Raw genomic sequence first — 56,819 nt, 5'->3', positions numbered from 1 at the left:
ATCCGGAGGAAGCGCAGGGTGTCGGGCCGCAGCGACCTGAGCCTGCCGCGCACACCCACCACCAGCCCGGGGGGCACGGCCTCCGGCGAGGACCCGGCGCCGCGCAGACCCACGAGCATCTCGACCGCCAGGAACGGGTTGCCGCCCGCTCCGTCCAACAGCTCCCGCACCCGTCCGTCGACCGCCGCCCCGAGCGTGTCGCCGGCCAGCTGGCCGATGGCCGCGCCCGACAGCGGGCCCAGGGTCACGGTGACGGTCGGGAGGCCGCCGGTCGCGGCCGTCACGATCTCCTCGGCCGGGCCCGAGGGCTCCGGACGGGAGGTCAGCGCCCACAGCACCGGCGAGCTCCGCAGCCGGGTCGGGAGCTGCTGCAGGGCGAACCGGCTCAGCGCGTCGGCCCACTGGACGTCGTCCAGGCCGACCAGCACCGGAACGCCGCCCGCCCTGGCCTCGACGGCCTCGGCCAGACGCTCCACCAGCCAGATCCGCTGGTCGTGATGGCGGGCGAGGTCGGCGAAGGCGTCGTCGGACAGCAGTGGACGCTCGCCGTGCCGGACGGCGGTGGCCAGGGAGGAGAGCGGTACGACGTGGTGCAGCTCGTCGGCCCTGCCGACGCCCACGGAGAAGCCCGCGGCCCGGGCCCTGGCGGCGGCCTCGGCGAGCAGGGTGGTCTTGCCGATGCCCGGTTCCCCCTGGATCAGGGCCAGTCCGCCGCTTCCGGTGCGGGCCACCGAGGTGATCAGCGCCTGGAGCCGTTCGAGCTCGGCCTCCCGGCCGCGCAGGCCGCCACGGGACAGCGGACCGCCTGACCCTGCCATGGACGCCTTCCCGTTCCGTGCTCGCCTGCCGGGGCCGGGCTCGGCCCGTGCCGAGGGACGACCCCGCCCTGCCGCCGTTCGCGGCTCCCCGAGGGTACGCCGTGCGGGGCGGCCCCATCGCGGGCCGCGTGCGCCGTCCACGGCCGGAGGCCTGCCGGTCGGGTCGGCCCTGTCGGCCGGCAGGGCCGGTGGGCCGTTGCTACAGAGCGATGAAGTTCGGCCGGGCGATCCCTACGTCGGTCGGTGGTCAGCCGGTCGGCACGCCGGGAGAATCGTCAGCGCGGGCTGCCGCTCGACGACCGCCGACCCTTCCGAACCCGTCCCCGCAGTCCTTCGCGCCCGGACGTCCGGCGCCGTCCGAAAGGCCGCCATGCCCCCCACCCGGCCCACCGTCGTGCTCGTCCACGACGGCTGCTCCGACGCGAGTACCTGGTTCGGCGTCATCGCCGAGCTCCAGTGGCGCCGCCTGGCGGTCCTCGCCGTCGCCAACCCGCTGCGGGGACTCGCCCACGACGCCGCCTACCTGGCCGCCGTCGTGGCGGGCATCGACGGCCCGGTCGTCCTGGTCGGCCACTCCTACGGGGGCGCCGTGATCACGGAGGCCGGGGCCGCCGCCCCGAACGTCCTGGCGCTGGTCTACGTGGCCGCCTACCTGCCCGACGTGGGGGAGAGCTTCGACGCGCTCGCGGAGCGCTTCACCCCCGCGCCGCTGATTCCCCGGCTGCGGCGCACGGAGCTGCCCACCGGCGGCACCGGGCGGGAGCCGGAGCTGACCGTGCCGGCCGAGTGCTTCCGGTCGCTGATGGCCGCCGACCTCGACCCGGAGGTGGCGCAGGTGCTCGCGGCACTCCAACGCCCCGTCGCCGAGCGGGTGTTCAGCGACGCGCCGACGGCGGCGGCCTGGCGCACCACGCCCTCCTGGGCCCTGGTGGCGGGGGCCGACCGGGCGCTGCACCCGGAGATCCAGCGCTTCACCGCCCAGCGGGCCGGCGCCACCGTCCTCGAACTGCCCGGCGCCTCCCACAGTGTGGCCCTCTCCCGGCCGACGGCCGTCGCGGACTTCATCCATGACGCCACCAGGCCGGGTCGTGTACGGTCTGTGAATCTCCCGATTCAGGAGACCGGACCGGATGGACAACGAGACGGTCGCCACCGGGCCGGTTGAGGAAGTCCGGCCGGGCGCGCCCGGCCGTGGTGTGCTCCCCGCGCACGGTCAGGCCCTTCCGATCACGCCAGGAGCGAAGAGTTGTCCGACCCCACTCCCTCCCCGGCCCGGCGACCGGTGCTCGACCGGGAACTCCAGGAGTTCCTGGACACCCGGGCCGGAGCGGCACGGACGGAGCTGCCGGACCTCTCCTTCCTCGCTCTCGACAGCCTGCCGAGCATCAGCGCGGACGAGGACGAGGACGATCCGTACGGCACCACGTCGGAGTGGTTCGTGCTGCCGTGCGGGCCGACCGGGCGGGTGCGGGTTCGGGTGACCAGGCCGGTCGGTGCCGTCGAGCCGAGTCCGGTGGTGCTGTTCGTGCCCGGTCTCGGCTGGTCGTTGGGCGATGCCGCCTGTTATGCGCGGTTGGTACGGGAGTTCGCTCTGGGCACCGACGCGGCGGTCGTGTACGTCGACTATGCCCGGGCGCCCGCGGCCCGCTACCCGGTGGCGGTCGAGCAGTGTCACGCGGTGGCCCGCTGGATCCAGGAGCACGGTCGTGGGATCGGTCTGGAGGGGGAGCGGATCGCGGCTGTCGGTGATTCCGCCGGGGCCAATCTGGTGGCGGCGCTGACGCTGCTGGCGCGTGAGCGCGGCGATGTGCGGCTGGCGCAGCAGGTGCTGCTGTACCCCGTCACCGACGCGGATTTCGACACCGCCTCGTACCGTCGTTTCGCCAGCGGTTATTTCCTGCACCGTGACCACATGCGCCGGTTCTGGGACGACTACCTGCCCGAACCGCGGCTGCGTACGCGGGCCACGGCGGCGCCGTTGCGGGCGTCGCTGGAGGAGCTGGTGGGGTTGCCGCCGGCGCTGGTGGTCACGGCGGAGGCCGATGTGCTGCGGGACGAGGGCGAGGCCTATGCGGCCAGGCTCCGGGCGGCCGGTGTGCCGGTGGTGTCGACGCGTTACCAGGGCGTGATGCACGGCTTCCTGCTCGTCGGTGGGATCCATCCCACGGGCACCACCCGGGCCGCACTGATCCAGGCCGTCGACACCGTCCACATGGCGCTGCACCGCCGCTCCTGGTGAGCCCGGGCGGCGCGCCGCGACCGGCCGGCATCCCCCGGCCGGTCGGCGGAGCAGGCCCGCCCGCGACGGTGCGCGGACCGACCGCACCCGGTGCGCCGGGGGAACAGGCCCCGGGGCCACGCGCTCCTAGCCTGGTGGGCAGCGCCGGAACCGGCGCCGAGGGCGATACCCGGCCCGAGCAGGCGCCTTGCCGCGACCGGGCCCGCCACGCGAACCCGCCGGACTCCCGGCGTGCCCGCGGACGCCCCGAGGAAATCAGCGATCCGAAGAGGACTCAGCCATGACGACCAACGACACGCCCACCGTCGTGCTGGTGCACGGTGCTTTCGCCGATGCCTCCAGCTTCGCCCGGGTCATCCCCGAACTGCTGGCCGACGGACTGGACGTGGTGGCGCCCGCCGTGCCGAACCGCAGTCTGACCGGCGACTCCGCCTACATCGCGTCGGTGGTCCGGCGGATACCCGGGCCGGTCGTGCTGGTCGGCCACTCCTACGGCGGCGCGGTGATCACCGTGGCGGGTGCCGAGGAGAACGTGAAGGCCCTGGTGTACCTGGCGGGCTACGCGCTGGAGGAGGGGGAGAGCCTGGGCGAACTGCAGGGTGGCTTCCCCGACTCCGAGCTCGCCTCCGCCCTCGTGTACAGCCCGTTCCCGCTGGACGGCGGGGAGGGCGAGGGCACCGACGTGTCGGTGGAGGTCGACCGCCTTCCGGCGATCTTCGCGGCCGATGTCGACCCCGCCCTCGCCCGGGTCCTCGCCGTCACCCAGCGTCCGCTCGCCGCGGCGGCGTTCGGTGAGGCCGCGCCGACCGCGGCATGGAAGGACAAGCCGTCCTGGGGGATCGTCGCATCCGCCGACCGCACCCTCAACCCCGACGTCCAGCGGTTCGGCTACCGGCGTGCCGGGGCGACCGCGGTCGAGGTCGACTCCTCGCACCTGGTCATGCTCTCCCGGCCCGAGCGGGTCGTGGACGTGATCCGCGAGGCCGTCCGGTCCGTGGCCGACTGAGCCGGATCCGCCGTCCCGCCGGGCACACGGTCGTCACCCTCGGGCGCGGGGAGTGACGACCGGTCGGGGGCGACGACCCGCCGGGCCCGTCCGTCGGCGGGCCCGGCGCCGCTCCGTGCCGCCGACCGCCCCGCGGGTGGCGGCCGAACGACGGAATCGGCTGTGCCCCCTCCCCGGAACCCGAGGGTCCTCCGGGAGGGGGCACAGCCGATTCGCGTCACGCCGTCGGATCCGGGCGGTCGGACGGGGCGGGCCGGCTACAGGGTCCGGCGTACGCCCGCCTGCTGCTCCAGCCGCTGCAGCTGGCCGGTCAGACCCGCGTGCATGGCCTCGCGGACCGGACCGCTGCGCCCGATCCACAGGACCTCCCGGCCCCGGAGCTCCTCCAGCATCAGGGCGTAGGCCGCGTACATCGCGACCGCCGCGAGCAGCATGCCGAGCGCTCCGGCGACGTGGCCCAGCCAGGACACGCCCGAGACGCCGTGGAGGCCGGCGACGAAGTAGCGGGGTACGGCGATCATCAGGAGCAGCCACAGCACCCGCTTCGGCCTGGCCACCGAGGCCATCAGGGCGGCGAAGACCGTGAACGCCAGGTTCATCACTCCCAGCACCTGCGCGCCGCCGTGGGCATTTGTCGACGTGACCAGGCCGTTGGCCAGCCAGGCTCCGGCGAACCCGGCCATCAGCGTCGCCGCGATGACGTCACGGGCGCCGAACGCCAGGATGCTGACCAGCAGTTGGAGCACGAAGGCGGAGAAGACCGTGAGCGCCACGGCCTGCCGGTGGGCGCTGTCGATCAGGCCGAGCTGCAGGCTGCTGGTCACGACGGAGGAGATGGCCACCGTGAAGAAGCCCAGCGGCATCGGCGAGGCGATGGGTCGCATGGTGATCCGGGTCATGGCGTGCAGGTCCGGCTCGCCCCCGGTGCCGGCCGCCGTCGGGTCCGGACCGTGCGCGCGCTGCTCTTCCGTCACCACTGCCGTCATCATGTCGCTCCTTGTTCTCGGGACGTGCCCTCGAAACGTGCTCTCGGGACGTGCTCTCGGTACTCGGCGTCGTCGGGGAGGCCGCTCGCGGAGCGGCGGGCCGGGATCGCTCCACGAGGCTATGAGCGGAGAGGACAGCGGATTTGTCCTGATGTGTACGAATGCTGTCGTGCCCGTGCCCGTGCCCGTGCCTGCGCTCTGTTCGCGGGAACGGGACGGAGGGTCCGTCACGCGTCGCGGTCGTGCGCCATCACGGCGTGGGTGACGGTCGGTTCCCCAGTGAGCAGGGCGCGGGCGTCGGTCTCGAAGGCGCGGTCGGTGCCGGTGTAGCGCCCGTGGTGCTGGGCACAGTGCTCCGACCACGACGTCACGGTGAACGTCTCGACGAACTGCTCCGGCCGGGCGGCGTCCCGGTACAGGCCCCAGCTGACCGCACCCGTCCGGCGCCGGGAGGACTCCACCTTGCGCATCGCCGTGACGAACGCCGGGGCCCGCTCGGCCCGCACCCGGTAGGTCACGGTCACCAGGACCGGCCCGTCCTGCGGCGCCGGCTCGACGGTCAGCCGGGGCTCGGGCCATGCCTCGGAGAGCGTCGGATCGGTCCGGCCGCCCGGCAGGGGCAGCCGTCGCAACGAGAGCACCCCGCCGAGCAGGACCAGGGCCGCAAGGAGCATCGCCGCCGACACACCGGCGTGTTGGGCCACCTGTCCCCAGCACAGCGCGCCGAGGGCGCTGCCGCCCTGGAAGACGAGCAGGTAGAAGGCCGAGGCCCGGGCCCGCACCCACGCCGGCAGGGCGACCTGCAGGCCCGCGTTCAGGGTGGACAGCGCCGTGATCCACGCCGCTCCCGCCAGGACCAGGGCGAGGAAGGCGACCGGCACGCCCGCGCCGACGGCCAGGGTCACCAGCGCGCCCGCGAAGACGGCCCCGGCGAGGGCCAGCGCGCCGTTGCCGCCGACCTGTCGCGAGAGCGCGGGCAGCGCCGCCGCGCCCGCGACCGCCCCCAGCCCGACGGCCCCCAGGAGGAGGCCGTACCCGGCCGCACCGAGACCGAGGGACTCGTGCGCGGACACCGGCAGCAGCGTCCACAGGGCGGAGGCGCCGGGGACGAACAGGGCGCTGCGCAGCAGGATCCGGCGGATCCGGGGTGCGCTGCGGACGTACCGGCCGCCGGCCCGCAGGGCCGCGATCAGGTGCTCGCGCTCCTGGCCCGGCCGCGGCACCCGCGCCGGGGTACCGGGGCGCCACGTCGCCAGCACGGCCAGGATCGCGAGGAAGGACGCGGCGTTGACGGCGAAGGTCCAGCCGACGCCGAGGACGGCGATGAGGAGCCCGCCCAGGGCAGGGCCGACGGCGCGTGCCAGGTTCAGGTTCACCGCGCCCAGCGCCGCGGCCTGCCGCAACTCGTCCCGGGGGACGAGCGAGGGCTGCACCGCCTGCCAGGCCGGGCCGTTGAGCGCGTTCCCGCAGCCCAGGAGGAAGGTGAGCGCCAGCAGTGTCCAGGGCCCGAGCCGTCCGGTGAACGCCAGCACGGCCAGTGCGGCGGCCACCAGCGCCATGGCGGCCTGCATGGCCAGCAGCAGGCGGCGCCGGTCCACGAGGTCCGCGAGGACGCCGGCCGGCAGGGCGAGGAAGAGCACCGGCAGGCCCGCCGCGAGCTGGACCAGGGACACCTGGGCCGCGCCGTGCCCGACCAGCAGCCACTGGGCGCCGACGGTCTGCATCCAGCTGCCGACGTTCGAGGTGAACTGGGCCAGCCAGAGGTCGCGGAAGACCCGTCGGCGCAGCGGCGACCAGGCCGAACCGCCGGCCTCGCCGGCCCGTCCGCCGTCGGTCCCGGTCATCGACGTACCACCTGTCCGCCTCGTCGCACCCTGTCGGGAGGCCCGACGACGCGACGGTACGGGGGCGGTCGATGTCGTCGGGCGGTCCCGGGAGAGCCCCTCGCTCCCTGCCCGGGAACGCTAGTGGCGACGGCGCCGGCGGGCTTGACCGTCAGCGCCCACCGCTGTGCCGGGCCTGCACGGCCGGGATCCGGCGGCCGGCGGGCACCGGGCGGTGCCCGGGTCGGTTCGGTGAGCGGTGCCCGGGTCGGATCGGGTCGGGTGTCGCGGCGCCCGGCGGCGGATCAGATGCGGATGGCGGTGACGACGTGGTAGTCGACGAGGCCGTCGCGCCAGGCGGTGAGGAAGTTGCGGGACCAGTGGGCGGTGGGGACGACGTCGACGAGGTAGCGGTCGAAGCCCGGCCAGACCTTGGCGCCGATGGACTCCGTGGTGATGTCGGTGAAGCCGGAGCGGGTGAGGGCGGCGGTGAAGTCGTCGAGGGGGTGGGCGACGTCGAGGCCGTCGGCGAAGCTGGCGAGGAGGATCTTGAGGCGTTCGGCGATGTCGGCGCCCGGGGCGGTGAAGAAGGTGGTCACGACGAGCCGGCCGCCGGGGCGCAGCACGCGGGCCGACTCCCGGGCGAAGCCGGTCAGCTCGCGGAAGTGCTGGGCCGCCTCGACGGAGAAGACGCCGTCCAGATAGCCGTCGGAGAAGGGGAGTTCGTCCGCCGATCCGAGGGTGTACGCCAGCCGATCGGGGTACGTCGCCAGGGCTCTCGCGTTGACGGCGCGGGCCCGCTCGATCTGGTCCGGGTGGATGTCCACCCCCGTCACCCCCGCGAAGCGGAACTCCCGCAGTGCCAGCGCCGAGCCCAGCCCGCGCCCGCAGCCCACCTCCGCCAGCCGCAGCCGTTCGCGCGGCTCGGGGAACTCCCGCAACGCCCGCCGGTAGAGCTGCTCCTGGCTGCGCACCCGGTCCTCGGTGGTCGGGGCGGCGAGGTCGATCCCTTGCCAGTAACCGAAATTGATGAAGCCTCCGGCGAAACTGGCGACCTTGGCCAGATCATCGGTGCCGTAGGTCTTGCGCACGGTCGGGGGGATGCGGTTGTGATCCATGGGCCGCTGGGTCTCCTGCTCGGTGGGCGCCCGGCCGTCGGGCGCGCCGAGGTACGTACCCAAACCTGTGGTGGTGCGAACACGGTACGTGATCAGGGAGGGCCCCGGGGACAGTGGGGGGCGTGGTGGTGCTCCGAGGGGCTCGGGGCACCACCACGCGACCGGGGGCGGTCACCGGGCGAGGTCGGCCGGTGCGTCGATCCGGGTCAGCTTCCGCGGGTTGCGCACGATGTAGACGCGGGTGATCCGGCCGTCCTCCACCGCGAGGCTCACCACCGAGGGCTCGCCGCCGATGTCGATCCGCCCGGCCGGCGCGCCGTTGAGCCACACCGTGGTGGTCTCGAAGGCGATCGGCAGCCGCCCGGTGCGCGCGAGCAGCGCCGCCACCGCCTCGGCCCCGTGCACCGGGGCCGTCACGGCCGCCGCGATCCCGCCGCCGTCGGCGATCAGGACGACGTCCGGCGCCAGCACCTCCATCAGGTCCTGCAGCCGCCCGGTGCGCAGGGTCGCCAGGAACCGTTCCACCACCCGCTGCTGCTCGTCGCGGCTCACCCGCACCCGGGGCCGCCGGGCGGCCACGTGCCCGCGGGCCCGCCGGGCGACCTGCCGTACGGCGGCCGAGGTCTTGCCGAGGGCCTCGGCGATCTCCTCGTACGGCAGCTCGAAGACCTCGCGGAGCACGAACACCGCCCGTTCCGTCGGCCCGAGGGTCTCCAGGACGGTCAGCATCGCGAACGAGACGCTCTCGGCGAGTTCCACGTCCTCGGCGACGTCGGGGCTGGTGAGCAGCGGCTCCGGCAGCCACTCGCCGACGTACTGCTCGCGTCGGCGGGACAGTGTCCGCAGCCGGTTGAGGCCCTGGCGGGTGACGATCCGGATGAGGTACGAACGCGGGTCGTGCACCTGCCCGCGGTCGACCCCGGCCCACCGCAGCCAGGACTCCTGCAGCACGTCCTCGGCGTCGGCGGCGGAGCCGAGCAGCTCGTAGGCGACGGTGAAGAGCAGGCCGCGGTGGGTGACGAAGGGGTCCTCGGTCATGCCGGCGACGCCCCGGCCGGGTCGTCGACGACGGCGGTGCGCCGGGCCAGCGGGATCCCGCAGGCGTCGGAGAAGCCCTGGGAGCGGACGCCGTTCGCGGTGTTGTTCCTGGTGGCCATGTTGACGAAGGCGACGTAGGCGGTGAGTTCGACCATGGCCGCCGCGCCGAGCCGGTCCAGCAGGCGGTCGTACAGTTCGTCGGTGACGGCCGGCGGGGTCACGGTCATGGCCTCGGCGTACTCCATCACCTCGCGCTCCAGCGCCGTGAACACCTCTGCGGCCCGCCAGTTCGGCACCTGGCTCGCCTTGGCGAGGTCCAGGCCCCGGTTCTGCGCCTGGAAGTAGCCGACGTCCAGGCACCAGCCGCAGCCGACCTGCGCGGCCACCGCCATGTGGGCGAAGGACTTGAGGCTCTCGTCGAGCGCGTCCCACTCGGCGATCCGGCGGGAGAAGTCCAGGTTCGCGGTGGCGACGCCGGGGTTGTGCCAGATCGCCTCGACGGGTTCGAGGGCGGCCCCGAAACCCTTGATCATGTTCTCGCTCAGCTCGGCGGGCAGCTGGGCCTTCGGCAGTCGCAGTGCCATGGTGTCCTCCCGGGTCGGTGGTTCGGCGGTTGCCGTGTCGTGGTGTTGCCGTGTTGTCGTGTTGCCGGGCATGAAGACACCGCAGGGCGCACGGATGTGACAGCCGGGTGCGGGGCACGGAAAAAAATGACCTTCGGACGGGCCGGACGGTTCGCTACAGTCCGCGAGGATTTCCGACCACCGCGAGGAGAACGACACCGTGAACATCCCCGACGACCGCCCCGCCCCGCCGCTGACCGGCGGCGAGCGCGAGATGCTGCGCGGCTTCCTCGACTTCCACCGGGCGACCCTCGCCCTGAAGTGCGAGGGCCTGACCGACGAGCAGCTGCGCCTGCGCTCCAGCCCGCCCTCCACGCTCAGCCTGCTCGGGCTGGTCCGGCACATGGCGGAGGTCGAGCGCGCCTGGTTCCGCCGGGTGATCGACGGCGAGGACCTGCCGCTGGTCTGGTCCGGGGACGGCGACTACCAGGCCGCGTACGACCCCGCCGGCGCCACCCGCGCCGAGGCCTTCGCCGCCTGGCAGGCCGAGGTCGAGCACTCCCGCCGCATCGAGCTCGCCGCCGACTCCCTCGACGTCACCGGCTACCAGGCCCGGTGGGACGCCGAGGTGTCGCTGCGGCTGGTGATGCTCCACCTGATCCACGAGTACGCCCGGCACAACGGGCACGCCGACTTCCTGCGCGAGGCGATCGACGGCGTGGTGGGGGCGTAGGGCGGGGCGGCGGCCACCGACGGCCCCGGGCACCTGTCGAGGCCGACCGGCCGAGGCCTACCAGCCGAGGAGGTGGGTGCGGCGGGTGAGGGCGGTGAGGACGGAGTCGGCGGTGGCCTCGGGGGTGAGGGCGGTGGTGTCGAGGCTGTGGGCGCCGTCCTCGGGCGCCGGGCCGGGCCGGAGGACGACGTAGTGGAGGGCGGCGCCGGTGGCGCGGCTCTCGCGGCGGAAGGTGTCGAGGGTGGCCGGGACGGCGGGGGCCTCCACCACGACCTGGTAGCCGCGGGTGGCGTAGGCGAAGGCGGCCTGGGCGGCCGCGGCCAGGGCGGTGGCGTTCTGGCGCCCGGCCTCGGGCAGGTGGGGCGGGAGCTGGCCGCTGCGGATGACCCGCAGGAAGTCGTCCGTCCGCAGGTGGACGCTCGGGTTCAGCTCCCGGGCGAGCAGCTCCGCGACCGGGCTGTCCCCGGCCCCGGCCGGGTCGACGAGGACGAGGACGCCCCCGGCGCCCAGGCCGCCCCCGAGCTCCGGCCCACCTACGGTCGTACGGTTCACAGCTGCTGATCCCTTCGCGGGCCGGGGACGGGCGGGTAGCCGGGGCGGGGCGGTCGGAGTGCGAAGGAGCTGGTCGGCCCATATCCGGACAACCGACCGCCTCGTCCCTACGACTGATGCGTTTCGGGGATCAACCTAGTCCAAACGGGTGGCCCGAGTCGTCCCCCATCCGGTTCCTGGGCGGGTCGGAGGGGTGCTCGCCGATCGATCGGGGACCGGTGGGCGAGCGCTCGGAGGCCGGTGGGCGAGCGGGCGGTGGCGGGGCGGTGGTCGGTCGGTGACGGTCCGGCGGGCGGCCGGGGCGCCCGCCGAGGGCCCCTACCGGTCGCCGGTGCGCAGCACGATCGGGTTGGTGAGCGCCGCCATCGGGCCCCAGGGCAGGTCCGGGCCCATCGCGTTGCCCCTGCCCGGGGTGCCGTCCGCCTTCGGGTGGCGCACCTCGGCCCGGACGTAGGCGGCGAGCGAGGCGGTGGTGCGCCAGACCACGGTGCCGGCGCCGTCGGCGGGCAGCGACTCCTGGTGCATCTGCCCCTCGTCGGTGAGGAGGCGGACCGTCCCGCCGGGCACGCCGGAGACGGTGAGCCGGACGTCCAGCGGGGCGTCGGCCGGGACGGTCAGCTCCTCGCCGATGCCCACCCGGCGGCCGTGCCCGGTCACGGTGAAGTCCACCTCGACGGCCGAGGATTCGGCCAGCCAGCTGCGCCCGGCGCGCAGCCCGTCGAGGATCGCGTCCCGGGTGAGGTCCTCGGCCAGCACCACGGTGTGGGGGGAGCCGATGACCTGCGGTTCGCTGTGGGCGTCGCTGTTGCCCAGGGCGGGCAGCCAGGAGCGGCCCTCGCGCAGGGCGACGGCGAGCCGGCCGTCCCAGGTGTCCACCGCCGACTCGTCGTCGTACGTCCACGGGCCGTTCCACACCTCGACGGCGTCGGCCTCCTCGTAGCCGAACTTCCACTGGCAGGCGACGTACGGGCAGTACGGGTGCGCGGGCACGACCAGGCCGCCGGCCCGGTGGACCTGGCGGACGAAGCGGGGGTACTGCTCGTCGCGCGAGCGGTAGCGCCAGTCGACGAACTGGCCGGGTTCCAGGCCGAGGGCCAGCCAGTGGCCGTTGCGGGTGGTGATCTCCTCGCCCGGCAGGATCAGCAGGTCGGGGCCGGCCAGCGGGCCCCAGACGGCGTGCGAGGCGCTGGTGTTGTGGTCGGTCGAGACGATGAAGTCCAGGCCGGCCGCGCGCGCCCCGGCCGCCACCTCCTCGGGCTTGCGCCGCCCGTCGGAGTGGACGGTGTGCAGGTGGCAGTCGCCCCGGTACCAGGCCCGGCCGCGGCCGCGGGCCCGCTCCGCCGGGTAGTGCGGGGTGAACCGCGGTCCGGGCGGGCCGAACCGGAGGGTGACCTCGACGTGGTACTCCAGGCCCTGCGGGGCGACCTGGTAGGGGCCGAGGACCACGTGCCAGGTACCGGGGTTGATCGGGCCGGGGAGGTAGCCGGGGGTGGCGGCGCCGCGGGAGAGGCTGAACGCGGTGCGGAAGCCGCCGGACCAGCCGCGGAAGCCGGGGCCGCCGAGGTCGGTGCCGCGCTCGTCGAAGAGGCCGATGTCGCAGGAGTTGCCGGGGGTGCCGGCCGGGACCGGGGGCTTGTCGTAGCCGTAGGAGACGGCCAGCTCGCGGACGCCCTCGGGGACCTCGACCGGGAGGTACACGAAGTCGGGGGCGCCGGTGGGCAGGTGGCCGGTGAGGGTGAGGGTGCGGTCGGGGGGAGTGGCGCCGGGGCCGTCGGCGGGGGCGGCGTCCGCCCGTCCGGTGGCGGCGGCGAGGCCGAGGGCGGTGGCGGCGCCGGTGGCCAGTCCGGTGCGGAGCAGGTCACGGCGGGCGGGCCCGGCGGCCGACTGCGGGGCCGGCGGGTCGGTGGGCCGGGAGGTCGGCTGGTCGGGGCGCGGGGTGCTGGGGTCGGTCGGCATCGAGGCCTCCGGATCGGGGCGGGCGGGTCGCTCGCGTGCCTACCCCGGCGGGTGAACCGGGGGTGAGTCGGGGCCCACGGGGGCGGGGCGGCTCGGTGAAGAGGGGCCGGGCGGGGGCCGGGGCGAGTTGCGGGGAGTGACGATTGGTCGGTTCATAGTCATGTCATCGGTTTATATGAGAAATCGCGCGGATGGGAGACGGGCATGGCGGTGAGCCGGCGGGCGCTGCTCATGGTGGTGGCCGGAGGCGCGTTGGCGGGGTGCGGTGGCCGGACGTCGGGCACCGGCTCGCCCTCCGCGATACCGCCCGCCGGGCCCGCCGGGTCTGCCGGGCCCGCTGCGCCGCTCGTGACGGCGTCCGGCGGGCCCGCCGAGGCCGCCGCCGCGTCGACACCCGGGCCGGATCCGACGCCGGCGCCGACACCCGCGCCGACCTCCGCGTCGGAACCCGCGAAGCAGCCCCCGCACGAGCCGACCCGGGCCGAGACGGTCGAGCGGTACGGCGCGCTGGCCCCGAGCGAGTGGGGCCTGGAGGTGTCCGGGGTGATCACCGAGCTGCCGGAGGGCGAGAGCGCCACGGCGCTCACCTTCGACGCCTGTGGCGGCCCCCGCGGCAACGGCTACGACGCCGACCTGATCGACGCCCTGCGGGCGCACGGCGTGCCGGCCACGCTCTTCCTGAACGCCCGCTGGATCGACGCCAACCCGGACGAGTTCGAGCAGCTCGCCGCCGACCCGCTGTTCGAGATCGGCAACCACGGCACCGTCCACCGCCCGCTCTCGGTCACCGGCCGCTCCGCCTACGGCATCGCCGGCACGGGCGACGTCGGCGAGGTGTACGACGAGGTGGCGGGCAACGCCCGGAAGCTCACGGAGCTGCTCGGGCACCCGCCCCGGTTCTTCCGCTCCGGCACCGCGCACTACGACGACGTCGCCACCCGGGTGGTCGCCGACCTGGGCCAGCGCGTGGCGGGCTTCACCGTGAACGGGGACGGCGGGGCGACGCTGCCGGCCGCCGAGGTGCGGCAGGAGGTCGCCTCCGCCCCGCCCGGCGCGATCGTGATCGGCCACCTGAACCACCCGGGCGGCGGCACGGCCCCCGGGGTGGCGGCGGCGCTGCCAGGACTGCTGGCGGCGGGGCGGCGGTTCGTCCGGCTCTCGGAGGTGCTGTAGCCGGGCGGGCCGGGGTACGCACTGCGGGCCGCGCACCGCGGGCCGTGCACCGCGGGCCGTGCGCCTCGGGGCGGGCGGCTCAGACCAGGCGCAGGCCGCCCGGGTGCTCCTCCTCGATGATCCGGACCAGCCAGTCGAAGACCGTCGGCCCCCGGCCCGCCCGGGCGGCTTCCAGCTCGGCGGTGATGCGCGCCCGGTTGGTGGGGTGGGCGTGGGCCAGCCGCAGCTCCAGCCGGCGGACCGTCTCCGGGTAGCCGAGGTTGCGGCGGGAGACCTCGTGACGGCGCCACTCGATGACCCAGTCGCCGTCCTCGGGCGTGCCGTAACCGCCGCGCAGGCAGTCGGCGAAGGCGTCGAGGTTGCGGCCGAAGTAGCCGTCCTCGCCGATGGTCCGCCCGACCACGTCCCAGAAGTCGTCCAGGGTCTTGATCTCGTTGCCGTCGATCACATAGGTCACCGTCACGGGGTCGAGGATATGCCGCGCCGACGGCGGTTCAGGAGGCCGCCCGGGATACGCCTGGGGCCGCTCGGGAGATGCGCAGGAGACGCCCGGGAGACGCCCGGGCGACCGTGGCGTCTCCCGGCGCGACCCCGGCGCGACGTCAGGGGGAGACGGCGATCGCGGTGGCGAGCAGCCCGTCCCGGACCGCCCAGCGCCCGTCGAAGCCGTCGATCCGGCGGCCGCCGACCACCGGGCCCGGGACCAGCAGCCGGGCGGTGAAGGTGCCGTCGGGGGAGAGGTCCAGCTCGGCCTCGTCGAAGTCCAGGAACAGCAGGGTCAGCGGGAACCAGGCCTTGTAGACCGACTCCTTGGCGCTGAACAGGATGCGGTCCCACGGGACGCCCGGGTGCTCGGCCGCCAGCTTGGCGAGCCGCTGCCGCTCGACCGGCAGCGCGACGGTCTCCTCGACGCCCTCCGGCAGCGGCAGCGCGGGCTCGGCGTCGATGCCGACGGAGGCGAGGGTGCCGGCCCGGGCGACGGCCGCCGCGCGGAACCCGTCGCAGTGGGTGAGGCTGCCGACCACGCCGTCCGGCCAGCTCGGTGCGCCGCGCAGGCCCGGGACCAGCGGCCGGTACGGGACGCCGAGCCGGGCGAGGGCGGTCCGGGCGCAGTGCCGGACGGTGGTGAACTCGCGGCGCCGCTTGTCGACGGCCCGGGCGACGGCCGGCTCCTCCTCGGGCTCCAGCCGGGCCTCCGGCGGGTCGTCGTAGGCCACCTCGGTCACCACGACGTCCGGCAGCAGGTCCCCGATCATCCGTTCCCCCCTCGGTCGGCTGCGCGGCCGGGCCGCCGCGCGGGACGAGGGTAACCCGGGTGGGGGGATCTTGGTGGGGGATCGGGGACCATCGCCGGGCGGCCCGGCTGCCCGGCTGCTCGAAGGCGGCGGCCGCCGCCCGGGTTGCTACTGCCCGAGCAGGCGGGCGAAGTCCAGCCCGAGGCTGCCGAGGACGGGCAGCGCGCCGAGGTCGGTCACGCCGGCGACGGGGATGCTGTAGCCCTGGTTCACCTCGCGGGGCGCCGCACCGGCGGCGACGGGCGCGGTGGTCGGGAGCAGGACGGTGCCGAGGAGCAGGGCGACGAGCGAGGTGCGCATCTGAGGGGCCTCCGGGGGACGCGGGTGACGTTCTGTCAACACCGTCCGTGGCGGGGCGGTCACGCATCTTCGCCCCTTCGGCCGTATTGGTAAAGATGCTTGCCTTGTGTTCATGCCAACATCGTGGAGGTCTGGACCACCTTGCGGGCGGGCGCATACGTTTCCTCCACAAGGGCGGACATTCGGTTGGTGAACTGTCGTGCGAATGTGTCGAGTTCCGCATGTCATGCCCATGCCAGACCATGCCCTGCACCGCAACCGGAGGGAACGAACCATGCGCGCCATCGGCAAGAACCTCAGGATCCTCGCGGGCGCCCCGCTCGCCGCAGCCGCCCTGATCGCCCTCACCGCGGGCTCCGCCAGCGCCGCGATACCGATCAACAAGCCCATGACCGGCAAGGCCACCTACTACAACGACGCCGGCTACGGTGCCTGCGGCACCCAGATCAACGCCGCCACCCAGATGCTGGTCGCCGTCTCGCACACCTGGTGGACCACCGCCAACCCCAACAACGACCCGGTCTGCAAGGGCATTTCGGTCAAGGTCAGCTACCAGGGCAAGACCATCACCGTCCCGGTGAAGGACCAGTGTCCCTCCTGCGACTCCACCCACATCGACCTCAGCCAGCCCGCCTTCGCCAAGCTGGCCCCGCTGGACAAGGGCGTCATCACCGGCCTGAGCTGGCAGTTCGTCAAGACCGGCCTGAACGGCAAGACCGTCGAGCTCTCCGCCCCGATCACCGGCTCCACCATCGGCTGAACCGGCCCTCCGACGACGGTGCCCGCCCCCGCCCGGTTGCGGGGGCGGGCACCGGGGCCGCCGGGAGTCGACGAGCCATCAGATGCTTTGCCACCAGTACTGGTTGGCCCGGCTCCCGCAGTCCCAGAGTTCGGGATCACGGCCGTTCGGGTCTCCCTCCCGGCGTCGGACGGGACGGGGCCATCGCGAGCAGCAACTGGACGGCCGGCGGCGCCGTCCGGGGATCGTGGGCCAGCCCCAGGGTGACCGTCGGCACCGGGGCGGTGAGCCGACGCAGGCAGACGCCGGGGATCCGGAACACCCGGGCCCGGCCCTCCGGGATCGGCGCGATGCCGTACCCCGCCGCCACCGCCAGCAGCAACTGCTCGTCGTCCGGCTCCTCCCGCACGATCCGGGGCGAGCGGCCCGGCCACAGCTGCTCGGTGATCAACGCGTGCATCCCGGGCCCGTTCTCCCTCGGCCACAGCACCACCGGCTCGTCCGCGATCCGGTGCCGGCCGATCCGGGCCCGGGTGCGGGCGAGCGGATGGCCCGCCGGCACGGCGAGCAGCAGCTCCTCCTCGGCGATGGTCCGGCAGTCGAGCCCTGGGACGTCCAAGGGCGGCCGGACGAACGCCGCGTCCAGCCGCCCGGCCAGCAGCTCGGCCACGTTGTGCGAGGTCCAGCCGGTCTGCAGGGCGACGTCCAGCCGGGGGTAGCGGTTGCGGAACTCCGTCACCAGGGCGTCGCAGACCCCGCCCCGGGCGGAGCGGGTGTACGCCACCCGCAGTCGCCCCTCCCGCCCCTGGACCACCGCCGCCAGCCGCTCCTCGGCCGCCGCCACCTCCCGCAGCACCCGCCGGGCCTCCTCCGCGACCGCCCGCCCGACCGGGGTCAGCGCGCAGCCCTTGCCGGTGCGTTCCACCAGCTCCACGCCCAGCTGCCGCTCCAGCGCCTTGACCTGCTGGCTCAGCGCCGGCTGCGCGATCCGCAGCCGGCCGGCGGCCCGGGTGAAGTTCAACTCCTCGGCCAGTACGGAGAAGTAGCGCATCCGGCGCAGATCCATCCGGAGATCCGTCCGCAGATCCGTCCGCCTGTCCATCCGGCGATGATAAGCGCGCCTTATCGTCCGGGGACAGAACTGGTCTTGGACGGGACCGGGCGCGACCGGCTTACCTGGACGCGGCCGCCGACATCGGGTCGGCGGCCCTCGGACGGAGGGGTTCGCGATGGACGTCGTCGTGGTCGGAAGCGGAATCATCGGGCTCACCACAGCGATCCGCCTGCAGGAGAAGGGACTTCGGGTCGTCGTGGTGACGGCCGACGGCCTGCTGTCGACGACCTCGGCGGTGGCCGCGGCCGTCTGGTTCCCCGTCGCCACGGGCACCGACAGCCGGGTGGCGGACTGGTCCGCGACCGCCTTCGCCGAGTTCGCCCGCCAGGCCGCGGACGGCGTACCCGGCGTCTCGATGCGCAGCACCCGGATGCTGGAGCACGAGCGGCAGTCGGAAGGCCTGCCCTGGTGGGGCGACGCCGTCCCCGACCTGCGCCGGCTGACGGCCGCCGAACGAGGACCGGAGTGCGCGGACGGCTGGTCGTTCACCGCCCCCGCCGTCGAGATGCCGCTCTACCTGCCCTGGCTGTTCGGCCGGTTCACCGACAACGGCGGCGAACTCGTCCACCGCCGCCTCGATGCCCTCGACCAGGCCCTGGACCGGGCCCCCGTGGTGGTCAACGCCACCGGGCTCGGCGCCCGGAAGCTCTGCGACGACCCGGCCGTGCACCCGGTGCGCGGTCAGCTCGTCCTGGTCCACAACCCCGGACTGCCCAGCTCGACCCGCATCCAGGACGACCCGGCCGGCTACACCTACATCCACCCCCGCAGCACCGATGTCGTCCTCGGCGGCACCTTCCAGCCGGACGACTGGAACACCGCACCCGACCCGGCCACCGCCGAGGCCATCCTCGCCCGCTGCACGGCCCGCATCCCGCAACTCCGCGACGCCCGCGTCCTCGCCCACGCCGTCGGCCTGCGCCCCGCCCGCCACGGCGGCCCCCGCCTCGAAGCCGACCCGGGCGGCCGGGTCGTCCACAACTACGGCCACGGCGGCGCCGGCGTCACCCTCAGCTGGGGCTGTGCCGACGCCGCGGCGGCCCTGGTGGAGCCGCACTGAGGCGAGCCGGGCCTTGGGGTCGAAGCAAGATCTGATGGTTCGTCAACGACCGTGGGCTCGAAAGCATTTGCGGACTTCCGCCGCCCTGTTCGGTCCTGACCGACGGGTAGGTCCCGGACCGGTCACAGATCCATCACACGGTCCGCACCGAACAGTGCGGGCTCGCTACGGTCGCTCCCATTGCCCGCACCACGCCCCAGAGGAACCAATGCGTCGCACCGCCCTCACCCTGCTCGCCGCCGGCGCCACCGTTCTCGGCCTGGCGGCCTGCGATCCCAGCCTCAGCACCAGCAGCAGCAGGAGCACCGCTCCCGTCGTCGCCGCGACCACGGGGAGTGTCCCCGCCCCGGCGGCACCCGCCGCAAGCGACACCGCCCCCGCGGCCGCACCGCCGGCCGCGGCCCCGGTCGGCGGTGGTGACGCCGCCAAGGACGCCGAGATCACCAAGTGCACGATCAACGACGTGCTGAAGATGCCCGAGGCCGAGGTCAGGATCACCAACCACAGCGGCAAGAGCAGCAACTACATCGTGCAGCTGGAGTTCACCGACACCTCCGGCACGCGCGTCGCCGAGGGCGCCGCCGCGACCAGCAACCTCGCCCCGAACCAGGCCGCCGTGCAGAAGGCCCCGGGAACGGCGCAGGTTTCGGGCAAGGTCAGCTGCCGGATCACCAACGTCACCCGCTACGCCGCGCCCTGAGTCGTAGGCACGGCCTCCCCGCCCGCCGGGAGAAGGACGGGGACGCGCCACCTCACCCCGTGCCCGAGGGCGTGAGGTCCGGCCAGGGGCGGCCCGCCCGGTCGGAGGCGGCGGACCGCAGGAGGTCGAGGACCGTGGAGCCCGGATAGGCCCGGAAGTCGCGGTGGGTACTGCGGTGGCAGCAGCTCCAGTAGCTCACCACCCGCCGTTGCGTGCGGGCGAAGAAGGCGGGGTTGTCGACGAGGAACCGCCCGTAGGCGAGCCGTCCGGGGGAGCCCGGCACGGCGAGCGGGCGCAGCTCGTCCCGGATGTCCACCAGGATCTCCAGGACGTACTCGCCGACCGGCGTAGAGACGCCCGGGGACGGTCACCCGCTCGCCCTCGACGACGACCGGGAACGGGCCGGCGGGCCGGAGCCGCGAAGCGGGCATGAGGGCGAGAACCGCCTCGGCGTCGTCGGCGAGCGCGACCGGGAACGCCGCGGTCAAGGGGGCGGTACGGGTGTCGGGAGACGGCTGCACCGGGCCGGGCATGCGGGCAGGTCCGGCCGGGTGTCCGGTCAATACGTGCACGTAGCGGGGGACCCCGGCGCGGTGTTTTCGCTACGGTTGCGCGCCGGGATCGCTCCGCTCCCGCCTCCGCTCACCAATTCCCTTCCTCCGGAGGAACCTTGGCCTCGATCACGCTCGACGCCGAACGCCGTGTCCACGCCGACACCGGGCGCGTCCGGGTCGCCGCCGTGGACGCGCTGCGCTCGCTCGGCTTCCGGATCACCTCGGAGATGGCCACCGTGGTGGAGGCCCGGCGCGGCTCCGCCGTCCGCTCGGCGATGCTGCTGCCCGACCAGGTGCCGGTGACGGCCCGTCTCCACATGGCACCCGCCGACGGCGACCGCACCGCGGTGTCCCTGCACCTCTCGGACCGGGCGGTCTCGGTGATCGCCCTGGGTGTCCAGGACCCGTACGTGGCCGCCTTCCAGGTCACGCTGGGCGCCCTCGACCGGGCCCTCACCGGCCTGGATCCGGCGGCCGGGGCGGGCTTCCCGCAGCCCCGGTGGTGGGCCGGCGGGCCCCGGGCCGACACGCTGGCCCGGCACCACGAGACCGGGCAGCGCCTCGTCGGCGGGGTCGCCGCCCTCGTCACCGAGCGGCTCTCCGGCGGGCGCCGCTCCACCGGCCCGGCGCTGTGGGAGGGCATCGAGCGGATCGTGTTCCGCTCCCCGGCCGGCTACCTCACGATGGACATGGCCACCGCCCGAACCCTGCTGGCGATCCCGGTGATGATCGGCAGCCGGCCGGAGGGCGTGCCGGACCAGCTGGCGGCCGACGTCGCGCGGTTGGCGGCCGTGGTGGAAGGCCGGCTCAGTGCGGGCGGGTTCGGCTCGGTGGAGGTGGCCGTCACCGAGGCGGACCGCCCGGCCTTCGACTTCCTGCACCGCCAGTTCGGCATCCGCTCGCGGCTGCCCGTCCGCACGCTCTGCACCTGCCGCGCCTGCCGGCAGACCAAGGTGGTGAACCTGGACCTCAAGCGGCTGCGGCAGCGCAAGAACCGCCTCAAGCTGATCGCCTCCGTCGTGCAGACGACGTACGAGAAGGACGGCGAGCCCAATCCCTTCCTGATCTTCGGGTCGATCTTCCAACGGTCCAGGATCGACCCCGACTTCGTCTGCGTGCGCTGCGAGAGCACCGCCGCCGACGAGCAGCCGGTCACCTTCTGCCCGAGCTGCGGCGACATGCGCACCGAGTCCGTCCTCGACACCTGCTCCGAGTGCGGCCACGACTTCCAGGCCCTCGCCCCGGACCTCCCCGGGTGGGCCGGCACCCCGCCGCCCCCGCTCGTCCCGCCGACCCAGCCACTCGTCCCGCCGACCCCGCCGCCCGGCGTGCCCCCGATGCCGCCCGGCGTGCCTCCGGTGCCGGCGGCCCCGCCCCGCCCGAACTGCTCTATCTGCGGCGGAAGTTACCCGGTGCTCTGGTCCGTCCGGATCCTCGACGGCCCCCACCCGAGACCGCTCACCGTCTGCGCCACCACGCCCCGGTGCTCCCCGCCCTCCATCGCCCCGCCCGTCCGGATCCTGGCCTGAGGCTCATGGGGACGGGCCCGCCTCCGCCATCGCGCGGGGACGGGCCCGGTGCGGACCGGTTCGGACGTGGCGTGCGACGGCCGCGGGAGGCCCGTGGCCGCTACCGCCCCGTGAGGAGGTCGGCGAGGGCGGTCAGCGAGTCGACCGTCCAGTCCGCCTCGGGGGCCCGGGTCGTGAGGCCGATGTGGCCCCGGCGGAGGTGGGCGGTTCGCAGGCCCGCCGCCCGGGCCGGGGTGATGTCGTTGGCGGGGTGGTCACCGACGTAGAGGATCTCGTGCGGGTCGCCGGGGGCCCAGGCGAGCACGCGGTCGAAGAACTCCGGGGAGGGCTTGGCGGTGCCCCAGTCCGCCGAGGTGGCGATGGCGTCCGCCGGGAGCGCGAGCCCGGTCAGCAGGCCGGTGACCGGCGCGTTCTGGTTGCCCGCGATGCCGACCCAGAGGCCGGCGTCGCGCAAGCGGTGGAGGGCGGGCCGCACGTCGGGGTAGAGGTCCGTCTCGTCGAGGTGCTCGCCGTGGCCGGCGGCCTCCCGGGCGCGCCACTCGGCGGCGATGTCGACACCGGGGCGCAGGACGCGGACGGCGTCGGAGTTGTCCCGGCCCCGGGCCACCACCGCGCCGACGAGGGCGGACATCGTGTGGGTCGGCACGCCGAGCCAGCGGGCCCAGCCGACCCAGTAGCGGGTGTCGGAGACCAGGGTTTCGCCGATGTCGAACACCACGGAGCGGACCATGCGGGCAGCTTACTGTTCTGGGGTCCGCAGGTGGGTCGAGCGTGGGGATTCCGAGGGTGTCCGAGGACAGGAAGCCGGTGCTGTACGTCGTGGTGTGCGCGGCGGGGGTCGCGGGCGGGGTGGGGGAGCTGATCTCCGCCGCGCAGGAGCGGAACTGGGACGTCGGGGTGGTGGCGACGCCGAACGCCATGGCGCTCGTCGACGCCGACGCGATCGCCGCGCGGACGGGGTACCCGATCCGTTCGGCCTGGCGCAGGCCGGGGGAGCCGCGGCCGCTGCCGGACCCGGACGCGATCGTCGTCGCCCCGGCCACCTTCAACTCGATCAACAAGTGGGCCCTGGGCATCTCGGACACCCTCGCCCTCGGCATCCTCTGCGAGTCGTACGGCTGGGGCGTCCCGGTCGCCGTGCAGCCCTGCCTGAGCGCGGCTCAGGCGGCGCACCCGGCCTACCGGGAGAGCCTGGCGAAGCTGCGGCGGATGGGGGTGCGGATCGCGGACTTCACGCCGGGATCGTACAGCTGGACGCGCGCCCTGGACCTGCTGCGGGACTGACAGGGTGGCTGATCGGCGGCGGCGATCCTTGCACTGTGAGGGGTGGCCCGCGGCGGACCCGCGGAGGTAGCGTCCGGGCAGGTCGGCGAGGGTGTGGGAGGTTTCCGGTGGCGGCGGTCAACGGCGGGGTGTCGTTCTGGTACGCGGCGGACGGAGTGCCCGGGGCGGGTCCCGGGCTGCCGGGGGACCGGGACGTCGACGTGTGCGTCGTCGGCGGCGGGTACACCGGACTGTGGACCGCCTACTACCTGAAGAAGGCCGACCCCGGCCTGCGGATCGCCGTCCTCGAACGGCGCTTCTGCGGCTACGGCGCCTCCGGGCGCAACGGCGGCTGGCTGTACAACGGCTTCGCGGGCCGCGGCGCGTTCGCCAGGAAGTACGGGCAGCAGCGCGCGGCGGCGATGCAGCGGGTGATGGACGAGGCGGTCGGGGAGGTCGTCGGCGTAGCGGAGAGCGAGGGGATCGAGGCGGACATCGTCCGCGGAGGGGTCCTCGAAGTCGCCCGCAGCAAGCCGCAGTTGGAGCGCCTCCGGGCCCATGTCGAGGGCGAGCGGGCCTACGGCGAGGGACGCGTCGAGCTGCTCGGCGAGAAGGAGGCGAGGGAGCGGATCGACGTCGCCGGCACCCTCGGCGGCTGCTGGACCCGGTACGGCGCCCGCATCCAGCCCGCTCGACTGGCCCGCGGACTCGCGCGCACCGTACGGGAGTTGGGCGTCGAGGTGTACGAGGGTACGGCGGTCACCGCGATCCTGCCCGGCTCCGGCTACCGCAAGCCCCGCGCCGTCACCCCGCGCGGGACCGTCACCGCCGACCATGTGCTGCGCGCCACCGAGGGGTTCACCGCCGGGCTGCGCGGCGAGAAGCGCACCTGGCTGCCGATGAACTCCGCGATGGTCGCCACCGAGCCGCTGCCGGCCGGGTTCTGGGCGGAGGCCGGCTGGCAGGGCCGGGAGCTGCTGGGCGACTTCGCGCACGCGTACATGTACGCCCAGCGCACCGCCGACGACCGGATCGCGCTCGGCGGGCGGGGAGTGCCGTACCGGTTCGGCTCGCGGACGGACTCGGACGGCAGCACCCAGGTGGAGACGGTGCGCCAGCTGCGCCGGATCCTCGACTGGTTCTTCCCGGCCGCCGCGCAGGCCCGGATCGACCACGCCTGGGCGGGCGTGCTCGGCGTGCCCCGGGACTGGTGCGCCACCGTCGAGCTGGACCGGGTGAGCGGGCTCGGCTGGGCGGGCGGGTACGTCGGCAGCGGGGTGACCACCACCAACCTGGCCGGCCGCACCCTGCGGGACCTGGTGCTCGGCCGGGACACCGAGCTGACCCGGCTGCCGTGGGTCGGCCACACCGTACGGCGTTGGGAGCCGGAGCCGCTGCGGTGGCTGGGCGTGCACGCGATGTACGCCGCGTACCACGCCGCCGACCGGCAGGAGGCGGACGGGCGGGCCACCACCTCGCCGATCGCCCGGGTCGCGGACGTGGTCGCCGGGCGCTGAGCCGTCGGACGACCAGCCGCCGGACGTCGGGACCCCGGGCGCCGAGCCGCCGGACACCGGGGCGCCGCCGCACGGGCCGCCGAACACCGGCCCGTCGACCGGGCGCTGAGGAGCGCGGTCAGCGCCCGGTTGACGGCCCGGCGTGCCGGACCGTGTGGCGCCGGCCACCGGTGCCGTCGCCCGGCCAGGATGTGCGGATGACAGTGAACGAGCCGGATCCGCCGACGGCGTCGCCCGGTCCGCGGCCGCCGCGTCGATGGCCCGTTCGGACGTGCCGCCGAGCGGAGTCGGCCCGCAGCACCGACGGTGAAGGCGTGCTGAGGAGAACCCTGCCGGCCCTTGCGGTCGCCCTGCTGCTCTGCGTGCCCGGGAGCGGCGCGTGGGCCAGGTCGCCGGGCCGACAGGTGGCGGTCGTCGACCAGGCCTCGCGGAGCGTGCTGGTGCTGCAGAGCGCCGAGGAGCTGATGGCCTACCGCGGGCCGGACCGGCTGCCGGTGGTCTGGGGCTGGAGTGCCGACCGGGCACCGGAGTTGGCGGATCTGACGCCCGCGCGCAGCTGGACGAACCCGGACGAGGCGAAGTCCCGTGTCCGGCAGGGGCGCCGCTACCTGCTGACGACGGCCTCCGGCGGGCTGGCCGCCGTCGTGGAGACCACCGTGGGCCGCGTCCACTGGGCGGCGGACCTGGGGACGTCCGTCAACCCGCACAGCATCGAGCTGCTGCCGGACGGCAACGTGGCGGTGGCGGCGAGCACGGGCGGCTGGGTGCGGCTGTACGCGGCCTCGCAGGGCCCGCGGGCCGCCGCGTACGCGGAGTTCCCGCTGCCCGGCGCGCACGGGGTGCACTGGGACGGGCGGAGCGGCCTGCTCTGGGTGCTCGGCGACACGTCGCTGAGCGCGCTGAGGGTGGGCGGTACCCCGGCCGCGCCCACTCTCACCGCGGTGCGCAGCAGCCCGTTGCCGGGGCGCGGCGGGCACGACCTGGCGGGTGTCCTGGCGGCTCCGGGGCAGTTCTGGGTGACCACGACGGCCGGCCTGTGGCGCTTCGACCCGGCCGCCGACCGCTTCACCGCCGTGCACCTGGCCGATCCGGCCGCCGAGCGGGACGTCAAGAGCGTCGGTGACGAGCCCGGCACCGGCCGGCTGCTCACGGTGGCGCCCGAGCACGCCGCTCCGTGCGACTGGTGCACCTCGGTGATCACCCTGCACCGGCCCGACGGGGCGCGGTCGCTGCGCGGCACGCACCTGTACAAGGCGAGGTGGTGGAGTGGCTGGTAGCAGACTTTGGACTGCGGGGCGCCGATCTCGGGGCGCGCGTCGGAGATACCACCCGAAATGCGGACGGCATTCGGCTGATGGGGCATATTGTGTACACCGACAAACTACTCCGATGGGGGTCAGTTTCCCGTCGCGGTCCGCAAACCATCCGTCGCCCCCGGTCGGCTGGGATAGCGTCTTGGGGTCGGGGGGTCGACACCGATCCGGTGCAATCGAACGCTAGCTACTGGGCCGTAACGGCCGAATGAGTCATGGAGAAAAACATGCGGAATTTCCCTGCGGAAAACCGGCCGGACGGAGTGGACGATCTCCAGCTCGCGATGGAATCACTGGCCGCCTTCCCGTCCCGGAACGCCGGAAGCGGGGCCGATGTGACCGAGCGGCTCGCCGCCGTTCACGATCTGTGCCGCGCGGTCGACGCGGTGCTGGACAGCCTCGTCGTCCAGGCCGCCGCCGAGGCCGCCGAAGAAGGGTGGACCGCGGCCCGGATGGCGGCCGAACACTCCGGCTACTACGCCAGGTTGCAGCGCGCGCTGCTCCCCGCCGGTGCCGGGCTGACCCGGCCGTGAACGCGGTGCAGCCGGGCGTGCACGTGCTGTCCTGCCCGACCCGGTGGAGCGACGTCGACGAGAACGGGCACATCAACAACGCCCGTCTGGTCGGCTACGTCCAGGAGGGGATTTACGACCTGTTCCGTCACCACGAAACCGCGGTGAGGGAATCGCTGTTCGCCTCCGGATTCATTATCGCGAGGCACGAGATCGACTACCTGGAGCAGTTGCACCACCGGCCCGAGCCGCTGTCGGTGCGACTCACCGTGGAACGGCTGGGGCGCAGTTCGGTGCAGGTCGAGGTGAATGTCTGCCGGGATCGGCTCACCTTTATGCGGGCGCGGACCGTGGTGGTCGCGCGGGACCGCGAATCCGGCCGCTCGCGGGCGCTGAGCCCGGCCGAGCGGATCTTTCTCTCGGCGTTTATGGCGGACGCGGCCCGCGCCCAGGCGGCCCTGGCGGCCACGACGGTGACCGCGGCGACCACGGTGACGGCCCCGGCGACGGTGACGGCCCCGGCGGTGGTGGGTGCCGCCACGACGGTGGCCGCGGCGGCGGTGACCGCGACGACCCCGGCGCAGCGCGTACCGGGCGGCGCGGCCGCCGGTGCGATGGCGCCCTCCCGGCGGCCGCGCAGGCGGTGCCACGCCTCGGCGGGGTGAGCCCCCGCCGCGGGCCGGCGGCGTGATCGACGACGGCGCCGATTCGCCGGGGCCGGCCTTCCCCGCCGCACGGCCTCCCCGGCCTTCCCCGCGTCCCAGGCCCTCCCCGCGCCCGGCCCTCCCCGCGCGCCCGGCCTTCCCCGCGCCCCGAGCATTCCGGAGCCCCGAGCATTGCGGAGCCCCGGCGGCCGGGTGTCCCGGCCGTCCGCAGGCACGGTTCCGCGGGCCCACGGCGGCAGGCCGGTTCCGAAGGCGCCGGGGCGAGTTACGCTGAGCAGCACGGGCACCGGTACGTCCCACGGTGGTCACGGGCTGCGATCCCCCTCCTGGCCAGGGGCGAGCAGGCCGCCGGTCCGGCCGGAGCCCGCCGACCGGAAGGAGGACGCGATGACCATCTCCTCGGAGGACTTCCTCGCCCGCGTCGTGGAGCGCGGAGAGTACCGGGGCGACGCCGAGGCGGATCACGCCGCCCGGGTCGTACTGGCCCTGCTCGGTGAGCACCTGGTGGGGTCCGCTCGGGTCGAACTCGCCGATGCGCTGCCCGTCGGCTACGCCTCGCTGCTGCGCGACGCCGTGCCCGCGGCCGAGCCGCTGACCGCCGACCGCTTCGTGCAGGCCGTGGTGGGGTGGATCGACGGGGCGACCCAGGCGACGGTGCAGTGGGACATCGGGGCCGTGCTCAGCACGGTCGCCGACCTGGTCCCCGGGGAGTTGCTGGACCAGGTGATCGAGCAACTCCCGGACGGTTACGACCTGCTGTTCGGTCACCCGGCGCCGGCCTGAGCCCGTCCGGGCGGCCCTCGGGTGCCGCTACCCCGTGGTGGCCCGGAACAGCTCCGCGCCCGGGCCGGTCAGTTCGACCGGCCCGGCACCCGGGCGCAGGAAGGCCGACGCGCCCGCCGGAAGGGGGAGTTCGGCGCCGCCGGGCGTCCGCAGCCGGGCCTGCCCGGAGACGCAGAGCAGGATCTGCGGGGTGGGGAGGTCGACCCGGGCGGCGGCCGGGCCGGGGCGCAGGCGGGAGAGCCTGAACTCCTCGGCGGGGGAGGGGAAGACCTCCTCGACGCCGGTACCGGTGCCTGTTCCACCATCCGCGCCGGAGCCGGAGCCCGGGTCGTCCCCGAGCCGACGCGGCACCAGCACCTCCGGCTCCCCGGGCCGGAAGGACGTGACCGCCAGCAGACCGTCCACGTCGACGTGCTTGGGGGTGAGCCCGCAGCGCAGCACGTTGTCCGAGTTGGCCATCAACTCCACGCCCACGCCCCGCAGGTAGGCGTGCGGAACCCCGGCGTCCAGGAACAGCGCCTGCCCGGCCGCGAGCCGGACGTGGTTGAGCAGCAGCGCGGCGAGCAGTCCCCGGTCACCGGGGTACTCCTCGGCGAGGCGGGCGTACGCGGCGCAGCTCGCGCCGTACGGTCCACCGGCGGCCGCCGTTCGGCGCAGGGCCTCGGTGACGGCGGCGAGTTCGCCGCCGGAGGCGTGCGGCCCGGAGCGCAGCAGCTCGGGCAGCACGGCCTCGGCGGGCCGGGCGCGCAGGGCGGTGGCCCAGGGGGACAGCACACCGAGCGCGTCCAGCAGCCGGGCGGTTGCGGTGGTGGGCCGGAAGCCGCAGAGGGCCTCGAAGTCGCCGAGCGCGCAGATGAGTTCGGGCTTGTGCCCGCGATCCTTGAACACCCGCTCCGGCGCGTCCGCCGGGATGCCCCGGGCCTGCTCCGCCGCGTACCCGGCCTCGGCCTGGGCGTGGGTGGGGTGGACCTGGAGGGAGAGCGCCCGGTCGGCGGCCAGCACCTTGAACAGGAACGGCAGCTCCGGTCCGAACCGCCGTACGGTGTCCGGTCCGAGCAGGCCTTCCGGGTCGGCCTCGATCAGCCGGTCCAGCGGCTGCTCTCCGACACCGACACCGACACCGACACCGACACCGACACCGGCACCGGCGCTCTCGCCGCCGAGGCCGGACAGCAGGGACGGCGCCGACGGGTGGGCGCCCAGCCAGAGTTCGGCCTGCGGGCCGCCGTCGGGCGCGAGGCCGGTGAGCGCGGGGATCGCGGTGGGCGAGCCCCAGGCGTAGCGGCGGACGGGGTTGCGCAGGAGGGCGAACGGCGGGAGAGCGGGCCGCGGCGAAGCGGGTGGCGGAAGGGCGGTCGGCGGCATGCGGTCGGCTCCGGGGAGGCTCAGCGGCAGAGGGCGGCCGCGCCGATCAGCCCGGCGTCGGTGCCGAGTTCGGCGCGGCGCACGTCCAGGCCGCGGATGTACGAGAGGGCGGCGTAGCGGTCCAGGTGGCGGGCGAGCGGGGTGAACAGCACGTCCCCGGCGCCGGCCACGCCGCCGCCGACGACGACCCGGGAGAGGTCCACCAGGGCGGCCGTGGCGGCGATCCCGGCGGCCAGCGCCTGGGCGGCGCGGTCGAAGGAGGCGAGCGCGAGCGGGTCGCCCGCGGCGGCGGAGGCGGCGACGGCGCGGGCCGTCCGGTCGCCGTCCACCGGCTGCCAGCCCTGGGCGAGCGCCCGGCGGGCGATGGCGGTGCCGCTGGCGAGGCCCTCCAGACAGCCGCGCGAGCCGCATGGGCAGGGTTCGCCGTCCAGGTCGACGGTGATGTGCCCGAGGTGGCCGGCGTTGCCGCTGGGGCCGGGGCGGACCGCGCCGTCGAGGACCAGTCCGGCGCCGACCCCGGTCGACACCACCAGGCAGAGCGCGTTGCCGGCACCCCGGGCCGCGCCCTGCCAGTGCTCGGCGGCGGCCATCGCGACGCCGTCCCCGGCGAGGCGGACGGGCAGTGTGCGCGCTGCCACCGCGGGGTGCGCGGCGACCTCGGCGACCAGCGGGAAACCGCGCCAGCCGGGGATGTTGACCGGGCTGACGGTGCCGTCGGCGAGGTCGACCGGGCCGGCGCTGCCGATCCCGACGGCCGTCACGGCGGCCCAGTCGGCCGTGCCGGAGAGTTCGTCCAGCACCCGGTGCACCACGGCGAGCACGGCCGCGCCCGGCTCGGCGGCCGGGGTGGGCAGCTGGAGCCGGTGCCGCAGCCGTCCGTCGGCGTCGACCAGTGCCCCGGCGATCTTGGTGCCGCCGATGTCGAGGGCGGCGAACAGCGGAGTGAGCGGCACGGTGGGCTCCAGGAAGTAGGGGGCGGCGCCCCGGCCGCGGGGCCGGGGCGCCGAACAGCGTAGACGTCAGGCCGTCGCCCGCAGGCGCAGGGTGACCAGCTCGAACGGGCGCAGCGCGAGGCGCACCGCGCCGTCCTCGACGGACACCTCGCCGCGGGTGCCGTCCCAGGGCCGCTCCAGCAGGTCGCAGGGGACGGCGCCGGCCAGCGGGAAGGAGGTGGTCAGCCGGCCCCGGGCGCGGCCGCCGCCGGCCTCGTAGACCCGGACGATCAGGTCCCCGCTGCGGTCGTCGGCGAGCTTGACGGCGCTCACCACCAGGGCGTCGTTGTCCAGCTCCACCAGCGGCGCGACCTGCTCGGCGCTGCCGGTGACCCGCCGCTCGGGCAGGCCGATCCGGTAGCCCTCGCGGACGGCGTCGCCGATCGCCGCGCCGGGCACCAGGGCGTGCCGGAAGCGGTGCAGGCCCTGGTCGGTCCTCGGGTCGGGGAAGCGCGGGGCGCGCAGCAGCGAGAAGCGGACCGTGGTCGTGGTGCCGCCGTCGTCGGGGCGCACGGTGCGGGTGACGTCGTGGCCGTAGGTGGAGGCGGTGACCAGGGCGACGCCCCAGCCGGGCTCGTCGAAGTGGACGAAGCGGTGGTTGCACGCCTCGAACTTGGCGGCGTCCCAGCTGGTGTTGGTGTGGGTGGGCCGGTAGAGGTGGCCGAACTGGGTCTCGGCGGCGTAGCGCTCGGTGTGGACGTCGAGCGGGAAGGCGGTCTTGAGGAACTTCTCGGTCTCGTGCCAGTCGACCTCGGTGTCGATGTCCACGCGCTGTTCGCCGGCCGGCAGGGTGAGGGTCTGGACGACGGTGGAGGAGCCGAAGGAGCGGGTGATCCGCGCCGAGGCCGCGGCGGGGGACGCGGTGGCGGTGAGCGAGTCCACGCCGGTCAGGTCGGTGACGGTGTTGCGGTAGAACTGGTCCACGTCCCAGGCGTCCCACATGTTGGGGAAGTCGGGGTGCAGCTGGAGCAGGTTGGCCCGGCTGCCGGGGGCGACGGTCTCCCGGCCGGTCGCGAGCTCGACCACCGAGGCGATCAGCCCGTCCGCGTCCACGACGACCTCCAGCAGGCCGTTGCGCAGCGTGAAGCCGCCCTCGGCGCGCTCGACGGCCTCGCAGGTGCCGCTCGGCGGGGCGGTGGCGCCGGCCCCGCCGCCCGGCACCGCCGAGCGGGCGTGCGGCGCCGCGTTGAACACCAGCTCGCGCCCGCCCGAGGGCGCCCCGGCCAGTGCCTGCTGGGCCGCGCCGATCAGCCCCTCCAGCTCGCCGGCCAGCGCCGCGTACGTCGCCTCGGCCTCGCGGTGCACCCAGGCGATGGACGAGCCGGGCAGGATGTCGTGGAACTGGTGCAGCAGCACGGTCTTCCAGATCCGGTCCAGCTGCTCGTACGGGTAAGCCGCGCCGGTGCGCAAGGTGGCGGTGGCGCACCAGAGTTCGGCCTCGCGCAGCAGGTTCTCGCTGCGCCGGTTGCCCTGCTTGGTCTTCGCCTGGCTGGTCAGGGTGGCCCGGTGCAGCTCCAGGTAGAGCTCGCCGACCCAGACCGGCGGGTTCGGGTACTCGGCCTCCGCCTTGGCGAAGAACTCGGCGGGGTTCTCCCAGCGGACGGTGGCCGAGCCCTCCAGGTCGTTCATCCGGGCCGCCTTGGCGACCATCTCGCGCGTCGTGCCGCCGCCGCCGTCGCCCCAGCCGGTCGGGGCGAGCGAGTGCCGGGCGACGCCCTTGTCCTTGAAGTTCTTCGCCGCGTGGGCGATCTCGCTGCCCTTCATCGAGCAGTTGTAGGTGTCCACCGGCGGGAAGTGGGTGAAGATCCTGGTCCCGTCGATGCCCTCCCAGAGGAAGGTGTGGTGCGGGAACTTGTTGATCTGGCTCCACGAGATCTTCTGCGTCAGCAGCCACTTGGAGCCGGCGTTGCGGATGATCTGCGGCAGGCCGCCGGTGAAGCCGAAGGTGTCCGGCAGCCAGGCCTCGTGGTTCTCCACCCCGAACTCGTCCAGGAAGAACCGCTTGCCGTGCACGAACTGCCGGGCCATCGCCTCCGAGCTCGGCATGTTGGTGTCGGACTCCACCCACATGCCGCCCGCCGGGACGAACCGGCCCTCGGCGACGGCCTTCCGCACCCGCGCGTACACCTCGGGGCGGTGCTCCTTGATCCAGGCGAACTGCTGGGCCTGGGACATGGTGTAGCGGAAGTCCGGCTCGTCCTCCAGCAGCGCCGTCATGTTGGCGGTGGTGCGGGCCACCTTGCGGACGGTCTCGCGCAGCGGCCAGAGCCAGGCCGAGTCGATGTGCGCGTGGCCGATCGCGCTGATCCGGTGCGCGGAGGGCACGGCGGGCGCGGCCAGCACCGCTTCGAGCTGCGAACGGGCGGCCGCGGCAGTGCCGTTGACGTCCTGGAGGTCGACGGCGTCGAGCGCCCGCTCGACCGCGCGCAGGATGTCCCAGCGGCGGGCGCCCTCCACCGGCAGCTCGGCCATCAGCTCGCCGAGCACCTCCAGGTCCAGCACCAGCTGCCAGACCGTCTCGTCGAAGACGGCCAGGTCCATCCGGGCCAGCTTGTACTGCGGCTGGTCGCCGGACGTCTCCTTGTCGCCCAACTCGGTGGGCAGGAACGGGTGGTAGTCCAGGATGACGGGGTTGGAGGCGGCCTCGACGTGCAGCAGCACCTGTTCGCCGCCGGCCGCCGGGGCGGCGATCCGCACCCACTGGTTCTGCGGGTTGAGGCCCTTCACCGGGGAGCCGTCCGGGCGGTAGACCAGGCCCTCGCACTGGAAGCCGGGCATGTTGGCGTCGAAGCCGAGGTCGATCAGCGCCTCGACGGTGCGCCCGGCCCAGGCCTCGGGGACGGTACCGGTCACGGTGATCCAGCTGGTGCCCCAGGGCGCGCCCCAGGCGTCGCCCACCGCGATCGGGGTGCGCGGAGCGGCCAGGCCCTCGGCGACCGGGACGGGCTCGCCGGGGGCCGTCCAGATGCCGACCTCCAGCGGGACGGACTCGGGGTACACGGCCGGGCGAATGCGCTCGTCCAGGACGCGCTTGAGGCGGGACTCGACCAGGGTGCGGTCATCGTGCATGTCAGCGGGCTCCGTTGCGGGCTGGGTTGCGGGCTGGGTCGCGGTCAGAGAGAACGTACGTCGCAGGGGTGGACCACCTCGGTGATGCCGCGCGCGGCGAGGTGGACGCGGTCCTCGGCGCGCTCGGCGAGGACCGCGGTCGGGCGGGCGCCCGCCTCGGCGAGGCGCATGAACGCCTCGTACGCCGAACCGCCGGGGCCGCAGACCGAGCGGCCGGGCGAGGTGACCTCGTCGCCGGTGGCGACCACCACGGCGGTGCTGCGCGGCTTCGGCGGCTGCCAGGACCGGCGGGCCTCGGCGGCTGCCTCGGCGAGCCGGGCACCGGCCGGCTTGACCCTCCGGTCGGTGGTCAACAGGCCGAGGCTGTACTCCAGTTCGGGGAAGTCGGCGAGCGAGCGGTCCACGTCGTGCGAGCACCACCAGGTGACGCCCCACACGTCCGGGCAGTCCAGGACGGCCTCCACGGTGGCGCCGGTGAAGCGCGCGGCGTCCTCGGCCGTGATGTGCGGGGCGGGCGCGCCGACCTCCTGCAGCCAGACCGGGCGGGCCGGGTCGTCCGCCCAGGCCTTGGACAGCTCGACCAGGTACGCGGCGTGCTGCGCGGTGGCGGTGGAGTGCGCGCCGTAGCGCTGGGCGGTGCCGTTGAACACCCAGGAGTGCACGGCCGTCGCGGCGCCGATCCGGGCCGAGTGCCAGGGCGTGAACGGGTGCTCGTCCAGGTACCAGGCCGCGTCGTACGAGGCGTGCAGGTGCAGCCGGCCGGGGGCGCCCTGCTCGCAGGCGTCGAGCATCCGGCGCAGCCAGGCCTCCGCCTCGGCGGGGGTGGCCCGGTCCGGGTCGGGGTGCGGGGCGCCGGAGAACTGGTTGATCTCGTTGCCGAGCGTCATTCCGAGGAAGTTGGGCCGCTCGTGCAGCGCCCCGGCGAGGGTGCGCAGGTAGGCGGCCTGGCCGTCGAGCACCTCGGGGTCGGTGAAGATGTTGCGCCGGTGCCAGGTCCGCGTCCAGGACGGGAGGAAGTCGAAGCTGGACAGGTGGCCCTGCAGGCCGTCCACGGCGACGTCCAGTCCGCGCTCGCCGGCCGCGTCCACCAGGGCCGTCAGCTGCTCGACGGCGCGCGGACGGATCAGGGTGCGGTTGGGCTGGAAGACCGGCCAGAGCGGGAAGACCCGGACGTGGTCCAGGCCGAGGGCGGCGATGGAGTCGAAGTCGGCGCGCACGGCGTCGAGGTCGAAGTCGAGCCAGTGGTGGAACCAGCCGGCGCTGGGGGTGTAGTTGACGCCGAAGCGGGGGGTGGTGGCCATCGGAGAGCTTCCTCAACGGGTTCGGGGCGTACGGACGGTGGGCCATCCCTGGGGCGGGCTATCCCTTGACGGCTCCCTCCTCGACGCCCTTGAAGAAGAAGCGCTGGCAGACGCCGAACACCACGACGATCGGCAGGAAGGCGATCATGGTGCCGGCCGCGATCAGCCGGGGGTTGGCGGAGAAGGTGCCGTTGAGGTACTGGAGCCCGACGGTGAGGGTGTACTTCTGCGGGTCGTTGAGCACGATCAGCGGCCACAGGAAGTCGTCCCACGCGCCGATGAAGGTGAAGATCACGATCACGCTGAGCATCCCGCGCACGTTCGGCAGACCGATGTGCCACAGCCGCTGCCAGACGTTGGCGCCGTCCACCAGCGCGGCCTGGTCGAGTTCGGCCGGGACGGCGGCGAAGGCGGTGCGCATCAGCAGCACGTTGAGCATCGCGATCGAGCCGGGCAGCGCGACCCCGGCCAGGCTGTCGGCCAGGCCGAGACCGCGCACCAGCACGTACTGGGAGACGATGGTGACCTCGCCGGGCAGGATCAGGGTGGCGAGGAAGAGGCCGAGGACGAGCTTCGCCCCGCGGAAGCGAAGCCGGGCGAGCGCGTAGCCGGCCAGGGTGCAGCCGACCACGTTGCCGGTGATGCAGACCACGGCGACGATCACCGAGTTGAGCGCGTAGGTCCACACCGGGATGACGTCGGCGACCTTGCCGTAGTTGCCCAGGGTGGGCTGGTCGGGCAGGAAGCTCGGGGTGCGGGTGTAGACGTCCTCGGCGGGGCCCTTGAGGGAGGTGGACAGCTGCCACAGGAAGGGGCCGATGACCAGCAGCAGGACCAGCACCAGGAGCAGGTAGCGGGCGGCGGTCTGCGCGGTGGAGGGGGTGATGAAGCCCCGGGAGCGCCTGGCGGGCCCGGTGGGGCCGGTGGGGCCGGCGGGCTCGGTGGTCGCGTCGTGGGACCGGGGCGTGCGGACGGTGGTCATGGGGGGTCAGGCCGCCTTCCGGTTCAGCCGCATCAGGAACAGCATCGGGCCGAGGGTGACGACGAACAGCAGCAGGCTGAGCGCCGAGGCGTAGCCCAGGTGCCCGTTGAAGCCGCGGCTGTACATCTGGATCAGCATCACCACCGACATGTCCCGGCCGCCGGGGCCGCCCAGGCCGTTGGAGAGCACGTACAGCTCGGAGAAGACGCGCAGCGAGCTCACCGAGATCAGCGCCGAGATCAGGATCATGGTCGGGCGCACCCCGGGCAGGGTGACGTGCCAGAACCGGTGCAGCGGGCCGGCGCCGTCCACGGCCGCGGCCTCGTGCAGCTCGCGCGGGACGTTGGCGAGCGCGGACAGGTAGATGACCATGTAATAACCGAGGCCCTTCCAGACGGTCAGGGCGATCGCGCTGAACAGCAGCAGCCAGCGGTCGGTCAGGAAGGCGACCGGGGAGCCGGCCAGCCCGGCCTGCTGCAGCAGACCGTTGGCCAGGCCCCGTTCGTCCAGCACCCAGCCCCAGATCAGCGCCACCACGACGGCGGAGGCGATCACCGGCGTGTAGAAGGCGGTGCGGAAGAACGTGATGCCGGGGATCCTGCGCTGCACCAGCAGGGCGAGCAACAGCGGCAGGACGGTCAGCAGGGGCAGGCAGACCAGCATGAACACGATGCTGTTGAGCAGGGCGTCGGCGAGCTGCTCGTCGTCCAGCAGCCGGCCGAAGTTCTCCAGTCCGGTGAACCGCCCGCCGCCCAGGGGCTTGGCGTTGGTGAAGGACAGGATCACCGTGTTGACGGCCGGCCAGAGGTTGAAGACGGCCAGCCAGACTATCGCGGGCCCGGCGAGCAGCCAGGGGGTGAACCAACGCCGGTGGGTCATGCCGTGCCTTCCTGGGGCCTGGGGGTGGTGCGGGCGGTTCCCGGGAGCGGCGGGCGCGGGGGAGCCCGCCGCCGGTCGCCGGTACGAGGGGGCGGGGCGCCGCAGGGAGGGTGTGCCGGCGCGGGGAGGTGGTGCCGCGCGGGAGGGTGTGCCGGTGCGGCGCAGCGGGCCCGGCGGGGTTCGGGCGGGGCCCGGTGGGGTTCGGGGTGGGGCCCAGTGGGGTTCGGGTGGGGCCCGGTGGGGTTCGGGTGGGGCCCGGTGGGGCCCGGTGGGGTCAGCCCTTGAGCAGCTTGTTGCACTGCTCGACGGCGGTGTCCAGCGCCTGCTTGGAGCTGGTGTCGCCGCTGATGGCCAGCGCGAACTGCTGCTTGATGACGGTGCCCATCGCGTCGTCCACCTCGACGGGCTGGATCAGCTTGGCCTTGGCGAGCGAGGTGAAGGCGATCACCTTGGCGTCGCCCGCGTTGGTGCCGTCGCTCCTGCTGAAGAACGGGTCGTTCGCGGAGGCCTTGGTGGACGGGAAGACGCTGGTCAGGTGGGCGAAGGCGGCCTGGTTCTCGGGGCTGGTCACCCAGCGGGCGAGGGCCACGGCGGCGGCCGGGTTCTTGGTGTTCTTCGGGATGGACAGGCCCTGGACGTACAGCGGCGGGGTGGCCATCGCGGGGGAGGAGACGACCTTCGGGGCGAGGGTCGGGTTGTCGGTGGCGAAGCTGGTGATGTAGTTGCCGCCGCCGGTGGTCCAGGCCACCGTGCCGGAGCTGAAGAGCTTGGAGTTGCCGGCGTAGGTGTCGGTCAGCACTCCGTTCGGCATCAGGCCCTCCTTGAAGGCGTCGCGGTACTTGTCGAGCAGTGCGGCGGCCTCGGGGGTGTTGAAGGTGAAGGACTTGCCGTCGTCGGACATGATCTTCACGCCGATGTTGTACAGGTCCCCGATGCCCGGCTTGCGGCTCATCAGATAGGTCTGGCCGCCGGACTTCTCCTTCATCGTCCGGGCCTGGGCGATCAGCTCGTCCAGACTGGCCGGGGGCTTCTGCGGGTCCAGGCCGTTCTTCGTCAGGAGCTCCGAACTCCAGTAGTTCACATCGGTGTTGAGGTACCAGGGGTAGCCGAAGGTGCCCTGGTACCCGTTGAACCGGTAGGCGTCGACGCCGCCGGGGACGTACTCCTCGGCGAGCTTCGGGTCGGCCTTGGCGACGTCCAGCAGGACGTCCTTCTTCGCCAGCGGGAAGGCGAAGTCCGGCGGGAGGTTGACCACGTCGGGCAGGCTGCCGGCGGCGGCCTGGCTGAGCACCTTGTCGGAGTAGCCCTCGCCGGGCTGGTCCAGCCAGTCGACCTCGACGCCCGGGTACTTCTTCTTGAAGCCGTCGATCACGCCCTGCATGTAGTCGGTGAACTTCGGCTTGAGCGCCCAGGTCTGGAGCGAGACCTTGCCCTTGACCTCGCCGGTGGCGGCCGCACTCGCCACCGCGTCGCTGTCCTTGGTGTCGCCGGAGCCGAGTCCGCAGCCGGTGAGCGCGGCGGTGGCGAGCGCGGTCGTGGTCAGTGCCGCCCAGATTCTTCGCATGAGGGTCTCCCGGTCCTGGGGGTGGGTGGGGGATCGTGCCGAGCTCGGGGGTTGTGCCGGATTCCGCAACCTGACTAACTAAACCGGTCTAGCTATGCCAGGGACTATGCTCCCGCCTAAACTTGGATGTCAAGAGAAGGAGTCGGGTTCAGTGGGCAGACCGACGATCGCCGACATCGCCCGCCGGGCCGGTGTCTCCAAGGGCGCGGTGTCCTTCGCGCTCAACGGCCGCCCCGGCGTCAGCGAGGCGACCAGGGCCCGGATCCTGGGTGTCGCCGAGGAGATGAACTGGCGCCCGCACAGCGCCGCGCGCGCCCTCGGCGGAGCCCGGGCCGACGCCGTCGGCCTGGTGATCGCCCGGCCGGCCCGCACCATCGGCGTCGAGCCGTTCTTCAGCCAACTGCTGTCCGGGCTCCAGGCGGTGCTCTCGGCCAGGGCGGTCGCGCTGCACCTGATGGTGGTCGAGGACACCGCCGCCGAGATCGAGGTCTACCGGGGCTGGGCCTCCGAGCACCGGGTGGACGGCTTCATCGTGGTCGACCTGCAGGTCAAGGACCCGCGGCTGCCGGTCCTCGACGAACTCGGGCTGCCCGCGGTGGTGCTGGGCGGGCCCGGCAAGGGCGGCAACCAGCTGCGGATCTGGGCCGACGACCGGGAGGCGATGCTCTCGATCGTCGACTACCTGGCCGCCATCGGGCACCGCCGGATCGCCCACCTCGCCGGGCTGCCGCACTTCCAGCACACCCAGCGGCGGATCCGCGCACTGCGCGACGCCTCGCGCCGGCTCGGGCTGGAGGAGGCGGTGTCGGTGCCCACCGACTTCAGCGACGCCGAGGGCGCGGCCGCCACCCGGACCCTGCTGTCCCGGGCCAGGCGGCCCACCGCGATCGTCTACGACAGCGACGTGATGGCCGTCGCCGGGCTCGGCGTGGCGGGGGAGATGGGCGTCGCGGTGCCCGGCGAGCTGTCCATCGTCTCCTTCGACGACTCGGTGCTCGCCCGGATCGTCCACCCGCCGCTGACCGCGCTCAGCCGGGACACCTTCGCGCTCGGGGAGCAGGTCGCGCGCAGCCTGCTGGCGGCACTGGACGAGGCCGGGCCGGGGCGGGACCTCCAGATGCCCACGCCGCGGCTGACCGTGCGGGAGTCCACCTCGCCGCCGGGGGCCGTGCCGGCCGGCCCCCCGGAGGCCTCCTCCGGCGCTTCGCCCGCCGGGCCCGCCGGTCCTGTCGCCGCTTCGCCCGCCGGTCCGCCTTCCGGTTCTGCGGCCGGTTCGCCCGCCGGTTCCGTCGCGGGTTCCCCCGGCCGGGTGGATGCTGCGCGCATCGTTGACAGCGGTTCTGAACCGGTTTAGCCTCGCAGCGCCGAGCGGGCTCCGCTCGGCGCGCTCCGCCGCACTCCGTCCGGCTTCCGCCGCCCGTCCCGCTCCCCGCCGCGCCCGTACGTTCCCGTACCTTCCCGTGCGCTTCCGTGCGCCGAGGAAGCCCGGCGGCGGCGCGACCCCCACTCGATCCAGCACCGGCACGCCCGCATGCAGTCGGGCCCGTCCGCGACGGCGGGCCCGCCCCCACCCTCCTCCGCTCGATCGGAGCCACCGCATGTCACGACGCCTCCCCCTGCTGCTCGGCGCCGCCCTCGCGACGGCCGCGCTGACCGCCGTCCCCGCGGCCCGGGCCGACCCGATACCCGCAGCGGCGCCCGCCGTCACCGTCGGCTCGGGCACCCAGCCCTTCGCCTCGTACTGGTACCCCAACAGCATCCTGACCTGGGACCCGGCCACCGACCCGGACGCCCGCTTCAACCGCTCCCGCGTCCCGCTCCAGCCGCGCACCGGCGACCCGGCGCTGCGGGCCAACCCCAACGCCCGTGCCGGCGAGGGGAAGATCGCCTCCCTGGTCTCCTTCGGTCCCACCTCCAACAACCCCTCGCAGGGTTCCGCCGATCCCAACTACTACGCCTTCGGCTACTGGCAGTACGTCGACAAGCTGGTGTTCTGGGGCGGTTCGGCCGGCGAGGGCCTGATCCTCGCCCCCAACCCGACCGTGATCGACGCCGCCCACCGCAACGGCGTCAAGGTGTACGGCACGGTCTTCTTCCCGCCCGGCGCGTACGGCGGCCAGCTCCAGTGGGTGCGCGACTTCGTCCAGAAGTCCGGCGGCCGCTACCCCGTCGCCGACAAGCTCGTCCAGGCCGCGCAGTACTACGGCTTCGACGGCTGGTTCATCAACCAGGAGACAGGCGGCGGCGATTCGGCGCTGGCGGGCGAAGTGCGCAACCTGATGCAGTACACCAAGGCGCAGAGCGGCACCGAGTTCATGTGGTACGACGCGATGACCACCTCCGGCTCCGTCAACTGGCAGAACGCCCTCACCTCCGCCAACTCGCCCTTCCTGCAAGAGGGTTCCAAGCGCACCTCGGACTCGATGTTCCTGAACTTCGGCTGGTCGGCGAGCGGCCTGAACTCCTCCCGGGCGCTGGCCCGGCAGCTCGGCCGCAGCGAGTACGAGCTCTACTCCGGCATCGACACCGAGGCCAACGGCTACAACACCGGCGTGGACTGGAACACCCTCTTCCCGTCCGGGCAGCCGCACACCACCTCGCTCGGCCTCTACCGCCCGGAGTGGACCTGGAAGTCCGCCACCGACCGCGCCGACTTCTACGCCAAGGACGCCCGCTACTGGGTCGGCGCCAACAACGACCCGTCCCGGATCGACCTCTCGGCGGGCTGGCCCGGGCTGGCCGGCTACGTCGCCGAATCCTCGCCGATCACCGCCAAGCCGTTCGTCACCAACTTCGGCACCGGGCAGGGCGACTTCTACAATGCGGCCGGCACCCGGGTCGCCACCGGCGGCTGGAACAACCTCTCGCTCCAGGACGTCCCGCCCACCTACCGCTGGGTGGTGGAGTCGACCGGCAGCAGGCTCACCCCGTCCGTCGACTTCACCGACGCCTACCAGGGCGGCTCCTCACTGCGGTTGAGCGGAAAGCTCGACGCCGCCAACACCGTCCGGCTGTACCAGGCCAAGCTGCCGGTCGCCGCGAACACCAGGCTGGACCTGGTGGTCAAGACCCCGGCCGCCGGGCCCACGAAGCTCAAGGCCGCCGTGTCGTTCACGGACTCGCCGAGCAGCTTCACCACGGTCGACGTCGGCGCCAACACCGGCAGCGGCTGGGAACGGCACACCCTCGACCTCTCCCCGTACGCGGGCCGCACCGTCGCCCAGATCGCCCTGCGGGTCGAGGGCAGCGACCCGGCGTACGACCTCCGGGTCGGACAGATCGCCCTCTACGACGGTGCGGTGGAGACCCCGGCGGCCCCGGCCGGCCTCACCGTGCTCGGTGCGAGCGACGTGACGGCCGGCTCCAGCCAGTCCCTGCGGCTGTCCTGGACGGCGGCGCCCGGCGGCAACGTCCACCACTACGAGGTCTACCGGCGCAACGCGGACGGCAGCCGCAGCTTCCTCGGCGCCACGCCCAACGACGCGTACTTCGTCGGGCGGCTCGACCGGGCCGGCAACGAGAACGCCACCACACTGGACGTCGAGGCGGTGTCCACCACCTACAGGCGCTCCACTGCCGCCTCCACGACCGTCAGCTGGAACGGCACCCCGCCGACCTCCGTCAACCTGGCGCTCAACCGCCCGGCCACCGCCTCCGGCCAGTGCAACGCCAACGAGGGCCCGGCCAAGGCCGTCAACGGCAGCGTCGGCGGCGGGACCGGCGACAAGTGGTGCGCGCTGACCTCCGCCAAGTGGCTGGAGGTGGACCTCGGTTCGGCGAAGCAGCTGTCGAAGTTCGTGGTCAAGCACGCGGCGGCGGGCGGCGAGAGCGCCTCGTACAACACCCGTGACTTCGCCGTCCAGGTCCGCTCGGGCGCGAACGACCCCTGGACGACCGTCGCCGACGTCACCGGGAACACGGCCGGCACCACCGCCCACCCGGTGAACACCACCGCCCGGTACGTCCGGCTGGTGGTCAACACGCCGACCCAGAACGGCGATCCGGCCGCCCGCATCTACGAGTTCGAGGCCTGGGGCGCGTAGCCCCGCTGGCCCGCGCTGCCCTGTCAGAGGAAAGGAAGCACCCCCGTGCCGGTCACCATCACCGCCGTCGAGAGCACCGATCTGTTCGTCGGTCCCGAGGACGCCCCGCGCCAAGTGCTGCGGGTGACGCTGGAGGGCCCGGCCGCCCGGATCACGGTCAGCGGCCCGGGCGTCCGCGGCGAGGCGACCGGCACGGGCCTGGTCGAGGTCCCGCTGGAGATCGGCGGGGCCTCGCCCGGCGAGCGGCTGCCCGTCACCGTGCGGGCCTCGGAAGCCGTCGCGGAGGCGAGCGTGGACGTCGCCGAGCCCGGCTGGACGATGTTCCTGGTCTCGCACTTCCACTACGACCCGGTCTGGTGGAACACCCAGGCCGCCTACACCTCCCCGTGGGAACTGCTCTCCGCCGACGCCACCACCCGGCCGCTGTGGGAGCGCAACGGCTTCGCCCTCGTCGACGCGCACCTGGACCTCGCCCTGCGGGACCCGGTGTACAAGTTCGTGCTCGCCGAAGTCGACTACCTGAAGCCGTACTTCGACCAGCACCCGGAGCGCCGCGAGACCCTGCGGCTGCTGCTGGAACGCGGCCAGGTCGAACTCGTCGGCGGCACCTACAACGAGCCGAACACCAACCTCACCGGCGCGGAGACCACCATCCGCAACATCGTCCACGGCATCGGCTACCAGCGTGACATCCTCGGCGGCGACCCGCGGACCGCCTGGCAGCTCGACGTGTTCGGGCACGACCCGCAGTTCCCCGGCCACCTCGCCGCGGCCGGCCTCACCGGCAGCGCCTGGGCGCGCGGCCCCTTCCACCAGTGGGGCCCGATCCAGAAGAACTTCCGGGAGGCCAAGGACGACGCCCGGGTGATGCAGTTCCCGAGCGAGTTCGAGTGGATCGCCCCCGGCGGCGAGGGCGTGCTCACCCACTACATGCCGCACCACTACTCGGCCGGCTGGTGGATGGACTCCTCCCCGGACCTCGCCACCGCCGAACAGGCCGTCTACGAGCTGTACCGCAAGCTCAAGCCCGTCGGGGCGACGAAGAACCTGCTGCTGCCGGTCGGGACGGACTACACCCCGCCGAACAAGTGGGTCACCGAGATCCACCGCTCCTGGGCCGCCAAGTACCTCTGGCCCCGGTTCGTCTGCGCCGTCCCGCGCGACTTCCTCGACGCCGTCCGCGCCGAACTCGCCGCCACCGGACGGCGGCCCAGCCCGCAGACCCGCGACATGAACCCGGTGTACACCGGCAAGGACGTCTCCTACATCGACACCAAGCAGGCCCAACGAGCCGGCGAGGTCGCGGCCGTGGACGCGGAGAAGCTCGCCACGCTCGCCTCCGTGCACGGCCTCGGCCGCTACCCGGCCGCCGCGCTCGACAAGGTCTGGCGCCAACTCGCCTACGGCGCCCACCACGACGCGATCACCGGCTCCGAGTCCGACCAGGTGTACCTGGACCTGCTCGGTGGCTGGCGGGAGGCGTACGACCTGGCGTCCGGCGTACGCGACGCGGCGCTGGACGCTCTCGCGGGGCGGATCTGCACGGCGGGGGCGGGACCCACGGCGGGCGCGGGCTCGGCGATCGTGGTGACCAACACGCTCTCCTTCGACCGGACCGACCTCGTCACGGTCGAACTGCCGGACGGCATGCGGTCGGTGCGAGTCCTCGACGACCGGGGCGAGCCCGTGCCGAGCGCCGTCGACCGGGGGACGCTGCGCTTCCTGGCCGCCGAGGTGCCCGCGCTCGGCTGGCGCACCTGGCGACTGGTGGAGGGCGAGGCGGAGCAGCCGTGGACGGCGGCCGACGGCTTCGTGATCGAGGGCGACCGGTACCGCGTCACCGCCGACCCGGCACGCGGCGGCGGCCTCACCTCGGTCCACGACCTGCCGAACCGAAGGGAGTTGATCCAGGAGGGCCGGATCGGCAACGAGCTGCGGGTGTACGAGGAGTACCCGCAGCACCCCGACTTCGGCGAGGGCCCCTGGCACTTGGTGCCCAGCGGTCCGGTCGTCGGCTCGGGCGACGGCGAGGCGTCCGTCCGCCGGGAGACCGGGCCGCTCGGCGAGCGCCTCGTGATCGAGGGCACGGTCGACTCCGTCCGGTACGAGCAGACCGTCACGCTCTGGCGCGGCCTCGACCGGGTGGACTGCCGCACCCGGGTGGTGGACCACTCCGGCGCCGACCGGCTGCTGCGGCTGCGCTTCCCGGTGGACGTCCCCGGCGGCCTGCCGGTCAGCGAGGTCGCGGGCGCGGTCGTCGGGCGCGGCTTCGCGATGCCGGACGTGGACTCGGCGGAGGCGCCGTGGACCCTGGACAACCCCGCCAACACCTGGTTCGGGCTCGGCGCCACCGCGCGCGTCGACCTCACCGACGCACTGGGTGCGCCGGCCGGCTCGCGCGCCCTCGGGGTGGCGGAGGTCGTCGTCCCCGCGCTGGACGACGCCGCCGACGCCCGTCCGCTGGTGGTCGCGCTCGCCCGGGTCGGGGTCACCGCCACCACCTCGGGGGCGGACTGGGCGCGGTACGGCTGGCTGGAGGTGGACTCCAACCTGCCGGACTTCCGGATCGTCGTCGGTGGGCCGGAAGCCAACGATGCCGCCCGGGAGTTGATCTCGCTGGCGGGGGAGGAGTACGCCGCCGTCCTGAAGGCGCACGGCGCGGTGTGGGTGCCCGCGGTGACCCCGCTCGCCGAGGTCTGGCGGCCGGACGCCGACCTGCGCGACCTGCGGGCGCTGCCGGCGCTCGTCGTCTCCGACGTGGCGGCGCTGGTCGACGACCTGGCCGACGCCCGGATCACCGCCGTCTGCCCGTCCCCGGTCCAGGAGCAACTGGCCGACCACACCGTCGCGTTGCTGAGCTTCGGTCTGCCCGGCTTCGCCGTCGACACCACCGGCGCCCTGCACCTGTCGCTGATGCGCTCCTGCACCGGCTGGCCCTCGGGCGTCTGGATCGACCCGCCCCGGCGAACCCTGCCCGACGGCACGTCCTTCCAACTCCAGTACTGGACACACGAGTTCAAATACGCGCTGGTGGGAGGGGACGGCGACTGGCGGGACCGCACACTGCCCGCCCAGGGCCAGGAGTTCAACCACCCGCTGTACGCCCGGATCGCCCCGGCGCAGGACGGGCCGCTGCCCGCCACCCTGTCCTGGCTGCGGGTCGAGCCGCAGCGCGAGGTGCTGCTCGGGACGCTCAAACCGGCCGGCAACCCGATCGCGCACGGCTCGACGTCGCCACTCGGGCGCGAACTGACCGTCCGGCTCGTCGAATCCACCGGCCTCGGGCGCACGGCGCGGATCGGCGGCGCGCTCGGCCTCGGCGAGATCCGGGCCGCGGACCTGCTGGAACGACCGCTTCCCTCCGGCGACTCCGCTCTCGACCTCGCCGGTTCGCAGATCGCCACCCTGCTCGCGACCCCGGCCGTCACCGCCCCCGCGGCCGCGACGGACCTCGGCCCCACCGCGGAACCCGCCCAACCCGTCCACGCCCGCTACTGGCTCCACAACCGGGGCCCGGCCCCGCTCGGCTACCTGCCGGTGTCCGTCGGCGCCTCGCCCGGGCTGCTGCGAACGGCGGGGGAGCCGGTGACGCTGTCGGTCGCGCTCTCCTCCCAGCTCCGCGATGCCGCCGTCGAGGGCACGGCCGTCGTCCTGCCGCCCGAGGGCTGGACGACCGGCCCCGGCAGCCGCCCGTACCGGCTGGAGGCCGGCGGGCACCTGCGCTTCCCGGTCACCGTCACCCCGCCGGCCGGGGCCGAGCCCGGGCTGTACTTCGCCGCCGTCCGCATCGAGCACGACGGCCAGCGGATCGAGGACGTGGTGACCATCGCCGTCGGCGAACTGCCCGGCCTGCTCCCCGCACCCGGCGACACTCCCGAGGACTGGACGATCGCCCAGGGCACCAAGGCCACCACCGGCCGCGACACCGGGCTGGACGTCGAGGTCTCCACCGAGACCCTGCGCGTGGCCCCCGGCGGCCGGGCCACCCTTTCCCTCGTCCTCACCAACCGCACGCGCGGCGAGATCCGCGGCGAACTCCAGCTCGTCTCCCCGTGGGGCACCTGGGAGGCCGTCGCCGACCCCGTCCGCGGCTTCACCGCCCCGGCCGGTACCGCCACGACCGTCGACTTCCCCGTCACCGTCCCCGAATCCACCGACCCGGGCGCGTACTGGGCCCTCGCCAAGGTCATGTGGTTCGGCCGCTGCCAGTACGCCCCGACCGTCGCCCTGGTGGTGGAGGCATGACCACGCTCGGCCTGCTCGACGGACGCCCGCTCCCGCGGACGGCACTCGACCAGCGCCTCGCCGCCCTGCGGAACGGCCCGCGCGCCACCGCCCTGCCGCAGCCCGGCAGTTCGGAGGACCGCCAGCTCACCCGATGGGCCGCCCAGGTCCTGCTGACCGAGGCGCTGTGCGAGGCGGTCGCCGCCGAACGCCGGCTGCCCGTGGCCCCCGACGGCCCCGCCCGCCTCGACCAGCAGGCCGCCGTCGAGCTCGGCTCCATCACGGCGGCCGCCTTCGAGGGCAACCCGGCCGTCCGCGCCGTCTACGCGGCCGTCACCGCCGACGTCGAACCCTCACCCGCCGACATCGCCCACTACCGCACCATGACCACCCGCCCACCGGCGGAGCGCTGGCACCTCGCCCTCCCCGACGGCGAACTGGAGGCCGACCCGGACACCCTCCCGACCGCCCTCGCCGAAGCCCTCCGCGCCGCCCCGCCCGGCACATGGGTCACCGCCGGCCCCTGGAAAGCCGCCCTGCTCACCGTGACCACGCCCCCGGAGCCCCCCGACCCCGCCCCGACCCTCCGCGGCGCCGCCCGCCGCGCCGCCTTCGTCCGCTGGCTCGACCACGCACGCGCCCGCCGCCTCACCCTGGTCGAAGGCCTGGAACACCCCGGCGACCCCGCCCAACCCGACAACCACCACCGGCACTGAGAACCGCGCACCTCGCCCGCCGTGCCTCGGAGAGAGGCGCGGCAGGCGTCCGGTGCCCGTGGCGTCGGACGGCGAACCTCTCGACGGTGAACCTCTCGACGGTGAACCTCTCAACAGTGAACTACTCGACGGCGAACCTCTCGACGGCGAACTACTCGACGGTGAACTTCTCGTGGGGGACGCCCGCCGCCCAGACGGCCTCGAAGGCCGCGGAGCAGAGGTCCACCGCGGCCCGGTCCTCCGTGAAGGCGTGGCCCGCCCAGTCGCCGTCGCCCGTGAACCAGTGGAAGAGCACCAGTCGCCGGTCGATCAGCCAGAAGTCGTTGCCCGGGAGGGCGATGGTCGATGCCCGGCTCCGGGGAAGCCACCGGACCTGTTCGCCGGCCGCGAGGTTGACGGGGGTGACGGCGTGCTCGTACCTGACGTAGTCGGTCACCGGCTCCGAGACGATCCGGGCGCGGCGCAGGACGACACCCCGGGAGACGGCATCCTCCACCAGGGGGATCCACGTCGGCCAGAACGATGTGTTCGGGTCGTTGTCCACCTCGCCGGTCCTTCTGAAGCGGTCGAAGGGCTCGACCTCCTCGCCGACCGAGTAGGTGTCGCGCATCTCCAGGTGCACGGCGGAGCGCGTGGCGCCCCTCAGCAGCTCGGCGAAGTCGGGTGCGCTCTGCGTCATCACAAGCCTTCCTCGGGGTCGGGACCGTTCCCAGCGGGACGCGGACCACATTCTTGCCGCCGGGGCACCGACGATGCGGCCTTTCGCCCGATGACGCCCACCGGGCCGGGGAGTCGGCGCGGCGGGCGTGCGCGGACAAATGGCGGCGGAGGGACGAAGCTGGTGGGAGTGCCGAGGCGGGTGACGCCTGACGCCCGCCGCCTGCCGCCTGGCTTCGGCCTCCGACTTCCGGCCTCTGACTTCCGGCCTTCGGCCTTTCGACCTTCGACTCCGTACGGAAGGGTTCTCCACCATGGCTGCCACCTCGTCCACCTCCTCCGACGGCCTGCAGCGCGCCGTGCTGGTCGCAGCCCCGGGGGCGGCGCCCGAACTGTCCGGGGTGCCGGTCCGCGAGCCGGGGCGCGGGGCGGTGCGCGTCGCCGTCGAGGCGTGCGGCGTCTGCCACTCCGACCTCCTGATCGCCGGTGGCGCCCTGCCGGGCACGACGTTCCCGGTCACCCCCGGTCACGAGATCGCGGGCCGCATCGACGCCCTCGGCGAGGGGGTGGAGGGCTGGAAGGTCGGTGACCGGGTCGCCGTCGGCTGGTACGGCGGCAGCTGCGGCCGTTGTGACGCCTGCCGTTCGGGTGACGGCATCCACTGTCCCGAGCTGCAGGTCCCCGGGGCGGCCTACCCCGGCGGATACGCCGACAGTGTCGTCGTCCCGGCCATGGCCCTGGCCGCGATCCCCGACGGGCTGACCGCCGCCGAGGCGGCCCCGCTGGCCTGCGCCGGGATCACCGTCTTCAACGCCCTGCGCCGCTCCGCCGCCGGGCCCGGGGACACGGTCGCGGTCCTGGGCCTGGGCGGGCTCGGCCATCTGGGGGTGCAGTTCGCCCGCGCGATGGGTTTCCGTACGGTGGCCATCGCCCGCGGCGCGGAGAAGCAGCCGCTGGCGCACGAGCTCGGCGCCGAGCAGTACATCGACAGCACCGTCGGCGACGTCGCCGGGGCCCTGCGGTCGCTCGGCGGCGCGAAGGTGGTCCTGTCCACGGTCACCAACGCCGACGCCATGTCCGCCGTCGTCGACGGGCTCGGTCGGCGCGGCGAGCTCGTCGTCGTCGGCGTCTCCGCCGACGCCCTCTCGATCAGCCCGCTGCAGCTGATCACCGGGGACCGGAGGGTCTACGGCCACTCCTCGGGCACCGCCGTCGACACCGAGGACACCCTGCGCTTCGCCGCCCGGACCGGCGTACGGGCGTGGATCGAGGAGGTGCCGCTGGAGGAGACCGCGGCTGCGGTGGCCAGGATGGCCGGCGGCCGGGCCCGCTTCCGCATGGTCGTCACCACCGGGCGCTGATCCCCGGCCGCCGCGCCCTGGTTGCCGTGCCCCGGCCCGCTGGCGCCCTGGTTGCTGCGCCCCGGGTGCCGCGCCCGGGCCGCGGATCACCGCCCGGGGGCGGTCCCGCAGGCGGCCGTGGTGAGGAAGGCCGTGACGGCGGTCTTGGCGGCGCGCGGGTCGGAGCGGTCGAACGGGTTGTGGGAGAGCGCGAGTTGGCGTCGGCCGTCGGCCGTGCCGGCGGCCATCGTCGAGTAGCCGGGGAGGTCTCCGCTGTGGCCCCAGAAGACGCCGCACGGGGTGTCGAAGCGGGCCAGCCCCAGCCCGTAGCCGCGTCCCGGCCCGGCGTCCGCCGTCCTGGTCATCTCGGCGAGTTCGGCGGGGCGCAGCAGCCGGCCGTCCAGGAGGGCGGCGATGAACCGGTTGAGGTCGGCGGCGCTGGAGATGCCCTGTCCGGCGGCGCCCATGACGGACGGGTTGAGCTCGGTGACGTCCACCGGCCCGGTCGAGAGCTTCACGTAGCCGTGGGCGTGGGGGCCGGGCAGCAGCGGCGACAGGCCGGGCATGGTGGTGTCGTGCAGTCCCAGTGGCCGGAGGATCCGCTGCTCGACCTCCCGCTGCCAGGGGCGGCCGGTGACCTTCTCGATGAGCAGGCCGGCGAGCAGGTAGTTGGTGTTGGAGTAGTGCCAGCCCTGCCCCGGGGGGAAGTACGGGGCACGGCCGTTGGCGAGCGCGAGCAGGTCGGCCGGCCGGTAGGTGTGCCAGCGCGGTCCGGCCAGCCAGCTGCGGTACTGGTCCTCGTCCTGGGGATCCATGCCGGGCGCTTCGGTGTAGTTGTACAACCCGCTGGTGTGGTCGAGCAGTTGGCGGACTGTGATGGCCGCGCCGTTCGGCACCGCGCCGGGTAGGCGGGCGTCGACCGGGTCGTCCAGGCCGAGGCGCCGCTCGGCGGAGAGCTGGAGCACGACGGTGGCGACGAAGGTCTTGGTGACGCTGCCGATCCTGAACCGGGCGTGCGCGGGCACCGCCGCTCCGGTGACCGGGTCGGCCACCCCGGCGCGCCCGCGCCAGACGGTCCGCCCGTCCTGGCGGACCTCTCCTACGGCGGCCGAGGAGCCGGCGTCGACGATGCCCCGCAGCGTGGTGCGCAGCGCGGTGGAATCCGCGCCCTCCGGCAGGAACTCCCCTTCCTCGTCGGCGGATTGGATCACGACCGGCAGTCCGGCGGAGGGCGCGGCGAAGCCCGTCGTGGCGCCGGCGCCGAGCAGCGCGGTGACGGCCAGGAGTGCGGCGGCCGAACGGATACCGGCCCTCGATGTGCGCGGATGTGGCGTCATGCCTGCGTTCCTCCCCTGTCGGGCGCGCGTCGGCGCCCCCTCGCGCCGAGTCTGCCGGTGGGTTTCCTGTCCGGGCATCCACCGGAGGTGCCGCCCGGCATCCTCCCCGGGGTCGGGGTGAGCCCGAAGTCACCGTCCTGCAGGCGTACTTCACCCCGCGTGGAGGTCCGGGGCCGGGGTCGGAGCAGGAACGGAATGGGCAGGACGACGGGGAGGGCCGCGCCGTTTCCCCCCTGTGGCCGAGAGCTTATGACCGTCCGTCAGAAAATCGTCATCCGCTATGTCCCCGCGCCCGCCGTCGACAGCACCTGTCGCAGGACGGCGAGCAGTCGCCCGTCCTCGGCGGGAGGGTGCGGCGCCCGCCAGGCGATGTGGCCGTCCGGGCGGACGAGGAGGGCGCCGGTGGGCGGGAGGCCGGCGGGCCCGGGCCGGTCGGGTGCCGGCAGTGCGTGCACGGTGACCGGCAGTCCCGCCGCCGCGGCGGTGGCCGCCTGCCGGCGCCAGGCCGCGTCCCCGGTGGCCGTGAGGAGGGTGAAGCCCGGCCCGACCAGGTCCAGGGTGGACGCGGCCCCGGGCGGGCCGGCGAGCCGCAGGTGGGGCAGGCGGGTGCCGGGTGTGCCGTCGGGGTGTTCGAGGCCGGCGAGGCCGGGGTCCAGGGGCGGGAGCGCGGGGTCGGCCGGGTCGGCGAGGACCGCCGTCGAGCGGTAGGCGGCGGTGAGCAGCAGTTCGTCGTCGATCCGGTAGCCGGCCCGGGCGCGGGAGTTGGCGAGCGAGATGTCGACGACCTGCCGGGCCACCGGGCGGCGTTCGGCCTCGTAGGTGTCCAGCAGTGCCTCGCCGGCCGTCCCGGCGGTGACCGCCGCGAGCTTCCAGGCGAGGTTGTCGGCGTCGCCGATGCCGGTGTTCATGCCGTGCCCGCCGGTCGGCGGCACCACATGGGCGGCGTCGCCCGCGAGCAGCACCCGCGCGCGGCGGTAGGTGTCGGCGAGGCGGGCGTCCATCCGCCAGGTCATGGTGTCCCGGACGGTGACCGCCAGCTCGGGCAGCCCGGCGGCGTCCCGGACCAGCCGGGCGAGCGCCCGGTGGTCGGCCGCCAGGGCGGCGGCGTCCTCGCGTTCGGGATCGTACGGGTGCTGGTAGATCCACTGCCGGTCGTTGTCGACGGCGAGGAAGCCGCCGCGGCCCGGTTCGGTGAGGAAGTACGAGGCGCTGGCGCGGTCGGCGACGACCTCGCCGAGCGGAGCCTCGAAGCGGACGCTCAGGTAGTGGCCGAGGCCGGTCGGCCCCGCCATCGCGATCCCGGCCGCCGCGCGGACGGTGCTCGACGCGCCGTCGCAGCCGACCAGCCGGTCGGCGCGGACCGTGCGGCGCTCGCCGGAGTCGCGGTCCTCCAGCAGGGCGTGGACGTGCCCGTCCCGTTGGGTGAAGGAGAGCAGGCGGGTGGCGAACCGGACGCCGTCCGGGGCGAGTCGGCGGGCGCGCCGCAGCAGGACGGCCTCCAGGGCGTCCTGCGAGCAGATCAGCCCCGGGGAGGGGGTGCGCTCGGCGCTCTCCGCCGGGCCGCCGGTCAGGCCGGTGCGGACGTAGTCCGGGTCGACCAGGTTGCGGCCCCGGTAGAAGAACACCTGGGAGGCCGGGAGCCCGGCCCGCCGGATCTCCTCCTCCAGGCCGCACCGCCGGAAGACCTCCATCGAACGGGCCGACACCCCGCGGGCCTTGGGGTGGCGCGAGGTGCCGGGGCGCGCCTCGACGAGCAGGTGCGGCACGCCGTGGCCGGACAGCAGGACGGACAGGGTCAGGCCGACCGGGCCCGCGCCGACGACGAGCACGGACGTGGTCTCCGGGAATTGCATGCCACCACTCCTCGGTAACGCCTAATGGGTGTTTTTGAAGTTACCATGGTCCGGACGGCAACCCCTCCGAGATTCCGAGGCGACCCATGGCCCGCTCCGACTCCCCGCCCCCGCCCGAGCCCGAGTCCGAGTCCAAGTCCGGGCCCAAGCCCCAGGACACCGACGCCGGCAACCCCCGCGGTCTCCACTTCCTCACCGAACTCGCGAACACCGTCCGCGAGGACCCCGGCGCGGGCGCCGCCGAACTCCAGGCCCTCCTGGACCGCCACGGCGGCCCGCCCTTCCGGCTGACCGACGCCGACGCCCGCGAACTGCGCGAGGCCACTGCCGAGGTGATCGCCGTCCTCGACACGGACGACCCGGACCGGGCGGCCGAACTGATCAACGCCCTGCTCGATCGCCACCCGGCCCGGCCCCGCCTGGTCCGCCTCCCCGGCCGACCCTGGTCCCTGCACACCCGCGCCCCCGCCGACGCCGGCCTCACCCACTGGCTGCTCTCCACCGCCGCCCTCGCCCTCGGCCTGTGGCTCGGCGAACGCGGCGGCTGCGCCTGGGGCCGCTGCGCCGCCCCGGGCTGCGAACGCTTCTTCATCGACACCGGCCGCCGCACCCCGCAGCGCTACTGCACCCCGCGCTGCGCCACCCGCGTCCGCGTCGCCGCCCACCGCGCGCAGCGGGAGGACCGGGCCTGAGGGCGGGGGAGGAGGCCGTTCCCCGCCCTTGCCGCGGCCGAACCCCCGCACTGGGTTCGTACACCGATCCGGGCCGGCGACCCCACCCCCATGGTGCGGGACGTACCCCTTGGGTCACCCGGGCCGCCCCGGTACCCCAGGGACACCATGCCGCCTCCACCCCCCAACTCCCAGGTTGACGAGGGTTGTTCGACTACGTCACGCTCGACGAACCGCCGGGCGGGCGGCCGGACGTGCCGCGCGTGTCGTGCGCCGCGCGCCGCCCGACGCCCCGGCCCGGATGTCCACCGTGCACCCGTGTGGAGGTACCGCCATGTCCAAGCGCCGTCTCGCCGTCCCCGGAGCCGCCGTCGCCGCTCTGACCCTCGCCGCCCTGCTCCTCCCGGCCAGCGGCGCCCACGCCGCGCCGCCCGCCGACTCGTGCACCCAGAACTGGAGCGTCAGCTCCGGCGAGGGCTACGCGAACGGCAAGTGGTGCAACTACAACACCAAGGTCGTCGGCACGGTGCACGACACCAAGGCGGACGGCCGCTGTCCGTACGTGCGCGGCAACCTCTCCAACGGCGGCCGCGTCGACAGCGACTGGGCCGGCGGCAAGGGCAAGTCCCGCGCCATCACCCTCTACGCCCCCTCGGGCACCCACTTCACCAGCGTCACCATGCGCTCCATCGGCTGCTGACGCCGACGCCGGGCGGGCAGGTTTCACCGGAAGCCTCCTCGGGGTTCCCTCAGGGACGGTGATACGCCGTCGGAAGCAGGTTCCCGGCCGCCTCTCCTCCTGCGCACCGACGACCGCCCCGGGCTCCGCGTGGTGCCCTGGACGGGATCGCGGTCGCCACGCCGCCCGGACCGCACCCGGGACTTCCGGCGGCGGCCGCGGCCGCGAGAGGAGAGGCCTCGTGAACCCGCCCGCCCGCGCGTCGAGGCGCTGCTGGACGGGGTCGGAAACGCGTCGGCCCCCTCCGGATTCGGAGGGGGCCGACGGCCGAGGGGAAGGGCGTCCTGCCGGACGGAACCGGCAGGACGCCCTCACGCCTCGGGATCAACGGAGTCGTGTCACAGGCTCACGAGCTGCATGCGGCTGCACACGACGAACCCCTGGTGGGTGCCGCCGGACAACAGCAGGGTCCGGAAGAACTCGCGGTCCTCGTCCGAGATGTCCGCGAATTCGTCGATCTCGGGGACCCCGTCGACGACCTCGGACACGTGCAGCTGGTCGAAGCTCCGTCGGAGCTTCATCGCCAAGACGTTCTTGAACTCCAGTTCCAGGGCCGGCTTCGTGTCGTCCTCCCAGGTCCGCAGCACCAGGCAGCGGTGCGACACCGAGTAGGACCAGGGGCGGAAGGCCCGCCCGGTCCGCAGGGGCAGATCGTCGATTCCTGCCAGGAACGTCATCCCGTTGGTCATGCGAAGGGCTCGTCTCAGTCGAAGGGGCTCGTCGTCTCTACACCGTCCAGGTACCACTTCACGCGATCCCGTACCTCCTTCGGCGCAGCCTTGATCATGGCCAGCTCCCAGCCCGTGAAGGGCTGCACGGGAACCGCCATCCCCTCCTGTGCCGCGGCCCACTCCCGTGCCAGATCCTTCCCGAAGCCGGTGAGGTTGAAGACGATTGCGGTGTCCTTCCCCGGGGCGAGCGCGTCACGGACGGTCTGCTTCCAGTCCGTGCCGTCGGGGAAGGTCATGAACGACTCGGACTTGGTGAGCTTGGTGAACGGGCTCATCAGGTCCTTGCCGTCCTGGGTTTCGCTGAGACCGAGGGCGAGACGCTTCGGGCAGTAGTTCGTCGTGTTGTGGACCAGGACCGGCAGGTCGCCGGCCAGCACGTAGTACGTGTGGAGGTCCTCGACGGTGAGGTTGTAGGCGGGCTGGAGGGTGTTCCAGTTCCGGACGTCCTCGATGCGCCGGGGCTGTCCGGCGGGGTCGCGCAGTTCGTCGCCGGTCCTGAGGTCGGCGGCGTCGGTCCAGGACTTCCGGTTCTCGGACCAGAAGGGGTGGTGGCCGGTGCTGGTCAGGGACTGCCCGGCGCCCAGGGAGATGTCGGTGAAGTCGCGGTCGTCCGGGGTGTAGATGGTGGCCGACACCCGACGGGGACCGGCGACTCCGGTGGTGGGGTCGGTGGCGAGGACCTCGTCGCCGACCTGGACGGTCTCGATGGCGCGGGTGGAACCGTCGGCCATCAGGACGCGGGTGCCGGCCGGGAAGCTGTTCAGCGGGCAGGTCGGCGGAGGAAGACGGGTGACGAGCTTCTTGATGAACTCGACGGCCTTCTCGCCCCAGGAGCCGAACTTCTTGGCCCACTGGGCGAGCTTGGCGACGGCGGCACCGTCACCGATGAAGGGGATCGCTCCGATGCAGGACGTGACCGCGTCGGTGGTTCGGCCCTCGACCGCGTAGTAGGCGCAGTTGACGAGGTCCGCGATGTCGGCGAGGCCGGGGGCGATGACGCCGCCCGCACCGCCGATGACGTCGAGGGTGAGGTGGATGCTCTCGGAGAAGAGGTGGTAGAGGTAGCTGACGTTCTCGCTGTCCTCCTTCGCCTTCTTGATCTCCTCCTCGATCGCCGCGATCGAGTCCTGCTTCTCCTTCGCGGCCTGGGCCTGCTTCTCGGCCTCCTTGCGCTCCGCCTCCAGCCTGGCCAGCCGGGCCTTCTCCTCGGCGTCCCGCCGCGTCTCGTAGGTCGCGTGGGCGTTGTCGGCGGCGGTCTGGGCGGCCGTCGCGTCCTGACCGGCCGCCTCGGCGGAGCTGCGGGCGGCGCTCGCGGACTCGTTGGCTTCGGCCGCCGACCAGCGAGCCTGCCGGGCGGAGCGCTCGGCCTGGTTGGCGGAGTAGACGGCCTTGGCGGCGTCGCGGTTGGCGGAGGCCTTGGCGGCGCTCGCGCTCTTGGCGGCCGCTGCGGCCCTGGCGGCGTCGGCCTGGGCGGCGTCGGCGGCGGCCTGGGCCCTGGTGACGTAGTCGGCGGCGGTGTTGGCCGAGGCCTGGGCCTGGGCGGCGTAGCCGTTGGCCTCGGCGGAGGCGTTGCGGGCGATGGCGGCGGCGGCCTGGGCCGTGGCCGCGTTCTTCTGGGCGGTCGCGGCGGCGGCGGTGGCCTCGGCGATCAGGCCCTTGACGTCGGCGACGTGGACGGCGGTGAGCCGGTCCTTCTGCTGGGCGGTGTACTGGCCCTGGGCCACGAAGGTGCGCAGGTCCTGGACGGGGCCTTCGAGCGCCACCTTGGCCGCGGCCTTGAGCTCGGGCTCGGTGTCCGGGGCGTCCTCCAGCCGGGTGGCGACGAGGCGGTCGTCGGCGGCCTGCGCGTCGGCCAGGCCCTTGCCGAGGAAGTCCCGCAGCGCGGCCGGGGTGTTGACCCGCAGCGCGGCGTCGGCGGCGGCCTTGACGGCCGGGCCGGTGCTGTCGCTGATGCGGGTGATCGTCAGCCGGTTCTCCGGCGCCGCGGCATCGAACTGACCACTGGCCAGGAAGGCGTTGACCTGGTCCGTGGTGCCCTGGAGCGCGGTGTAGGCGGCGGTGCGGACCGCGTCGCTCTCCGAGTCCCCGTAGATCTTGGTGGCTCGGTCGCGGGCGTCGTGCTCCTCGGCCTGCTTGCGGCCGGCCTTGAGGTAGGAGAACACGGCGGCGTCGTTGCCGGTGAGAGCCGCGTCGGCCGCCGCCGATCCCCAGGTGCTCGACATCTTGCGGGAGACGAGGGCGAGCTTGCGGCCGTCGGTGGCGACCTGCGCCGGGGTGGCGCCGGGCTGGTTGGCCAGCTGGGCGAGGCGGTCGGCCTCGGCCTTGGCCTTCTGGACGTCCTGGGCGGCCTGGTTGGTCTGCGACTGCTTGTCCGCCTGGTCGGCCTTGGCCTTGCGGGCCTTCTCCACGGCGGCCGCGGTGCGGTTGGTCAGGTCCTCGGCCTCGGTGCGGCGGGCCAGGTCCTGGATCTCGTTGGCCTTGTCGACCGCGGTCTGGGCGTCCGCGGCGAAGCCGGAGGCGGCGTTCGCGTGGTCGGTGGACTCCTGCGCGGCGTTGCTGCTCTGACCGGCGTGGTCAGCGGCGTCCCTCGCGGCCTGCGCCGCTGCGGCGGCGTGCTCGCCCGCGGACTTCAGGAGCGCCGCGGCCGCGTCGGCCTTCGTGACGGCCTCGGCCGCCAGCTGCTGGGAGGCGGCGGCGGCACGGCCGGCCTCGGCGGCCGAGCGGCGCGTCGCCGCCGCGGCCTGCTTGGCCTTGGCGGACTGCCCGCCGGCGCTGTCCGCGTAGGCACCGGCCTGCTCGGCCGAACCCGCCGCGGCATCCGCGTTGCCCTTGGCACTGAGCGCGGCACCCGCCGCGTCCTTGCTGCTCTTGGCGGCCTCGTTCGCCTTGACGAGCGTGGCGTTCGCGTCCGCGGCGATCTTGGACGCGGCGTCGGCGGCGTCCGCCGCCACCCGTGCCTCGTGCGCCTTGGTCGCGTCACCGGCCGCCGCGGCAGCCGCCGTCCGCG

Annotated in this window: 48 protein-coding genes (1 of these 48 running past the window's edge); 22 read left to right on the top strand and 26 right to left on the bottom strand. The window is 74.1% G+C overall.

Annotated features, from left to right (window positions below; all coding sequences use genetic code 11):
• Positions 1–818: the 5' portion of an AAA family ATPase gene (locus tag ACFVGO_RS22065; protein WP_380633542.1), read on the bottom strand. It extends 1,930 nt beyond the left edge of the window; the window shows 818 of its 2,748 coding nt (coding positions 1–818); its start codon is at positions 816–818; its stop codon lies beyond the left edge, outside the window.
• 370 nt (positions 819–1,188) lie between these two features.
• Between ACFVGO_RS22065 and ACFVGO_RS22060 the strand changes: the two genes are divergently transcribed.
• The 3 genes from ACFVGO_RS22060 (at position 1,189) to ACFVGO_RS22050 (ending at position 4,063) form a co-directional block, all read left to right on the top strand.
• Positions 1,189–1,983 carry an alpha/beta fold hydrolase gene (locus tag ACFVGO_RS22060; protein ID WP_380356877.1) on the top strand — a complete coding sequence of 265 codons (795 nt, stop codon included), beginning with the start codon at positions 1,189–1,191 and terminating at the stop codon, positions 1,981–1,983.
• An 81-nt stretch (positions 1,984–2,064) separates the two neighbouring features.
• Positions 2,065–3,057: an alpha/beta hydrolase gene (locus ACFVGO_RS22055; protein ID WP_380356879.1), complete on the top strand. Its 993-nt coding sequence runs from the start codon at positions 2,065–2,067 to the stop codon at positions 3,055–3,057.
• 280 nt (positions 3,058–3,337) lie between these two features.
• Complete coding sequence (locus ACFVGO_RS22050) at positions 3,338–4,063, top strand: alpha/beta fold hydrolase (protein WP_380356882.1); 726 nt, start codon at positions 3,338–3,340, stop codon at positions 4,061–4,063.
• Between the two features lie 257 nt (positions 4,064–4,320).
• Here the strand turns inward: ACFVGO_RS22050 and ACFVGO_RS22045 are convergent, their stop codons facing one another.
• The 5 genes from ACFVGO_RS22045 to ACFVGO_RS22025 all read right to left on the bottom strand — a co-directional run bounded on the left by ACFVGO_RS22045 (position 4,321) and on the right by ACFVGO_RS22025 (position 9,612).
• Positions 4,321–5,052, bottom strand: coding sequence for a GPR1/FUN34/YaaH family transporter (locus tag ACFVGO_RS22045; RefSeq protein WP_380353820.1), 732 nt, complete (start codon positions 5,050–5,052; stop codon positions 4,321–4,323).
• 224 nt (positions 5,053–5,276) lie between these two features.
• On the bottom strand, positions 5,277–6,893 hold the full coding sequence (locus tag ACFVGO_RS22040) for an MFS transporter (protein ID WP_380633538.1): 1,617 nt from the start codon (positions 6,891–6,893) through the stop codon (positions 5,277–5,279).
• 284 nt (positions 6,894–7,177) lie between these two features.
• Positions 7,178–7,990: a class I SAM-dependent methyltransferase gene (locus tag ACFVGO_RS22035; RefSeq protein ID WP_380353824.1), complete on the bottom strand. Its 813-nt coding sequence runs from the start codon at positions 7,988–7,990 to the stop codon at positions 7,178–7,180.
• Between the two features lie 171 nt (positions 7,991–8,161).
• Entirely contained in the window at positions 8,162–9,028 is an 867-nt protein-coding gene (locus ACFVGO_RS22030; protein ID WP_359904840.1) for an RNA polymerase sigma-70 factor, read from the bottom strand.
• On the bottom strand, positions 9,025–9,612 hold the full coding sequence (locus tag ACFVGO_RS22025; protein ID WP_359904837.1) for a carboxymuconolactone decarboxylase family protein: 588 nt from the start codon (positions 9,610–9,612) through the stop codon (positions 9,025–9,027). Before ACFVGO_RS22025 ends, ACFVGO_RS22030 begins: the two co-directional genes overlap by 4 nt.
• 253 nt (positions 9,613–9,865) lie before the next feature.
• Here ACFVGO_RS22025 and ACFVGO_RS22020 point away from each other — a divergent pair, with 253 nt between their 5' ends.
• Complete coding sequence (locus tag ACFVGO_RS22020; protein ID WP_380353898.1) at positions 9,866–10,324, top strand: DinB family protein; 459 nt, start codon at positions 9,866–9,868, stop codon at positions 10,322–10,324.
• A 57-nt stretch (positions 10,325–10,381) separates the two neighbouring features.
• Here the strand turns inward: ACFVGO_RS22020 and ACFVGO_RS22015 are convergent, their stop codons facing one another.
• Together ACFVGO_RS22015 and ACFVGO_RS22010 are read right to left on the bottom strand one after the other, a co-directional pair.
• The gene (locus ACFVGO_RS22015; protein ID WP_359904835.1) at positions 10,382–10,876 is read right to left on the bottom strand and encodes an ATP-binding protein; all 495 of its coding nucleotides are present in this window, start codon (positions 10,874–10,876) and stop codon (positions 10,382–10,384) included.
• A gap of 318 nt (positions 10,877–11,194) precedes the next feature.
• Positions 11,195–12,832, bottom strand: coding sequence for a CehA/McbA family metallohydrolase (locus ACFVGO_RS22010; protein ID WP_380633535.1), 1,638 nt, complete (start codon positions 12,830–12,832; stop codon positions 11,195–11,197).
• A gap of 204 nt (positions 12,833–13,036) precedes the next feature.
• On the opposite strand from ACFVGO_RS22010, the gene ACFVGO_RS22005 reads away from it, so the two are divergent.
• Positions 13,037–14,005, top strand: coding sequence for a polysaccharide deacetylase family protein (locus ACFVGO_RS22005; protein WP_359904829.1), 969 nt, complete (start codon positions 13,037–13,039; stop codon positions 14,003–14,005).
• Positions 14,006–14,084: 79 nt separating this feature from the next.
• Here the strand turns inward: ACFVGO_RS22005 and ACFVGO_RS22000 are convergent, their stop codons facing one another.
• From ACFVGO_RS22000 to ACFVGO_RS21990, 3 genes are all read right to left on the bottom strand, one after another.
• On the bottom strand, positions 14,085–14,468 hold the full coding sequence (locus ACFVGO_RS22000; RefSeq protein WP_359904826.1) for a barstar family protein: 384 nt from the start codon (positions 14,466–14,468) through the stop codon (positions 14,085–14,087).
• Positions 14,469–14,607: 139 nt separating this feature from the next.
• Positions 14,608–15,261 (bottom strand): 4'-phosphopantetheinyl transferase superfamily protein, encoded by a 654-nt coding sequence (locus ACFVGO_RS21995; protein WP_359904823.1) that lies wholly within the window; start codon positions 15,259–15,261, stop codon positions 14,608–14,610.
• A gap of 147 nt (positions 15,262–15,408) precedes the next feature.
• On the bottom strand, positions 15,409–15,600 hold the full coding sequence (locus ACFVGO_RS21990; protein WP_359904821.1) for a hypothetical protein: 192 nt from the start codon (positions 15,598–15,600) through the stop codon (positions 15,409–15,411).
• Between the two features lie 274 nt (positions 15,601–15,874).
• On the opposite strand from ACFVGO_RS21990, the gene ACFVGO_RS21985 reads away from it, so the two are divergent.
• Complete coding sequence (locus ACFVGO_RS21985; protein ID WP_359904819.1) at positions 15,875–16,360, top strand: cysteine/serine endopeptidase inhibitor; 486 nt, start codon at positions 15,875–15,877, stop codon at positions 16,358–16,360.
• Positions 16,361–16,496: 136 nt separating this feature from the next.
• On the opposite strand, the gene ACFVGO_RS21980 is transcribed toward ACFVGO_RS21985, so the two are convergent.
• Positions 16,497–17,441, bottom strand: a complete 945-nt coding sequence (locus ACFVGO_RS21980; RefSeq protein ID WP_380633531.1) for a LysR family transcriptional regulator — start codon at positions 17,439–17,441, stop codon at positions 16,497–16,499.
• A gap of 127 nt (positions 17,442–17,568) precedes the next feature.
• Between ACFVGO_RS21980 and ACFVGO_RS21975 the strand changes: the two genes are divergently transcribed.
• Together ACFVGO_RS21975 and ACFVGO_RS21970 are read left to right on the top strand one after the other, a co-directional pair.
• On the top strand, positions 17,569–18,513 hold the full coding sequence (locus ACFVGO_RS21975) for an FAD-dependent oxidoreductase (RefSeq protein ID WP_359904815.1): 945 nt from the start codon (positions 17,569–17,571) through the stop codon (positions 18,511–18,513).
• Positions 18,514–18,721: 208 nt separating this feature from the next.
• Positions 18,722–19,213 (top strand): hypothetical protein, encoded by a 492-nt coding sequence (locus ACFVGO_RS21970; protein WP_359904813.1) that lies wholly within the window; start codon positions 18,722–18,724, stop codon positions 19,211–19,213.
• A 52-nt stretch (positions 19,214–19,265) separates the two neighbouring features.
• Here the strand turns inward: ACFVGO_RS21970 and ACFVGO_RS21965 are convergent, their stop codons facing one another.
• Positions 19,266–19,529: a hypothetical protein gene (locus ACFVGO_RS21965; RefSeq protein WP_380633529.1), complete on the bottom strand. Its 264-nt coding sequence runs from the start codon at positions 19,527–19,529 to the stop codon at positions 19,266–19,268.
• A gap of 354 nt (positions 19,530–19,883) precedes the next feature.
• On the opposite strand from ACFVGO_RS21965, the gene ACFVGO_RS21960 reads away from it, so the two are divergent.
• On the top strand, positions 19,884–21,296 hold the full coding sequence (locus tag ACFVGO_RS21960; RefSeq protein WP_380633527.1) for a hypothetical protein: 1,413 nt from the start codon (positions 19,884–19,886) through the stop codon (positions 21,294–21,296).
• Positions 21,297–21,396: 100 nt separating this feature from the next.
• Here the strand turns inward: ACFVGO_RS21960 and ACFVGO_RS21955 are convergent, their stop codons facing one another.
• Complete coding sequence (locus tag ACFVGO_RS21955; protein ID WP_380633525.1) at positions 21,397–22,026, bottom strand: HAD family hydrolase; 630 nt, start codon at positions 22,024–22,026, stop codon at positions 21,397–21,399.
• A gap of 56 nt (positions 22,027–22,082) precedes the next feature.
• On the opposite strand from ACFVGO_RS21955, the gene ACFVGO_RS21950 reads away from it, so the two are divergent.
• The 6 genes from ACFVGO_RS21950 (at position 22,083) to ACFVGO_RS21925 (ending at position 27,349) form a co-directional block, all read left to right on the top strand.
• The gene (locus ACFVGO_RS21950; protein WP_359904803.1) at positions 22,083–22,580 is read left to right on the top strand and encodes a flavoprotein; all 498 of its coding nucleotides are present in this window, start codon (positions 22,083–22,085) and stop codon (positions 22,578–22,580) included.
• Positions 22,581–22,687: 107 nt separating this feature from the next.
• Complete coding sequence (locus tag ACFVGO_RS21945) at positions 22,688–24,076, top strand: NAD(P)/FAD-dependent oxidoreductase (protein ID WP_380633522.1); 1,389 nt, start codon at positions 22,688–22,690, stop codon at positions 24,074–24,076.
• Positions 24,077–24,390: 314 nt separating this feature from the next.
• Positions 24,391–25,353: a DUF6528 family protein gene (locus ACFVGO_RS21940; RefSeq protein WP_380633520.1), complete on the top strand. Its 963-nt coding sequence runs from the start codon at positions 24,391–24,393 to the stop codon at positions 25,351–25,353.
• A 263-nt stretch (positions 25,354–25,616) separates the two neighbouring features.
• The gene (locus tag ACFVGO_RS21935) at positions 25,617–25,922 is read left to right on the top strand and encodes a hypothetical protein (RefSeq protein ID WP_359904794.1); all 306 of its coding nucleotides are present in this window, start codon (positions 25,617–25,619) and stop codon (positions 25,920–25,922) included.
• Positions 25,919–26,566 (top strand): thioesterase family protein, encoded by a 648-nt coding sequence (locus ACFVGO_RS21930; RefSeq protein WP_359904791.1) that lies wholly within the window; start codon positions 25,919–25,921, stop codon positions 26,564–26,566. The genes ACFVGO_RS21935 and ACFVGO_RS21930 overlap by 4 nt, the downstream gene beginning before the upstream one ends.
• A gap of 387 nt (positions 26,567–26,953) precedes the next feature.
• Positions 26,954–27,349 (top strand): DUF2267 domain-containing protein, encoded by a 396-nt coding sequence (locus tag ACFVGO_RS21925; protein ID WP_380633517.1) that lies wholly within the window; start codon positions 26,954–26,956, stop codon positions 27,347–27,349.
• A gap of 27 nt (positions 27,350–27,376) precedes the next feature.
• Here the strand turns inward: ACFVGO_RS21925 and manA are convergent, their stop codons facing one another.
• The 7 genes from manA to ACFVGO_RS21890 form a co-directional block, all read right to left on the bottom strand.
• Positions 27,377–28,714, bottom strand: a complete 1,338-nt coding sequence (gene manA, locus ACFVGO_RS21920; RefSeq protein WP_380633515.1) for a mannose-6-phosphate isomerase, class I — start codon at positions 28,712–28,714, stop codon at positions 27,377–27,379.
• A 20-nt stretch (positions 28,715–28,734) separates the two neighbouring features.
• Positions 28,735–29,667 (bottom strand): ROK family protein, encoded by a 933-nt coding sequence (locus tag ACFVGO_RS21915; RefSeq protein ID WP_380633513.1) that lies wholly within the window; start codon positions 29,665–29,667, stop codon positions 28,735–28,737.
• Positions 29,668–29,733: 66 nt separating this feature from the next.
• Positions 29,734–32,775 (bottom strand): alpha-mannosidase, encoded by a 3,042-nt coding sequence (locus tag ACFVGO_RS21910; protein ID WP_380633511.1) that lies wholly within the window; start codon positions 32,773–32,775, stop codon positions 29,734–29,736.
• A gap of 44 nt (positions 32,776–32,819) precedes the next feature.
• A complete protein-coding gene (locus tag ACFVGO_RS21905; protein WP_380633509.1) occupies positions 32,820–34,076 on the bottom strand; it encodes a glycosyl hydrolase in 1,257 nt (418 codons plus the stop codon).
• 58 nt (positions 34,077–34,134) lie between these two features.
• Positions 34,135–35,058 carry a carbohydrate ABC transporter permease gene (locus tag ACFVGO_RS21900; protein WP_380633507.1) on the bottom strand — a complete coding sequence of 308 codons (924 nt, stop codon included), beginning with the start codon at positions 35,056–35,058 and terminating at the stop codon, positions 34,135–34,137.
• Between the two features lie 6 nt (positions 35,059–35,064).
• Positions 35,065–35,937 (bottom strand): sugar ABC transporter permease, encoded by an 873-nt coding sequence (locus tag ACFVGO_RS21895; protein WP_359904771.1) that lies wholly within the window; start codon positions 35,935–35,937, stop codon positions 35,065–35,067.
• Positions 35,938–36,211: 274 nt separating this feature from the next.
• On the bottom strand, positions 36,212–37,501 hold the full coding sequence (locus tag ACFVGO_RS21890) for an ABC transporter substrate-binding protein (protein WP_380633505.1): 1,290 nt from the start codon (positions 37,499–37,501) through the stop codon (positions 36,212–36,214).
• Positions 37,502–37,652: 151 nt separating this feature from the next.
• Between ACFVGO_RS21890 and ACFVGO_RS21885 the strand changes: the two genes are divergently transcribed.
• The 4 genes from ACFVGO_RS21885 (at position 37,653) to ACFVGO_RS21870 (ending at position 46,484) form a co-directional block, all read left to right on the top strand.
• Positions 37,653–38,855, top strand: coding sequence for a LacI family DNA-binding transcriptional regulator (locus tag ACFVGO_RS21885; RefSeq protein WP_359904765.1), 1,203 nt, complete (start codon positions 37,653–37,655; stop codon positions 38,853–38,855).
• A 244-nt stretch (positions 38,856–39,099) separates the two neighbouring features.
• Positions 39,100–41,544: a discoidin domain-containing protein gene (locus ACFVGO_RS21880; protein ID WP_380633502.1), complete on the top strand. Its 2,445-nt coding sequence runs from the start codon at positions 39,100–39,102 to the stop codon at positions 41,542–41,544.
• Positions 41,545–41,589: 45 nt separating this feature from the next.
• Positions 41,590–45,789 (top strand): NEW3 domain-containing protein, encoded by a 4,200-nt coding sequence (locus ACFVGO_RS21875; RefSeq protein ID WP_380633500.1) that lies wholly within the window; start codon positions 41,590–41,592, stop codon positions 45,787–45,789.
• On the top strand, positions 45,786–46,484 hold the full coding sequence (locus ACFVGO_RS21870) for a hypothetical protein (protein WP_380633498.1): 699 nt from the start codon (positions 45,786–45,788) through the stop codon (positions 46,482–46,484). The genes ACFVGO_RS21875 and ACFVGO_RS21870 overlap by 4 nt, the downstream gene beginning before the upstream one ends.
• A 151-nt stretch (positions 46,485–46,635) precedes the next feature.
• Here ACFVGO_RS21870 and ACFVGO_RS21865 read toward each other — a convergent pair whose 3' ends face one another.
• Positions 46,636–47,163 (bottom strand): DUF6879 family protein, encoded by a 528-nt coding sequence (locus ACFVGO_RS21865; RefSeq protein WP_380633496.1) that lies wholly within the window; start codon positions 47,161–47,163, stop codon positions 46,636–46,638.
• A 292-nt stretch (positions 47,164–47,455) separates the two neighbouring features.
• On the opposite strand from ACFVGO_RS21865, the gene ACFVGO_RS21860 reads away from it, so the two are divergent.
• Entirely contained in the window at positions 47,456–48,502 is a 1,047-nt protein-coding gene (locus tag ACFVGO_RS21860; RefSeq protein ID WP_380633494.1) for an alcohol dehydrogenase catalytic domain-containing protein, read from the top strand.
• Positions 48,503–48,588: 86 nt separating this feature from the next.
• On the opposite strand, the gene ACFVGO_RS21855 is transcribed toward ACFVGO_RS21860, so the two are convergent.
• Entirely contained in the window at positions 48,589–49,818 is a 1,230-nt protein-coding gene (locus ACFVGO_RS21855) for a serine hydrolase domain-containing protein (RefSeq protein ID WP_359904749.1), read from the bottom strand.
• Between the two features lie 278 nt (positions 49,819–50,096).
• Positions 50,097–51,671 (bottom strand): FAD-dependent monooxygenase, encoded by a 1,575-nt coding sequence (locus ACFVGO_RS21850; RefSeq protein WP_380633492.1) that lies wholly within the window; start codon positions 51,669–51,671, stop codon positions 50,097–50,099.
• Between the two features lie 86 nt (positions 51,672–51,757).
• On the opposite strand from ACFVGO_RS21850, the gene ACFVGO_RS21845 reads away from it, so the two are divergent.
• The gene (locus ACFVGO_RS21845) at positions 51,758–52,363 is read left to right on the top strand and encodes a CGNR zinc finger domain-containing protein (protein ID WP_380633490.1); all 606 of its coding nucleotides are present in this window, start codon (positions 51,758–51,760) and stop codon (positions 52,361–52,363) included.
• A gap of 313 nt (positions 52,364–52,676) precedes the next feature.
• A complete protein-coding gene (locus ACFVGO_RS21840) occupies positions 52,677–53,042 on the top strand; it encodes a hypothetical protein (protein ID WP_359904740.1) in 366 nt (121 codons plus the stop codon).
• Positions 53,043–53,419: 377 nt separating this feature from the next.
• Here the strand turns inward: ACFVGO_RS21840 and ACFVGO_RS21835 are convergent, their stop codons facing one another.
• Entirely contained in the window at positions 53,420–53,770 is a 351-nt protein-coding gene (locus ACFVGO_RS21835) for a hypothetical protein (protein ID WP_380633488.1), read from the bottom strand.
• A 14-nt stretch (positions 53,771–53,784) separates the two neighbouring features.
• The coding region (locus ACFVGO_RS21830; protein WP_380633486.1) for a polymorphic toxin-type HINT domain-containing protein at positions 53,785–56,819 on the bottom strand (3,035 nt) is incomplete at its 5' end.

It is taken from the genome of Kitasatospora sp. NPDC057738 (assembly GCF_042798815.1).
Taxonomy (GTDB): domain Bacteria; phylum Actinomycetota; class Actinomycetes; order Streptomycetales; family Streptomycetaceae; genus Kitasatospora; species Kitasatospora lactacystinica.
This window is presented reverse-complemented; position numbering and strand designations above follow the sequence as displayed.

Coding starts and splice junctions, on each gene's coding strand:
- manA (WP_380633515.1), bottom strand. CDS start 28,714: ATGCCGCCGACCGCCCTTCCGCCACCCGCTTCGCCGCGGCCCGCTCTC.
- ACFVGO_RS21985 (WP_359904819.1), top strand. CDS start 15,875: ATGCGCGCCATCGGCAAGAACCTCAGGATCCTCGCGGGCGCCCCGCTC.
- ACFVGO_RS21970 (WP_359904813.1), top strand. CDS start 18,722: ATGCGTCGCACCGCCCTCACCCTGCTCGCCGCCGGCGCCACCGTTCTC.
- ACFVGO_RS21855 (WP_359904749.1), bottom strand. CDS start 49,818: ATGACGCCACATCCGCGCACATCGAGGGCCGGTATCCGTTCGGCCGCC.
- ACFVGO_RS22005 (WP_359904829.1), top strand. CDS start 13,037: ATGGCGGTGAGCCGGCGGGCGCTGCTCATGGTGGTGGCCGGAGGCGCG.
- ACFVGO_RS22060 (WP_380356877.1), top strand. CDS start 1,189: ATGCCCCCCACCCGGCCCACCGTCGTGCTCGTCCACGACGGCTGCTCC.
- ACFVGO_RS21905 (WP_380633509.1), bottom strand. CDS start 34,076: ATGGCCACCACCCCCCGCTTCGGCGTCAACTACACCCCCAGCGCCGGC.
- ACFVGO_RS21975 (WP_359904815.1), top strand. CDS start 17,569: ATGGACGTCGTCGTGGTCGGAAGCGGAATCATCGGGCTCACCACAGCG.
- ACFVGO_RS22020 (WP_380353898.1), top strand. CDS start 9,866: ATGCTGCGCGGCTTCCTCGACTTCCACCGGGCGACCCTCGCCCTGAAG.
- ACFVGO_RS21835 (WP_380633488.1), bottom strand. CDS start 53,770: ATGACCAACGGGATGACGTTCCTGGCAGGAATCGACGATCTGCCCCTG.
- ACFVGO_RS21840 (WP_359904740.1), top strand. CDS start 52,677: ATGTCCAAGCGCCGTCTCGCCGTCCCCGGAGCCGCCGTCGCCGCTCTG.
- ACFVGO_RS21895 (WP_359904771.1), bottom strand. CDS start 35,937: ATGACCCACCGGCGTTGGTTCACCCCCTGGCTGCTCGCCGGGCCCGCG.
- ACFVGO_RS22010 (WP_380633535.1), bottom strand. CDS start 12,832: ATGCCGACCGACCCCAGCACCCCGCGCCCCGACCAGCCGACCTCCCGG.
- ACFVGO_RS22035 (WP_380353824.1), bottom strand. CDS start 7,990: ATGGATCACAACCGCATCCCCCCGACCGTGCGCAAGACCTACGGCACC.
- ACFVGO_RS21995 (WP_359904823.1), bottom strand. CDS start 15,261: ATGATCGGGGACCTGCTGCCGGACGTCGTGGTGACCGAGGTGGCCTAC.
- ACFVGO_RS21990 (WP_359904821.1), bottom strand. CDS start 15,600: ATGCGCACCTCGCTCGTCGCCCTGCTCCTCGGCACCGTCCTGCTCCCG.
- ACFVGO_RS22050 (WP_380356882.1), top strand. CDS start 3,338: ATGACGACCAACGACACGCCCACCGTCGTGCTGGTGCACGGTGCTTTC.
- ACFVGO_RS21900 (WP_380633507.1), bottom strand. CDS start 35,058: ATGACCACCGTCCGCACGCCCCGGTCCCACGACGCGACCACCGAGCCC.
- ACFVGO_RS21935 (WP_359904794.1), top strand. CDS start 25,617: ATGCGGAATTTCCCTGCGGAAAACCGGCCGGACGGAGTGGACGATCTC.
- ACFVGO_RS21955 (WP_380633525.1), bottom strand. CDS start 22,026: ATGGTCCGCTCCGTGGTGTTCGACATCGGCGAAACCCTGGTCTCCGAC.
- ACFVGO_RS22025 (WP_359904837.1), bottom strand. CDS start 9,612: ATGGCACTGCGACTGCCGAAGGCCCAGCTGCCCGCCGAGCTGAGCGAG.
- ACFVGO_RS21890 (WP_380633505.1), bottom strand. CDS start 37,501: ATGCGAAGAATCTGGGCGGCACTGACCACGACCGCGCTCGCCACCGCC.
- ACFVGO_RS21980 (WP_380633531.1), bottom strand. CDS start 17,441: ATGGACAGGCGGACGGATCTGCGGACGGATCTCCGGATGGATCTGCGC.
- ACFVGO_RS22030 (WP_359904840.1), bottom strand. CDS start 9,028: ATGACCGAGGACCCCTTCGTCACCCACCGCGGCCTGCTCTTCACCGTC.
- ACFVGO_RS21845 (WP_380633490.1), top strand. CDS start 51,758: ATGGCCCGCTCCGACTCCCCGCCCCCGCCCGAGCCCGAGTCCGAGTCC.
- ACFVGO_RS22045 (WP_380353820.1), bottom strand. CDS start 5,052: ATGATGACGGCAGTGGTGACGGAAGAGCAGCGCGCGCACGGTCCGGAC.
- ACFVGO_RS22040 (WP_380633538.1), bottom strand. CDS start 6,893: ATGACCGGGACCGACGGCGGACGGGCCGGCGAGGCCGGCGGTTCGGCC.
- ACFVGO_RS21850 (WP_380633492.1), bottom strand. CDS start 51,671: ATGCAATTCCCGGAGACCACGTCCGTGCTCGTCGTCGGCGCGGGCCCG.
- ACFVGO_RS21910 (WP_380633511.1), bottom strand. CDS start 32,775: ATGCACGATGACCGCACCCTGGTCGAGTCCCGCCTCAAGCGCGTCCTG.
- ACFVGO_RS21860 (WP_380633494.1), top strand. CDS start 47,456: ATGGCTGCCACCTCGTCCACCTCCTCCGACGGCCTGCAGCGCGCCGTG.
- ACFVGO_RS21865 (WP_380633496.1), bottom strand. CDS start 47,163: ATGACGCAGAGCGCACCCGACTTCGCCGAGCTGCTGAGGGGCGCCACG.
- ACFVGO_RS21925 (WP_380633517.1), top strand. CDS start 26,954: ATGACCATCTCCTCGGAGGACTTCCTCGCCCGCGTCGTGGAGCGCGGA.
- ACFVGO_RS21880 (WP_380633502.1), top strand. CDS start 39,100: ATGTCACGACGCCTCCCCCTGCTGCTCGGCGCCGCCCTCGCGACGGCC.
- ACFVGO_RS21870 (WP_380633498.1), top strand. CDS start 45,786: ATGACCACGCTCGGCCTGCTCGACGGACGCCCGCTCCCGCGGACGGCA.